The sequence below is a fragment of the Citrobacter sp. TBCP-5362 genome, from assembly GCF_005406305.1.
Lineage (GTDB): Bacteria > Pseudomonadota > Gammaproteobacteria > Enterobacterales > Enterobacteriaceae > Citrobacter_B > Citrobacter_B koseri.
This window is the reverse complement of record NZ_CP040234.1, coordinates 1,035,820-1,093,490: the sequence shown is the minus strand read 5'-3', so window position 1 is coordinate 1,093,490 and position 57,671 is coordinate 1,035,820. Positions and strand designations below refer to the sequence as shown.

General features: G+C 54.5%; 56 protein-coding genes and 2 pseudogenes (2 of these 58 only partly in view). 33 read left to right on the top strand and 25 right to left on the bottom strand.

Going from position 1 to position 57,671, the window contains the following annotated elements; translation table 11 throughout:
• The 8 genes from FD428_RS05310 to FD428_RS05275 form a co-directional block, all read left to right on the top strand.
• Positions 1–185: the 3' portion of a DUF905 domain-containing protein gene (locus FD428_RS05310; RefSeq protein ID WP_114848634.1), read on the top strand. The gene continues 52 nt to the left of window position 1, outside the view; the window shows 185 of its 237 coding nt (coding positions 53–237); the start codon falls outside the window, past its left edge; the stop codon is at positions 183–185.
• Positions 186–270: 85 nt separating this feature from the next.
• Positions 271–729, top strand: a complete 459-nt coding sequence (locus tag FD428_RS05305; RefSeq protein WP_114848635.1) for an antirestriction protein — start codon at positions 271–273, stop codon at positions 727–729.
• A 15-nt stretch (positions 730–744) separates the two neighbouring features.
• Entirely contained in the window at positions 745–1,221 is a 477-nt protein-coding gene (locus FD428_RS05300; RefSeq protein ID WP_114848636.1) for a RadC family protein, read from the top strand.
• A gap of 8 nt (positions 1,222–1,229) precedes the next feature.
• A complete protein-coding gene (locus tag FD428_RS05295) occupies positions 1,230–1,451 on the top strand; it encodes a DUF987 domain-containing protein (RefSeq protein WP_016248358.1) in 222 nt (73 codons plus the stop codon).
• Positions 1,452–1,469: 18 nt separating this feature from the next.
• Positions 1,470–1,787: a type IV toxin-antitoxin system YeeU family antitoxin gene (locus FD428_RS05290; RefSeq protein ID WP_114848637.1), complete on the top strand. Its 318-nt coding sequence runs from the start codon at positions 1,470–1,472 to the stop codon at positions 1,785–1,787.
• Positions 1,788–1,806: 19 nt separating this feature from the next.
• Entirely contained in the window at positions 1,807–2,136 is a 330-nt protein-coding gene (locus FD428_RS05285) for a TA system toxin CbtA family protein (RefSeq protein ID WP_114848638.1), read from the top strand.
• A 393-nt stretch (positions 2,137–2,529) separates the two neighbouring features.
• Complete coding sequence (locus tag FD428_RS05280; protein WP_114848639.1) at positions 2,530–3,729, top strand: integrase domain-containing protein; 1,200 nt, start codon at positions 2,530–2,532, stop codon at positions 3,727–3,729.
• Between the two features lie 13 nt (positions 3,730–3,742).
• Positions 3,743–5,473 (top strand): AIPR family protein, encoded by a 1,731-nt coding sequence (locus FD428_RS05275; protein ID WP_114848640.1) that lies wholly within the window; start codon positions 3,743–3,745, stop codon positions 5,471–5,473.
• Positions 5,474–5,715: 242 nt separating this feature from the next.
• Here the strand turns inward: FD428_RS05275 and FD428_RS05270 are convergent.
• A pseudogene (locus FD428_RS05270) lies at positions 5,716–6,278 on the bottom strand (phage polarity suppression protein).
• Between the two features lie 516 nt (positions 6,279–6,794).
• Between FD428_RS05270 and FD428_RS05265 the strand changes: the two are divergent.
• From FD428_RS05265 to FD428_RS05240, 6 genes and pseudogenes are all read left to right on the top strand, one after another.
• Positions 6,795–6,992, top strand: a pseudogene (locus tag FD428_RS05265) (DinI family protein); the annotation flags it as partial.
• Positions 6,989–7,228, top strand: coding sequence for a hypothetical protein (locus tag FD428_RS05260; RefSeq protein WP_047461812.1), 240 nt, complete (start codon positions 6,989–6,991; stop codon positions 7,226–7,228). The pseudogene FD428_RS05265 and the gene FD428_RS05260, both read left to right, overlap by 4 nt.
• A gap of 344 nt (positions 7,229–7,572) precedes the next feature.
• The gene (locus tag FD428_RS05255) at positions 7,573–8,187 is read left to right on the top strand and encodes a YagU family protein (RefSeq protein ID WP_024130867.1); all 615 of its coding nucleotides are present in this window, start codon (positions 7,573–7,575) and stop codon (positions 8,185–8,187) included.
• Between the two features lie 594 nt (positions 8,188–8,781).
• Positions 8,782–9,396, top strand: coding sequence for a methylthioribulose 1-phosphate dehydratase (locus tag FD428_RS05250; protein WP_049011878.1), 615 nt, complete (start codon positions 8,782–8,784; stop codon positions 9,394–9,396).
• A complete protein-coding gene (gene mtnC / locus FD428_RS05245) occupies positions 9,393–10,082 on the top strand; it encodes an acireductone synthase (RefSeq protein ID WP_071257972.1) in 690 nt (229 codons plus the stop codon). Before FD428_RS05250 ends, mtnC begins: the two co-directional genes overlap by 4 nt.
• Positions 10,079–10,621 carry an acireductone dioxygenase gene (locus FD428_RS05240; RefSeq protein ID WP_012134737.1) on the top strand — a complete coding sequence of 181 codons (543 nt, stop codon included), beginning with the start codon at positions 10,079–10,081 and terminating at the stop codon, positions 10,619–10,621. Before mtnC ends, FD428_RS05240 begins: the two co-directional genes overlap by 4 nt.
• Before the next feature lie 44 nt (positions 10,622–10,665).
• On the opposite strand, the gene mtnA is transcribed toward FD428_RS05240, so the two are convergent.
• Complete coding sequence (mtnA, locus tag FD428_RS05235; RefSeq protein ID WP_114848642.1) at positions 10,666–11,694, bottom strand: S-methyl-5-thioribose-1-phosphate isomerase; 1,029 nt, start codon at positions 11,692–11,694, stop codon at positions 10,666–10,668.
• 105 nt (positions 11,695–11,799) lie between these two features.
• Here mtnA and mtnK point away from each other — a divergent pair, with 105 nt between their 5' ends.
• Positions 11,800–12,999: an S-methyl-5-thioribose kinase gene (gene mtnK / locus FD428_RS05230; protein ID WP_024130868.1), complete on the top strand. Its 1,200-nt coding sequence runs from the start codon at positions 11,800–11,802 to the stop codon at positions 12,997–12,999.
• A 90-nt stretch (positions 13,000–13,089) separates the two neighbouring features.
• Here the strand turns inward: mtnK and FD428_RS05225 are convergent, their stop codons facing one another.
• The 4 genes from FD428_RS05225 to FD428_RS05210 form a co-directional block, all read right to left on the bottom strand.
• Entirely contained in the window at positions 13,090–14,331 is a 1,242-nt protein-coding gene (locus FD428_RS05225) for an LVIVD repeat-containing protein (protein WP_114848643.1), read from the bottom strand.
• A 171-nt stretch (positions 14,332–14,502) separates the two neighbouring features.
• Positions 14,503–15,567 (bottom strand): sugar ABC transporter substrate-binding protein, encoded by a 1,065-nt coding sequence (locus FD428_RS05220; RefSeq protein WP_060815943.1) that lies wholly within the window; start codon positions 15,565–15,567, stop codon positions 14,503–14,505.
• 20 nt (positions 15,568–15,587) lie between these two features.
• Positions 15,588–16,583, bottom strand: coding sequence for an ABC transporter permease (locus FD428_RS05215; protein ID WP_047461798.1), 996 nt, complete (start codon positions 16,581–16,583; stop codon positions 15,588–15,590).
• Positions 16,580–18,082, bottom strand: a complete 1,503-nt coding sequence (locus FD428_RS05210; RefSeq protein ID WP_024130870.1) for a sugar ABC transporter ATP-binding protein — start codon at positions 18,080–18,082, stop codon at positions 16,580–16,582. Before FD428_RS05210 ends, FD428_RS05215 begins: the two co-directional genes overlap by 4 nt.
• Positions 18,083–18,587: 505 nt before the next feature.
• Here FD428_RS05210 and FD428_RS05200 point away from each other — a divergent pair.
• Positions 18,588–20,129, top strand: coding sequence for a PAS domain-containing methyl-accepting chemotaxis protein (locus tag FD428_RS05200; protein WP_112001715.1), 1,542 nt, complete (start codon positions 18,588–18,590; stop codon positions 20,127–20,129).
• 57 nt (positions 20,130–20,186) lie between these two features.
• On the opposite strand, the gene iolB is transcribed toward FD428_RS05200, so the two are convergent.
• From iolB to FD428_RS05150, 10 genes are all read right to left on the bottom strand, one after another.
• On the bottom strand, positions 20,187–21,002 hold the full coding sequence (iolB, locus tag FD428_RS05195; protein WP_012134748.1) for a 5-deoxy-glucuronate isomerase: 816 nt from the start codon (positions 21,000–21,002) through the stop codon (positions 20,187–20,189).
• A gap of 9 nt (positions 21,003–21,011) precedes the next feature.
• The gene (gene iolE / locus FD428_RS05190; protein WP_112001714.1) at positions 21,012–21,902 is read right to left on the bottom strand and encodes a myo-inosose-2 dehydratase; all 891 of its coding nucleotides are present in this window, start codon (positions 21,900–21,902) and stop codon (positions 21,012–21,014) included.
• Between the two features lie 15 nt (positions 21,903–21,917).
• Positions 21,918–23,822 (bottom strand): 5-dehydro-2-deoxygluconokinase, encoded by a 1,905-nt coding sequence (iolC, locus tag FD428_RS05185; protein ID WP_047461790.1) that lies wholly within the window; start codon positions 23,820–23,822, stop codon positions 21,918–21,920.
• Positions 23,823–23,834: 12 nt separating this feature from the next.
• On the bottom strand, positions 23,835–24,968 hold the full coding sequence (locus FD428_RS05180; RefSeq protein ID WP_114848644.1) for a Gfo/Idh/MocA family protein: 1,134 nt from the start codon (positions 24,966–24,968) through the stop codon (positions 23,835–23,837).
• A gap of 10 nt (positions 24,969–24,978) precedes the next feature.
• Positions 24,979–26,007, bottom strand: a complete 1,029-nt coding sequence (locus tag FD428_RS05175; RefSeq protein ID WP_047461785.1) for an ABC transporter permease — start codon at positions 26,005–26,007, stop codon at positions 24,979–24,981.
• An 11-nt stretch (positions 26,008–26,018) separates the two neighbouring features.
• Entirely contained in the window at positions 26,019–27,566 is a 1,548-nt protein-coding gene (locus FD428_RS05170) for a sugar ABC transporter ATP-binding protein (RefSeq protein WP_114848645.1), read from the bottom strand.
• Between the two features lie 54 nt (positions 27,567–27,620).
• A complete protein-coding gene (locus FD428_RS05165) occupies positions 27,621–28,550 on the bottom strand; it encodes a substrate-binding domain-containing protein (RefSeq protein WP_012134754.1) in 930 nt (309 codons plus the stop codon).
• 39 nt (positions 28,551–28,589) lie between these two features.
• Positions 28,590–29,576 carry an inositol 2-dehydrogenase gene (iolG, locus tag FD428_RS05160; protein WP_114848646.1) on the bottom strand — a complete coding sequence of 329 codons (987 nt, stop codon included), beginning with the start codon at positions 29,574–29,576 and terminating at the stop codon, positions 28,590–28,592.
• Positions 29,577–29,891: 315 nt separating this feature from the next.
• Positions 29,892–31,817 carry a 3D-(3,5/4)-trihydroxycyclohexane-1,2-dione acylhydrolase (decyclizing) gene (gene iolD / locus FD428_RS05155; RefSeq protein ID WP_114848647.1) on the bottom strand — a complete coding sequence of 642 codons (1,926 nt, stop codon included), beginning with the start codon at positions 31,815–31,817 and terminating at the stop codon, positions 29,892–29,894.
• An 11-nt stretch (positions 31,818–31,828) separates the two neighbouring features.
• Entirely contained in the window at positions 31,829–33,334 is a 1,506-nt protein-coding gene (locus tag FD428_RS05150; RefSeq protein WP_012134758.1) for a CoA-acylating methylmalonate-semialdehyde dehydrogenase, read from the bottom strand.
• Between the two features lie 213 nt (positions 33,335–33,547).
• On the opposite strand from FD428_RS05150, the gene FD428_RS05145 reads away from it, so the two are divergent.
• Positions 33,548–34,381 carry a MurR/RpiR family transcriptional regulator gene (locus FD428_RS05145; protein WP_047463948.1) on the top strand — a complete coding sequence of 278 codons (834 nt, stop codon included), beginning with the start codon at positions 33,548–33,550 and terminating at the stop codon, positions 34,379–34,381.
• Positions 34,382–34,507: 126 nt separating this feature from the next.
• On the opposite strand, the gene FD428_RS05140 is transcribed toward FD428_RS05145, so the two are convergent.
• Complete coding sequence (locus FD428_RS05140) at positions 34,508–35,194, bottom strand: RloB family protein (protein ID WP_160117716.1); 687 nt, start codon at positions 35,192–35,194, stop codon at positions 34,508–34,510.
• A 15-nt stretch (positions 35,195–35,209) separates the two neighbouring features.
• Positions 35,210–36,511: an ATP/GTP-binding protein gene (locus tag FD428_RS05135; RefSeq protein ID WP_012134761.1), complete on the bottom strand. Its 1,302-nt coding sequence runs from the start codon at positions 36,509–36,511 to the stop codon at positions 35,210–35,212.
• A 273-nt stretch (positions 36,512–36,784) separates the two neighbouring features.
• Here FD428_RS05135 and FD428_RS05130 point away from each other — a divergent pair, with 273 nt between their 5' ends.
• The gene (locus tag FD428_RS05130) at positions 36,785–37,141 is read left to right on the top strand and encodes a hypothetical protein (RefSeq protein WP_012134762.1); all 357 of its coding nucleotides are present in this window, start codon (positions 36,785–36,787) and stop codon (positions 37,139–37,141) included.
• A gap of 91 nt (positions 37,142–37,232) precedes the next feature.
• Here the strand turns inward: FD428_RS05130 and FD428_RS05125 are convergent, their stop codons facing one another.
• Positions 37,233–38,645 (bottom strand): sensor histidine kinase, encoded by a 1,413-nt coding sequence (locus FD428_RS05125; RefSeq protein WP_047461775.1) that lies wholly within the window; start codon positions 38,643–38,645, stop codon positions 37,233–37,235.
• Complete coding sequence (tctD, locus tag FD428_RS05120) at positions 38,632–39,306, bottom strand: transcriptional regulator TctD (RefSeq protein ID WP_012134764.1); 675 nt, start codon at positions 39,304–39,306, stop codon at positions 38,632–38,634. The genes FD428_RS05125 and tctD overlap by 14 nt, the downstream gene beginning before the upstream one ends.
• A gap of 152 nt (positions 39,307–39,458) precedes the next feature.
• Here tctD and FD428_RS05115 point away from each other — a divergent pair, with 152 nt between their 5' ends.
• Genes FD428_RS05115 through FD428_RS05105 form a run of 3 tightly spaced genes read left to right on the top strand, consistent with a single transcriptional unit; the run spans position 39,459 to position 42,407 of the window.
• Positions 39,459–40,436 (top strand): tripartite tricarboxylate transporter substrate binding protein, encoded by a 978-nt coding sequence (locus FD428_RS05115; RefSeq protein WP_049010221.1) that lies wholly within the window; start codon positions 39,459–39,461, stop codon positions 40,434–40,436.
• A gap of 11 nt (positions 40,437–40,447) precedes the next feature.
• The gene (locus FD428_RS05110) at positions 40,448–40,882 is read left to right on the top strand and encodes a tripartite tricarboxylate transporter TctB family protein (protein WP_160880288.1); all 435 of its coding nucleotides are present in this window, start codon (positions 40,448–40,450) and stop codon (positions 40,880–40,882) included.
• A 10-nt stretch (positions 40,883–40,892) separates the two neighbouring features.
• Complete coding sequence (locus FD428_RS05105) at positions 40,893–42,407, top strand: tripartite tricarboxylate transporter permease (protein ID WP_012134767.1); 1,515 nt, start codon at positions 40,893–40,895, stop codon at positions 42,405–42,407.
• Positions 42,408–42,443: 36 nt separating this feature from the next.
• Here FD428_RS05105 and FD428_RS05100 read toward each other — a convergent pair whose 3' ends face one another.
• Positions 42,444–43,919, bottom strand: a complete 1,476-nt coding sequence (locus FD428_RS05100) for a carboxylesterase (RefSeq protein WP_223849126.1) — start codon at positions 43,917–43,919, stop codon at positions 42,444–42,446.
• 254 nt (positions 43,920–44,173) lie between these two features.
• Between FD428_RS05100 and glaH the strand changes: the two genes are divergently transcribed.
• The 6 genes from glaH to csiR all read left to right on the top strand — a co-directional run bounded on the left by glaH (position 44,174) and on the right by csiR (position 51,506).
• Positions 44,174–45,151 carry a glutarate dioxygenase GlaH gene (gene glaH / locus FD428_RS05095; protein WP_058667993.1) on the top strand — a complete coding sequence of 326 codons (978 nt, stop codon included), beginning with the start codon at positions 44,174–44,176 and terminating at the stop codon, positions 45,149–45,151.
• Between the two features lie 27 nt (positions 45,152–45,178).
• Positions 45,179–46,447, top strand: a complete 1,269-nt coding sequence (lhgO, locus tag FD428_RS05090; protein WP_114848650.1) for an L-2-hydroxyglutarate oxidase — start codon at positions 45,179–45,181, stop codon at positions 46,445–46,447.
• A 23-nt stretch (positions 46,448–46,470) separates the two neighbouring features.
• Entirely contained in the window at positions 46,471–47,919 is a 1,449-nt protein-coding gene (gabD, locus tag FD428_RS05085) for an NADP-dependent succinate-semialdehyde dehydrogenase (protein WP_110493914.1), read from the top strand.
• Positions 47,920–47,943: 24 nt separating this feature from the next.
• Complete coding sequence (gene gabT, locus FD428_RS05080; RefSeq protein ID WP_114848651.1) at positions 47,944–49,227, top strand: 4-aminobutyrate--2-oxoglutarate transaminase; 1,284 nt, start codon at positions 47,944–47,946, stop codon at positions 49,225–49,227.
• Between the two features lie 129 nt (positions 49,228–49,356).
• The gene (gene gabP / locus FD428_RS05075) at positions 49,357–50,757 is read left to right on the top strand and encodes a GABA permease (RefSeq protein WP_114848652.1); all 1,401 of its coding nucleotides are present in this window, start codon (positions 49,357–49,359) and stop codon (positions 50,755–50,757) included.
• A 56-nt stretch (positions 50,758–50,813) separates the two neighbouring features.
• A complete protein-coding gene (gene csiR / locus FD428_RS05070; protein ID WP_047461758.1) occupies positions 50,814–51,506 on the top strand; it encodes a DNA-binding transcriptional regulator CsiR in 693 nt (230 codons plus the stop codon).
• A gap of 6 nt (positions 51,507–51,512) precedes the next feature.
• On the opposite strand, the gene lysM is transcribed toward csiR, so the two are convergent.
• Positions 51,513–51,962, bottom strand: coding sequence for a peptidoglycan-binding protein LysM (lysM, locus tag FD428_RS05065; protein WP_012134776.1), 450 nt, complete (start codon positions 51,960–51,962; stop codon positions 51,513–51,515).
• 190 nt (positions 51,963–52,152) lie between these two features.
• On the opposite strand from lysM, the gene FD428_RS05060 reads away from it, so the two are divergent.
• Entirely contained in the window at positions 52,153–52,680 is a 528-nt protein-coding gene (locus FD428_RS05060) for a rhodanese family protein (RefSeq protein WP_114848653.1), read from the top strand.
• Positions 52,681–52,787: 107 nt separating this feature from the next.
• On the opposite strand, the gene stpA is transcribed toward FD428_RS05060, so the two are convergent.
• Complete coding sequence (gene stpA, locus FD428_RS05055) at positions 52,788–53,189, bottom strand: DNA-binding protein StpA (RefSeq protein ID WP_114848685.1); 402 nt, start codon at positions 53,187–53,189, stop codon at positions 52,788–52,790.
• A 508-nt stretch (positions 53,190–53,697) separates the two neighbouring features.
• On the opposite strand from stpA, the gene alaE reads away from it, so the two are divergent.
• Positions 53,698–54,147, top strand: coding sequence for an L-alanine exporter AlaE (alaE, locus tag FD428_RS05050; RefSeq protein ID WP_024130879.1), 450 nt, complete (start codon positions 53,698–53,700; stop codon positions 54,145–54,147).
• Positions 54,148–54,186: 39 nt separating this feature from the next.
• Here the strand turns inward: alaE and FD428_RS05045 are convergent, their stop codons facing one another.
• Positions 54,187–54,543 (bottom strand): DUF2002 family protein, encoded by a 357-nt coding sequence (locus FD428_RS05045; RefSeq protein WP_012134782.1) that lies wholly within the window; start codon positions 54,541–54,543, stop codon positions 54,187–54,189.
• Positions 54,544–54,705: 162 nt separating this feature from the next.
• Here FD428_RS05045 and FD428_RS05040 point away from each other — a divergent pair, with 162 nt between their 5' ends.
• A complete protein-coding gene (locus FD428_RS05040; RefSeq protein ID WP_024130880.1) occupies positions 54,706–55,032 on the top strand; it encodes a DUF883 domain-containing protein in 327 nt (108 codons plus the stop codon).
• 33 nt (positions 55,033–55,065) lie between these two features.
• Here FD428_RS05040 and FD428_RS05035 read toward each other — a convergent pair whose 3' ends face one another.
• Positions 55,066–56,418 (bottom strand): PLP-dependent aminotransferase family protein, encoded by a 1,353-nt coding sequence (locus FD428_RS05035; protein ID WP_114848655.1) that lies wholly within the window; start codon positions 56,416–56,418, stop codon positions 55,066–55,068.
• 103 nt (positions 56,419–56,521) lie between these two features.
• On the opposite strand from FD428_RS05035, the gene FD428_RS05030 reads away from it, so the two are divergent.
• The 3 genes from FD428_RS05030 to nrdI form a co-directional block, all read left to right on the top strand.
• A complete protein-coding gene (locus FD428_RS05030; RefSeq protein WP_024130881.1) occupies positions 56,522–56,953 on the top strand; it encodes a carboxymuconolactone decarboxylase family protein in 432 nt (143 codons plus the stop codon).
• A 262-nt stretch (positions 56,954–57,215) separates the two neighbouring features.
• Positions 57,216–57,461: a glutaredoxin-like protein NrdH gene (nrdH, locus tag FD428_RS05025; RefSeq protein ID WP_024130882.1), complete on the top strand. Its 246-nt coding sequence runs from the start codon at positions 57,216–57,218 to the stop codon at positions 57,459–57,461.
• Positions 57,458–57,671 carry the 5' portion of a class Ib ribonucleoside-diphosphate reductase assembly flavoprotein NrdI gene (gene nrdI / locus FD428_RS05020; protein WP_012134787.1) on the top strand. 197 nt of this gene lie beyond the right edge of the window, so the window shows 214 of its 411 coding nt (coding positions 1–214); it begins with the start codon at positions 57,458–57,460; its stop codon lies beyond the right edge, outside the window. Before nrdH ends, nrdI begins: the two co-directional genes overlap by 4 nt.

Here is a 57,671-nt window from a genome sequence, read left to right as displayed (position 1 = left end):
AAGCGGTTACCCGCCGGTATCGCAACATCGGCATTGAAGACGACCAGGGTAGTCACTTCCGCCTGGTGGCTCGTGACTCTGAAGGTCGAATGGTCTGGCGGGCCTGGTGCTTTGAACCTGATGCTGGTGAAGGACATAACCGTTATATCCGGCAGTACGGCATCCTCAGAGCATCCTCCTCCTGATTACACCAATCCATCATCCCTGCATGTCCTTTATTTCCCTTACGCCAGCCATCGTCGCTGGCGTTTTTATTGACGGAGAATATCTATGACGACACAAACGCAATGCGAATTGATGTCCGCTAATGAACCTCAATTTGACCTCACTGCAACACCAGTACCTGACGAGCAGCGCCTCGATTTCTGGCCGCTGCACTTTGGTGCTATCACGCAGTGGATAACGCTGGAACCCCGTATTTTCGCCTGGATGGACCGCTTCTGTGATGAGTACAGCGGTGGTATCTGGTCCTTTTACACGCTCAGCAATGGCGGCGCGTTTATGGCCCCTGATGCTGACTGTGGTGATAAATGGCATCTGTTCAACAGCATGAACGGTAATGATGCGGAAATGAGTGTGGAAGCCGCAGGTATCGCGGTCTGCCTGATTGAATACAGCCATCACGCCTGTCGTACAGAATGTGACGCAATGACCGCACACTATTATCACTTGCGGGACTATGCCCTGCAGCATCCTGAAGCTCACGCCATTCTGCGTATCATCGACTGAACGGAGGAACAACGGATGAAACAGATCTCCTTTTTACCCGGCGAGATGACGCCACAGTACCGGCGTCTCATTCAGCGGGCGCTCAGGGCTCTGGAGCGACACCTGCATGAGCCTGGAGTAGCTTTCACCTCCACTCACGCCGTTCGAGAGTGGTTGCGACTGCATATGGCCGCACTTGAGCGGGAAGAGTTCCGGGTGCTGTATCTGGATAATCAGAACCAGCTTATCGCCCATGAGACGCTCTTTAGTGGCACGATTAACCGCACCGAGGTCCATCCCCGGGAAGTGGTCAAACGTGCACTGCATTTCAATGCGGCGGCGGTGATACTGGCGCATAACCATCCTTCCGGCGAGACGACGCCCAGCCAGGCTGACAAAGCCCTCACGCAGCGACTGACTCAAGTACTTCAACTGGTGGATATCCGTGTCCCTGACCATCTGATTGTTGGTGGCAGGCAAATCTATTCGTTCGCAGAACACGGTCTGCTGTGAGGTATTACATGAAAATTATCAGTAAACGCCGGGCAATGACGATATACCGCCAGCATCCTGAGTCCCGAATCTTTCGCTACTGCAGCGGAAAATATCAGTGGCACGGTAGCGTCTGTCATTACACCGGTCAGGTGGTTCCTGACATTCCCGGTGTGCTGGCGGTATACGCCCAACGCCGCCAGGACCGCAACGGACCGTATGCCTGCCTGATGAGTATCACCCTGAACTGACAATAAAAGAGGTTATAAATGAGCAACACCACATGGGGCCTGCAGCGGGATATCACGCCGCGCCTAGGAGCCCGCCTTGTGCAGGAGGGGAACCGGCTGTATTACTTGGCTGACCGGGCCAGCATCATCGGTAAGTTCAGTGACGCCGAATGCCGGAAACTGGATGAAACTTTCCCGCACTTTATCAGCCAGATGGAATTGATGCTAATCACCGGTGAACTGAATCCCCGACATGCCCACTGCGTCAACCTGTACCACAATGGTTTCACCTGCGAAGCCGATACCCTTGGTAGTTGCGGCTATGCATACATCGCTGTTTATCCCACTCAACGCTAACTAATTCACGAGAGCAAGCATGAAAACTCTACCTGCTACAATTTCGCGGGCGGCGAAGCCCTGTCTGTCGCCCGTAGCTGTCTGGCAAATACTACTGACACGCCTGCTGGAACAGCACTATGGCCTGACACTGAGCGACACGCCGTTCAGTGATAAAACAGTTATTAAGGAACATATTAATGCTGGAGTATCGCTCAGCGATGCGGTGAACTTTCTTGTCGAAAAATACGGGCTTGTCCGTATCGACCGAAAGGGATTTTCGTGGCAAGAACAAACCCCGTATATTTCCGTAGTGGATATTCTGCGAGCAAGGCGCTCTACCGGCTTGCTAAAAACTAATGTGAAATAAACGCTTAAATACAGAGCAGACTAAAGGAAAGCAAAATGCTAATCTCACAGACGAAGAGACTTCTACTGTAACCTGCCCTCCCCTGCAAAAAACCTGACATTTTGTTTTAGGACCAACAATGGGACCAAAATGAAAATTGAATTGAAGATTATCAACTATTAAACAACAAGTTACGCAACGAATTCAGACTCCGCCAGCCCAAAATTCTCCATCGGTGATTACCAGAGTCATCCGATGAAGTCCTAAGAGCCCGCACGGCGCAAGCCCTGCGGGCTTTTTTGTGTCTGTCGTTGTCCGAGCTCATCCGGCTAAATCCAGAGAAAATTGGTACATTTAGGTACACGCTATACTGTGGTCCATTAAACGTGTACCAATTATGGAAGGAATCCAGGCATGGCGCGTATCACACGCCCCCTCACTAATAACGAGATCCTTAAAGCTAAGCCCCGAGAAAAAGACTTCACTCTGCATGATGGTGACGGCCTGTTCTTACTCGTCAAAACATCTGGTAAAAAACTCTGGCGCTTCCGATACCAACGTCCTGTAAGTAATAGCCGCACTAATCTGAGTCTCGGTTCATACCCTGCCCTTACGCTCGCAGCAGCTCGCCAGATACGCGACCAACATTTAGCTACGCTCGCGCAGGGGAAGGATCCACAACAGCAGCAAGAACAAGCGTCAGAACAACGCCAGATTGAATTAGACAGCATTTTCTCAACTGTGGCCGCTAACTGGTTCCAGATGAAAAGCAGAAGTGTCACAGAAGATTATGCAAAAGACATCTGGCGTTCTTTGGATAAAGACGTGTTCCCTGCTATTGGTGAGATACCTGTTCAGGAGATAAAGGCCAGAACGATTGTTGAAGCACTTAATCCAATCAAAGCACGAGGGGCACTGGAGACAGTTCGCCGCCTAGTACAGCACATTAACGAAATAATGATTTATGCAGTCAACACCGGCCTGATTGATGCTAACCCGGCATCAGGTGTTGGAATGGCATTTGAGAAACCCAAAAAGCAGAACATGCCCACGCTACGACCAGAAGAATTGCCGAAACTGATGCGTTCCTTGGTCATGTCGAATCTGTCTGTTCCGACTCGCTGTCTTATTGAATGGCAGCTCCTGACTCTCGTGCGTCCATCTGAAGCATCTGGTACTCGATGGGAAGAGATCGACCTTGAGACCAGACTCTGGACTATTCCAGCCGAACGGATGAAGGCGAAGCGTGAGCACATTGTACCTCTATCTCCTCAGGCATTAGATATTCTGGAAGTGATGAAGCCAATCAGCGCTCATCGTGAACATGTTTTTCCCAGTAGAAATGATCCAAAGTTGCCGATGAATAGCCAGACAGCTAATGCGGCTCTTAAGCGAATTGGTTATGGCGGAAAGTTGGTTGCCCACGGTCTACGTTCAATAGCCAGTACTGCAATGAATGAAGTGGGGCTTAACCCAGATGTAATTGAATCAGCCTTAGCTCATACCGATAGAAATGAAGTCAAGAAAACTTATAATCGGTCAACATATATTACTCAATGCATTGAGTTGATGTCATGGCGGGGATACTATGTTAACGGCTCAAATAAAAAATGAAAAGGAGTTTTACATGTCTAAAAAAACAAATGATCAAATAATACTAGAGCAGATCCTTAAAGATAAAAAAAATGAGTTGGGAACTGACATCAAAGATACAGAATTCTTTGAGTTATACTCAGCATCAGAGATTCTTAAAGACTACGATGTTACATATGATGACATTGAATATGGCATTGTTGGTAATGGTGGTGATGGTGGTGATGGTGGTGATGGTGGTGATGGTGGTGATGGTGGTGATGGTGGTATTGACTCTATATTTACTTTTGTTAATGGTGAACTACAAAAGGAAGACAAACAACTTAATACTCAAGTAAGAAAAAATCACATTGAGCTAGTAATAATTCAATCTAAAACATCTCCAACCTTTAAAGAAGATGCAATAATTAAGTTCCGAGAAACCATTCAAGATTTATTTGATTTAGGTAATGATCTCGAAAAATTTAAGAAGCGTTATAACTCTTTATTACTTGAGAAAATCAATTTATTTAGAGGTGCCTATTCAAAATTAGCAAAAACATTCCCTACTATTTTAATTAAATTTTTCTATGCTACCCAAGGTGTTGATGCTGATATACACCCCAATGTAATTGACAAAGCAAATAAGTTACGTGATGATATCCATAGATTATTTAGCGGTTCAGTTTGCGAATTCTCTTTTATTGGTGCTACAACACTGTTAGAAATGAGCAGAAATATCCCTGCAAGCTCCCGAACGCTAGAAATATCAGAACAGCCGATTAGTACTTCAGCAGGTAGCTATATTTGCCTAGCTTCACTTACAAAATATTATGAATTTGTAAGCGATAATGGCGCACTAGCAAGAAGTATTTTTGAATCAAATGTGCGAGACTATCAGGGAAGTGTAACTGTAAACACAGGCATCCGATTAACGCTTCAAAATATGAACTCTGATGATTTTTGGTACTTAAATAATGGTGTCACCATTATCACACCTAAAGCAGTTAGTGCAGGAAAACAATTAACAATAGAAGATCCTCAAATTGTAAATGGACTACAAACCTCACATGAGATATATCGTCACTTTTCTAATGCTGATAACTCTGTAGATGATAAACGTTCTATTCTCATCAGGATTATTTGTGAGGAAAACGAAGAAGCACGCGATAGAATAATTCGTGCAACGAACAGTCAAACAGCTATTCTGCCAGCTTCCCTCAGAAGCTCAGATGAGATTCACAGAAATATTGAAGATTATTTAAAGGCTAACGACTTCTATTATGACAGGAAGAAGAATTTCTACAAAAATCTTGGTAAACCAGCATCAAAAATAATAAGCATTGCATATCTTGCACAAGCAATGATGACAATTGTTTTATTTAGACCAGACAGCGCAAGAGCACGACCATCAACACTTATAAACTCAGATATTGAATATAAAAAAATATTTAGCTTGGATATAGCAATAGACACATACTTAAAAGTAATATTAATTATAAAAGCTACTGAAGCTTTTTTAAAGGTTGAAATTGATAAATATACGCCAGACCCAAAAACAACAACAAATATAAAATATTATGTTGCTATGGTTGCGGCCATTAAATACTTAAAGACTAAAGAAAATATTTTTCAGGCACTTTCAAGCGTCAACCAAATAAATATCAATGAAGAGATCTTTGATGAAAGTCTTGATATTGTATTAAACCACTATCATCAGTTAGGAGGAGATGATCAGGTTGCTAAAGGTGCAGCTCTGACCCCTGCAATTCTGGCTTCACTCTAAATTGACTGGAGGGGATTACCCTCCGTCTTTGTAGTAATTAATAACATTTGCAGCGCGCAATGCTCTCCCCGCCACGCCTGCCCGCTTAAGGGGACGTTTTTAATGCAGGTGCATGAAGGGGCTCAGGCCGCGCCAGTGCTGGTGCGGCGGGGTGTGGAAAATTCAGAGTTTTGCATGCAAAGCCATGCAGCTTAAGCATGCATGGCTATTTTTATTAAAAAGACGGGTATTTTCGGGACGTTTTATATGGTTTTTTTGCGGGTCTGCGCGGCCTGTCGGCGCATGAAAATCTGGCTCTGTTCAGGCGTATATTTTGCCCGGTTGTCGTCTCTCGAGGCTCTGTCAGGCCGGAAACCGATGGTTGTCAGAATGTCGCGATCTTCCTCTGCGTAATCAATATTTCCTCCGCTGGTTACATGAATGGACAGCGCTTCGCGAACACTGGCGGCCGCCCGGTCGAGAGCCCGTTCTCTGACGATTTCAGGTTGTTCGCTGTGATGCAGTAATTCCGGTGCCAGCGCGTCGCCGCTTACCTGCATAAAGGCGTGGAGCTGACGACGGATACTGATACGCTGCACGGCCTCATGTGACCGGATGTAATGCCCGGCCGACTGATTTACCGCCCATTTTTTCAGGTCAATATCATACGCAGCGCCTGTGCTGCCTCCGGTTCATAACGGGTGCAGGTCAGCTCCAGCTCTTTCAGCGCCATTTCAGCCCGCGCCAGTGCTGACTTGCTGCTCATCCAGTCCGATTTATTCTTCTGACAGGCTTCAAAGGCCTGTTTCAGTAGTGCTCGTGCCATTGTCTTTTCTCCTGAATCAGTGGCGCAGCAATGAGCGGGCGCAGTCCAGAATTCGGGGCGGTGTTTCTGGGGCTGTCTGTGGCGGTTCGGGCTTTTCTTCTGCCGGTGGCCGTATCTCCTCGTCGATAGACTCGATAGTACGAAAGGTTGCGGAGCAAAAGAGGCTGGCCAGAGAAGGTCGCAGGAAATCCCCTCTCTCTGTTTGTTTTTTTACTTATAACTATTCACCACTGTTCACCTTAAATAAAGATATAGGTAATACAGTAAGTTAAAGGGTGAACAGTTGAAGGTCTGACTGTTCACCGTCTGTTCACCCTCCTGTTTTTTCAGCCAGTCATTCACTTAGACTTTTTGGTGATTAAAAAATAAAAACATATAAATAAAAGCAATAGAAGGATTACCAATGTATGCCACCGTTTGCCTCTATTTGCCATTCACCTGTTAACGGTTTGTTGTATGGGATTTCACTGCAAAATGACTTGTTGCCCTGCGTAAAAATATTCACAAAATAGAGAGCTACCGGACGCAAGAAACATCATTCTTAACGAGCTGACAAAGCGCGTACACCGGATCTTCCCCGACGCCGACGTGAGAGTTAAGCCAATGCAGGCTAACGCATTAAACAGCGACTGCACAAAGACCGAAAAAGAGCGGCTAAACAGAATGCTGGAAGAGATGTTTGAAGAAGCCGATATGTGGCTGGTGAACGAATGATGAGCATGGACAACATGATTATTGCCGGGGTAAGAATATATTTCCCGCCTGGCACCGCTCTCCCTGTTCCAACGCCTGAACTCAGGACATTTGCCATCGTCAGCAAAGACCAGACTGGACATCTGGTGCTTGAGTACAAAAACAGGCAGTGGGTTCCTGTACTGACCCGGCTTTTTGATGATTCAGCACATGCTATTTCAGCTATAACCAGCCTGAGCAAAAAGACGTGGCATTAATACTTAAAACACATTGATCCGTCATGCCGGGCAGATACAATCTGCGGCGGCTGGCAACATTCTATATTCGCACGCCAGCTGTCCGTACCATGCTCTTTCATGCGGCGTGGTTGCTACTCTATTAATTCTACTGATGAGAATCTTGCAGTAGATCGCATACGACCTTGCCGCTCTCACCACTTTCACAGCCTTCCTGTTACGCCATATAAAGCAACTCGATTGGGAATTTCCAGTTACTGACGCAAATACGGAACATACAATCACATACACATCTTTACATTTGGTGGTTTTCATGAATACTACTAAATGATTATGTTAACACGATGAAATTCAACGGATGAAATATGAATATATTTGAACAAACTCCACCAAACCGCAGGCGTTATGGCCTGGCTGCATTTATTGGGTTAATCGCTGGTATCGTATCAGCATTTGTTAAATGGGGCGCTGAAGTACCTTTGCCACCCCGCAGTCCGACTGATATGTTCACTGCTGCATGCGGGCCGGAATCATTAATCAGGGCTGCCGGGCAAATTGACTGTTCCCGCAATTTCCTGAATCCCCCTTATATTTTCCTTCGTGACTGGATGGGGCTTGCTGATCCTAACGCTGCCGTCTACACCTTTGCCGGGCATGTGTTTAACTGGGTTGGTGTAACACACATCATCTTTTCGATTGTCTTCGCAGTGGGTTACTGTGTTGTTGCTGAAGTTTTCCCCAAAATTAAACTCTGGCAGGGTTTGCTGGCTGGTGCGCTGGCACAGCTTTTCGTCCATATGATTTCCTTCCCTCTCATGGGGCTGACTCCACCTTTGGTTGACCTTCCATGGTATGAGAATGTATCCGAGATTTTTGGACATTTAATCTGGTTCTGGTCCATCGAAATTATCCGTCGGGATCTGCGTAACAGGATTACTCATCAACCAGACCCGGAGATCCCTTTGGGAACAAGCCGGTGACAAATTCTTAATATGGTAAAATGGCGCAAACACAGCGCCATTTTTTAGTATCCATTTACTGAACTCCTGAGTTGCCTGTTTTAATCTCTCGCTAATCCCCTCTTCCCGGCTCTGACATTCCTGTTCTGTGAAAAAGAGAATAAACCACTTTCCATCCGCGCCCCCGAATGTTCTTAATATCAAGGAGGAGATTTATGTCTGGTATCTGGGTCTGTTAAATAACATGATAAAAACCCGCGCACTTCCTGCATTGCCTTCCCTGAACATTTAAGCGGATCACCGGCACCTTGCCGATTAATACCTGTAGTGGATGTCCCCTCCTGGCAAAAAGCGGCCTGAACGAAGGGCTATCAGGTCTGCTATGGGCGACAAACCTACAGCTTCCATTGAAAGCATCAATCAATACGCAAAACTCCCGCTCCTGACAAACTCAACCACCTCCCCCACCAGTCACACTGCCACCAGGACAACGTTGTTGCTCCTGCCCGGAAGAGTTGTGTTGCTGCTGCCGTAACACGATGTTAGCATTTGGCAATCAAGACGCTTAGATGTCTAAAAACTCCATTCCTGACCCCGAGAGAGGCTAAAAGGAAGATGACAGATAACCTGCAACTCACACAACTGGTCGAGACCTGCCGCTGGATAGGGGCAAAAGGCTGGGCTCCTGCCACTGGCGGCAATATGTCTGTCCGCCAGGACGACGCATTTTGCTGGCTCAGCGAGTCGGGAAAAGATAAAGGCAACCTGACTACCGACGATTTTTTGCAGGTGGAAATCGCCACCAGTCACGCACCGTCCGGTCGCAAACCATCGGCGGAGACCGGGCTGCATACCCTGATTTATCGCCTCTTTCCCCAGGCAAACGCGGTGTTGCACGTCCACACCGTCAACGCCACGGTGCTCTCGCGCATCGTTAAAACGCCGGAGCTATATATCAGCGGTTTTGAAATGCAAAAGTCGCTTAGCGGGCAGACCACCCATCTTGATACCGTCTGCGTGCCAGTGTTCGACAACGACCAGGATATCGACGCGCTGGCGTCACGTATTGCGCATTACGCGCAAGAGCATTCTCTGAATTACGGTTTTCTTCTGCGCGGTCATGGCTTAACCTGCTGGGGACGCTCAGTGGAGGAGGCCCGCCGTCATCTGGAGGGGCTGGAATTTTTATTTGAATGCGAAATGCGTTTGCGACAACTGGAGAGATTATGATTCGCGCGATTGTGACGGATATTGAAGGCACCACCAGCGATATCCGTTTTGTTCACAATGTTCTGTTCCCCTATGCGCGCGAGCGGCTGGCGGCGTTTGTCACCGCCCGGCAGTATGCCGAACCGGTAAAATCAATTCTTGATAATCTGCGCAACGAGATTGCCCGGCCGGACGCCAGTACCGCAGAACTTATCGAAACGCTTTTCGCCTTTATGGATGAAGATCGCAAATCAACGGCGCTAAAAGCCCTGCAAGGCATTATCTGGCACGATGGTTACGTCAATGGCGACTTCACCGGTCATCTCTACCCGGACGTTCTGCCAGCGCTGGAGAAATGGAAAGCACAAGGCATTGATCTCTATGTTTATTCCTCCGGCTCCGTTGCGGCGCAGAAACTGTTATTTGGCTACAGCGACGAAGGTGATATTACTCATCTGTTCAGCGGCTATTTTGATACCCATATCGGCGCAAAGCGAGAAACGCAGTCATACCGCAATATCGCGTCGTATATCGGCGTCGCGCCGTCGCAAATCCTGTTCCTCTCCGATGTATATCAGGAGCTGGACGCTGCTGAAGAGGCGGGTCTTCGCACCCTGCAACTGATTCGTGGTGAGGGTGATGGCGCCAGCCGCCACCACCAGGTACATCAATTCGACGACATTAACCCGGAGCAGATCCTTTCATGAGCGCATTGACTATTTATTCCGATAAAGACGCCAGCCAGCCCCAGTGGCACAGTACCGACGCCGCAGAGATCGCCCAACAGCTCAACGCGAAAGGCGTCCGCTTCGAACGCTGGGTTGCAGACCGCGACTTAGGCCAGGCTCCCGCGCCAGAAACGGTGATCACCGCCTATCAACATGCGATTGATAAGCTGGTTGCTGAGAAAGGCTATCAGAGCTGGGATGTGATCAGCCTGCGCGCCGACAATCCACAAAAAGAGGCGCTGCGTGCAAAGTTTCTCAATGAACACACCCACGGCGAAGATGAAGTGCGCTTCTTCGTTGAAGGCGCAGGACTGTTTTGCCTGCACATTGGCGACCAGGTTTACCAGGTGCTGTGTGAGAAAAACGATCTGATTTCAGTGCCCGCCGGTACGCCGCACTGGTTTGATATGGGCTCCGAGCCAAACTTTACCGCGATCCGTATTTTCGATAACCCGGAAGGCTGGGTGGCGCAGTTTACCGGCGATGCCATTGCGGATGCCTATCCGCGCCTGCTTTAACGATCTGGCCGGGCGACGCTATTGTACGCCAGGCCTGCTCTGCATCAGGCCGCCTCCGCCCTGAAAACCCCCTTCGCCACATCTTCTGGCGTCACCACACCGCTATCCAGCACCCAGCCGCTAATCAGCGCTGCTGGCGTCACGTCAAACGCCGGGTTATAGACCTGCGCATTTTCCGGCGCCCACTGTACCGCGCCAAAACTGCCCGCCACGCCGGTGACTTCTCCTGCTGCGCGCTGCTCAATCGGGATTGCGTCGCCATTCGGGCAGTGGGGGTCCAGCGTGGTTTGCGGCGCGGCAACGTAAAACGGAATACCGTGGAATTTCGCCAGCACCGCCAGCGAATAGGTGCCGATTTTATTCGCCACATCGCCATTTGCGGCAATACGGTCGGCCCCTACCCACACCGCGTCCACCAGCCCTTTCGCCATCAGGCTGGCAGCCATTGAGTCGGTAATCAGTTGATAGGGAACCCCCAGTTCGCCCAGTTCCCAGGCGGTGAGTCTGCCGCCCTGCAATAACGGGCGCGTTTCATCCACCCAGACATTTTGCACGTTGCCCTGTGCATACGCGCGGGCAATCACCCCCAGCGCCGTCCCCGTGCCCGCTGTCGCCAGCCCGCCAGTGTTGCAGTGGGTCAGCAGACGGCTGCCCGGCTTCACCAGCGCACTTCCCGCACGCGCGATATCGTCACAGAGTTGTTTGTCTTCATCGATCAGACGCAGCGCTTCCGCCGCCAGCGCCGGGACAAAGTCTTCTTGCCTCAGCGCCTGCTTCATGCGATCGAGATTGTTCATCAGATTGACCGCCGTCGGGCGCGCAGCGCGCAGCGTTTCCAGCGCTATCGCCAGTTCATCCCGGCGATGGCCTGACTCCGCCAGCAGCGCCAGTAGCAGACTGGCGGAAAGACCAATCAGCGGCGCGCCGCGCACGCGCAGCGCGTGAATATGCCCCACCAGCGCTTCTACCGTTGAGGCATCCAGCCAGCGTTTCTCCTGCGGAAGCGCCTGCTGATCGAGAATAAATAATTGGTTATCCGCCACTCGCAGGCTGGTCGTCTGTAATGTCTGCATGTCGTTAATTCTCTGTTGCGTTGTTGTATCACATTGTGTCAGGATGAATCACAGATGTATAGACGTCTACATGTCTTTATTAGTGAAATGAGTGAGGAACAGGCAATGTCGCAATACCGTACCTTTACCGCCCAGGATGCCGTGGAATACGCCCGAACGTTTGGCGGCATCGATGATCCATCCACACTGGTAGAGGCGCAGGAGGTGGGCGACGGCAACCTTAATCTGGTGTTTAAGATTTTCGATACCACTGGCGTAAGCCGCATCGTCGTCAAACAGGCGCTGCCTTACGTGCGCTGCGTCGGCGAATCCTGGCCGCTGACGCTGGATCGCGCTCGTCTTGAAGCGCAAACGCTGGTGGCGCATTACCAGCACTGCCCGCAGCATACGGTGAAAATCCACCATTTCGACCCTGAACTGGCGGTGATGGTGATGGAAGATCTCTCCGACCATAACATCTGGCGCGGCGAACTGATTAAAGGCGCCTGGTATCCGCAGGCGGCACGCCAGCTCGGCGAATATCTGGCGCAAACGCTGTTTCATACCAGCGATTTTTATCTCCACCCGCATGACAAAAAAGCGCAGGTGGCGACATTTATTAACCCGGAGATGTGTGAGATCACCGAAGATCTGTTCTTCAACGATCCCTACCAGATCCACGAGCGCAACAGCTATCCTGCGGAGATCGAAGGCGACGTCGCCGCGTTGCGCAGTGACGCTCAGCTTAAGCTGGCGGTGGCGGCGCTCAAACATCGTTTCTTCTCCCATGCCGAAGCGCTGCTGCACGGCGATATCCACAGCGGCTCGATCTTTGTCGCCGACGGTCGCCTGAAAGCCATCGACGCCGAGTTCGGCTACTTTGGGCCGATAGGCTTTGATGTGGGCACCGCCATCGGCAATCTGCTGCTGAACTTCTGCGGCCTGCCGGGCCATCTGGGCATTCGCGACGCCGCCGCCGCGCGTGAGCAGCGGCTGACGGATATTCAGGAGCTGTGGAACACCTTTGCTGAACGTTTTCAGGTGCTGGCGACGGAGAAAACCCGCGATGCGGCGCTACGCGCGCCGGGCTACGCGTCGGAATTTCTGAAAAAAGTCTGGGCGGACGCCATCGGCTTTTGCGGCACCGAGCTGATTCGCCGCAGCGTCGGGCTGTCGCACGTAGCGGATATCGATACCATTCAGGATGCGGAAATGCGCCATGAATGCCTGCGCCATGCCATTACCCTCGGAAAAGCGCTGATTGTGATTGCCGACCGGATTGAGAGTGTGGAAGCGCTGATCGCGCGGGTGCGGCAGTACAGCTAAGTGCGGGTCGTTTGCCCGGTGGCGCTACGCTTACCGGGCCTACGATCCGAATGCAGGCCGGGTAAGGCGTACCCGCCACCCGGCAAATACTTACCCCAGATACTCAATCACTGATAACCCGCCGTTGTAATCCGTGCTGTAGATAATCCCCCGCGCATCGACAAACACGTCGCAGGACTGGATCACCTGCGGGCGATTTGGCCGCGTATCCATCATCTTCTCAGGCGCCGCAGGCACCAGCGCGCCGGTCTCTACCGGACGATAAGGATTAGTAATATCATAAGCGCGCACCCCTGCGTTCTGGTAAGTGGCGAAAATCAGCGTCGAGCTAATAAAGCTGCCAGGGCGGTTTTCGTGCAGGTTATGCGGCCCGAAGTGCGCCCCTTTCGCCACGTAATCAACCTCATCCGGCTGCGGGAAGGTGGCGATGCTCACCGGATTCGACGGCTCGCGGATATCAAACAGCCAGATCAGCTTTTCGCCGTCTTCCTGATTGTCGAGCACCGCTTCGTCCAGCACCACCAGCAGATCGCGGTCCGGCAGCGGCAGCGCAGTGTGTGTGCCGCCGCCAAACGGCGGGCTCCAGTTGCGATGGCTAATCAGTTTCGGCTGCGTGCGATCTTGCACATCCAGCAGCGTCAGACCACCGTCACGCCAGCTACCGTAGGCGGTATCGCCAGCGATAATCGCGTGATGCAGCGCATAGCGTTTGCCCTCCGGCCAGTCTGGCGTCTCTCCCGCCGCCTGATTCATCCCTGGCAACCACCAGCGCCCGGCCACCTCTGGCTTACGCGGATCGGCCAGATCGATGGTCAGGAAGATGTAGTCAGTGAAACCGTCGATCAGCGCCGAGACGTAGGCCCAGCGTCCGCCGACGTACCAGATGCGGTGAATGCCGATCCCATTCAGGGAGAGAAAACCGATTTCACGCGGTTTATCCGGCGTGGAAATATCAAACACGCGTAGCCCTGCGCTCCAGCCCCGGTCCTGCACGTCGCTGACCGTCTCACCGACCTGCCGCGTGTAGTAAACCTTTTCATCGGCAAAGCGGGCATCGGCGAACAAATCGCGGGCGTTAATCACCAGCAGCAGATCGTCATGCGCCTGCAAATGCACGTTCCAGGTGCCTGGCGGTGCAGGCACATAGCCCGCCGCCCGTGGGTTTTTCGGGTCACGCACGTCAACAATCGAAAACCCCTGCGACACCATATGGCCAATATAGGCAAAACCGCGATGTACCATCAGCTGTACGCCGTCCGGGCGACCGCCCTGGTCGCTATGGCCAATCAGCCGCATATTGCGGCTATAGTCGGGGCGCGGTAATTCAGTCACCTTAATCTCCTTTTGCCAAACGGCGTAACCGCCTTATCCGGCCTACAGGGAGCACATTGTAGGCCCGGTAAGCGCAGCGCCACCGGGCATTACGCCGGATGGCGGCGTAACCGCCTTATCCGGCCTACAGAGAGCGCATTGTAGGCCCGGTAAGCGCAGCGCCACCGGGCATTATTTATTCTTCGCCTCAAGCGTCGCAAACCACGGCGCGATAAAGTCTTCCGTCTGGCCCCAGCCCGGAATGATTTTGCCTAATGAGGCGACGTTAACCGCCCCCGGCTGCGCTGCCAGCAGCGCCTGCGGAATGGCTGCGGCTTTAAAATCGTAAGTGGCAGGCGTAGGTTCACCGGCAATCTTATTGGCAATCAGCCGCACGTTGGTGGCGCCAATCAGTTTCGGGTCAACCGCCACGCTCACCTTCCACGGGCTGCCCGCCTCGCGCATCAACTGTAAATCCTGGTTGGAGATGTCGATGCTGTAGAGCTTAATCTCAGTGCGGCCATTCTCTTTCAGCGCTTTGTACGCCCCCTGGCTAAAGGCGTCCCAGGTTCCCCAGATAGCGTCGATTTTCCCTTTCGGGTATTTCGCCAGCACCGCGCCCACTTTGTTGGCGGTATCGCCCTGCACGTCGGAAGAGACCGCGCCGATAGACTCCAGCTCTTTAATCCCCGGATTGTCCTTCAGCATTTGCTGATAAGCCGCCTGGCGACGCTCCATCGGCGGGAAACCGGCGACCCACAGCTTGATAATATTGGCTTTACCGTTGAAATCTTTTACCAGTTGTCCAAAGGAGAGATGGGTCAGCGAGGCGTCATCCTGCTGAGTTACCGTCACGCCCGGGATCTCACCGTTGACGGCGGTATCAAACACCGCCACTTTGATCCCGGCATCTACCGCTTTCTTCACCAGCGCGGTGGAGTACGGATCGCGCCCCTGAGAGAGAATAATGCCGTCATACTTCTGGCTGATCGCCTGGTTAACGAAATCCTGGAATTTCGCGTCGTCGCCATTGCTTAAAAAGGTGCTGACCTTAAAGCCGAGCTTTTTCCCCTCCTGAATCGCGCCCGCAACGAACTGGGTCGTGTTGTCATCAGAGCCAAGGTTGCGGATCACCGCAATGCGAACCGGGCCATTATGCCCGGCAATGGCCGCTGGCACCGGTGCAGGCGTTGCCGCATAGCCCGGCAGCGAACTCAGTAATCCCAGCGCCAACAAAGAAAGTGCAGTTTTTTTCATTATCGTTTCCCGTTGTGTTGTTAACGTTTTTGTATGTAGGTGATCGCCAGCGCCGCCGCCAGCACCAGCCCTTTTATAATGTCCATTGCGTAATAGGGCACCGAGAGCATCACCAGCCCGTTGGAGAGCACGCCAAGGATCACCGCCCCCACCAGCGTGCCGAGCGCATTTGGTTTGCCGGAACCGGCAAGCGAAAAGCCGATCCACGCCGCCGCGACGGCATCCATCAAATAGCCTCCCCCGGCGTTAACCTGTGAAGAGCCAATACGCGAAGCCAGCAGGATGCCCCCTAACCCCGCCAGCAACGAGGCAATGACGTAGGCCGCCACTTTATAGCGGGTGGTGCGAATACCGGAGAGGCGCGCCGCTTCCGGGTTGCCGCCAATGGCGTACATCCGTCGCCCGTGGGTGGTCAGCGACAGCGCGAGCTGCGCCGCCAGCGTCACGACCAGCATCACGACAACAATAGTCGGCACCTGCCCCAGCGCGCCGAATGCCGCCGGAATAAGCCCCTCAGCCATTTCACCGCTCGGCAGCACCATGTTTTCAGTAATAGAACCGCCGTAGCTGTAGGTCATCGCCACCCCCTGAATCACAAACAGGCTGGCAAGCGTGGCGAGCATGTCGGGAATACGCAGTACCACAATCAGAAAAGCGTTGAACAGCCCCACCAGCGTACAGAGCGCCAGGGTAATGACAATCGCCCCGGTGGTGCCAAAGCCGTGCCAGACGAATAGCGAAATCACCAGTGCGTTCGCCAGCGACGCGGTTGAGCCAACGGAAAGATCAAAGCCGCCGACGGTAAGCGAGATGGAGACGCCAATCGCAATCACCGTGACGATCGCAATAGAGCGCAGGATGTTGATGATATTGAAGGGATCGAGGAAGTTATCCGACGCGACGCCAAAAATGGCGATCAGCGCGACAACCGTCAGCAGCATGCCCCACTTATAGAGAAAATCGAAAATCTGCTGGCGGCCAGACGCCGCTGCATTGACTGAAAGGGCCTTACTCACAACGCCGTTCCTCCGGTTGAATAATAAAGTAGTGTCTCTTCGCGGGCCTGCGCGCCTTCCACTTCCGCCACGATGCGCCCGTCCCACAACACGCAGATGCGGTCGCACAGCCCCACCAGTTCGGCGAACTCACCGGAGGCGTAAATCACCCCTTTGCCTTCCCGCGCCAGGCCGTCGATCAGCGCAAACAGGTCAGTTTTGGCTTTCACGTCCACGCCTTTGGTCGGCTCGTCGAAAATCAGCACGCGGGCGTCGCCGCGCAGCCATTTGCCGATCGCCACTTTCTGCTGGTTGCCGCCGGAAAGCCGACGCAACACTTGCCCCGGCCCGCGAGCGCGCACGCCGACGCGGGCAATTACCGCTTCCGCCCAGCGCCATGCCTGACGATGACCAAACAAGCTCCAGCGCGAGAAACGGTTATCGGCGGCAACCGCCAGGTTCATGGCGACGGACTCATCAATAAAAATGCCCTCTTTGCGCCGCTCCTCCGGCACCAGCGCCAGCCCGCGCGTCACCGAATCAACCGGATCGCGCGGCGTCCACGGCTGATGATTGAGTTCGCCGCGTTCAACGCGGCTTTTCGACGCGCCGAACAGCGCCTTGCACAGCTCGGTTTTCCCGGCTCCCGCCAGCCCGGCGATGCCGAGAATTTCACCTTTACGCAGGTGCAAACTGATATTTTTCAGCAGCCGTTCATCGTGTAGCCCTTCCACGCGCAGCAGCGTTTCATCAGCATGCGGCGGGCGTTTTGGCGGATAGATATCGTTTAACTCATGACCCAGCATCTTCTCGACGATGGCGTCAGCGCTCAGTTCCGCCATCGGCCCGGACTCAATCAACTTGCCATCGCGCAGTACGGTTAAGGTGTCGCAAATGGCCTTTAGCTCATGAATGCGATGGGAGATAAACACCACGCCGATCCCCTGTTGTTGCAGGCGTTTCACCACGGCAAACAGCCGTTCGCTTTCATGCTGATCGAGCGGCGCGGTGGGTTCATCGAGGATCAGAAAACGACAGTGGTGCGAGAGCGCGCGGGCCAGCAGGATCTGCTGCTTTTCGGCGAGCGTGCAACCATCGATGACCCGGCGCACATCCAGATGAACATCAAGCTGGGCCAGCGCGTCACGCGCCTGCTGGCGAATAGCGCGCCAGCGGTAGCGGTGTCCCGGCTGCGCCAGCTGATCGAGCATAATATTTTCCGCAATACTCAACCCTGGGATCAGCGCAACATCCACCTCCTGCTGCACCAGATGAATGCCCAGCCGTTTGGCGTCCAGCGGTTCGCGTATCGGCACCGGCTGGTTATTAATTGCAATTTCCCCTTCGTAATGGTCGTGCGTGCCGCAGAGCACCGCCATCAGCGTGGATTTCCCCGCACCGTTCGCCCCCGTCAGCGCGTGCACGGAACCGCCCGTCAGGGTGAAATCAACGCGGGAGAGCGCCTGAAAGCCGGAAAAGGCCAGGCTGATACCGCGCATGTCGAGGCGACTGGAGAGCATCCGCTGTAAATCCTTTCTGATAATCATTTGATTTACGAAATTTTTCACAGCTCTCCCTGACTGACAACGACATAAAAAGCATAAGATAAAGCAAAATATTATTAGCCATCCAGATGTCTATAAATGACATCGGGTTAGCCCATCACAAAGGGATCGCAGCATGAGTAAGAATACTGACCGCAACGCGGCAACGGGCTTCGCGGGTGGACTAAAACCCTTCAAGGAAAGTGGGCATTTATCAGCCCTGATAAATCAGCTCTTTTTTATCTTTTAGATTTAGTTTAAGTCGATATATATCAATTCCAGATTATCAACCTGCATTTATGTGTTTCATATTTATGACACGCCAGGTTTATTAAAAATAAAAATTCATTTGAAGTGCTTTCATATAAATGATGATTAGTAGAGAATGTAACACCTCAGATAAAACCGCCATTTACTATTATTTACCTGATGCACAATGGGTGAAATTTGCATTTCATATAAATAGCGTCATGGAGTTTTCATGAAAAACAACACAGCTGTCACGCAAAAAGAATATTTGCTTAACAATAAAACAACGTTATTATCAACCACAGATAAAGACAGTCATATTACCTATGCTAACTCTGCATTTATCGACGCCAGCGGATTTAATGAAACGCAGTTAATGGGTAAACCACATAATATTATTCGCCACCCGGACATGCCCTCTGCCGCTTTCGCTGACATGTGGCACACGATACTGCAAGGCGATAGCTGGACCGGGCTGGTCAAAAACCGGCGACAAAACGGCGATCATTACTGGGTACGCGCAAATGTTACCCCTGTCTGGCAAAATGAAAAATTAACGGGGTATATTTCAGTACGCACCGTGCCTTCCCGGGATGAGGTTTCGCACAGCGAACAGCTTTATCAGAAAATAAATAATAATGGAATTAAAGGGTTTCGACTTTTTAAAGGCATAATTATCCGTCGCGGAGCGCTGTCCTGGCTTTCGATGTTTAAATGGCTGTCTGTTAGCCAACGCGTCAATTATGCTTTAGCCATCACCAGTCTGGCAGCCCTGTTATTTATTTTCTTACCTGTTCCTCCTGCTATTCAGGGGGGCAGCATCATCGTATTATTTTTGCTCCTGGCTATTTACCTTAAGGTTCAAATTTGTCAGCCGGTTAATACGCTGCTGGCGCAGATGCAAAAAGTGGTTTCGGGCCGTAAACCTGATAATTGCCATTTGCAGCGCGTGGACGAAATAGGAATGCTCATGCGACTGGTGAATCAATCGGGGCTTAATCTGCGCTCCCTGGTTGATGATGTCAGCACGCAAATATCCGGTATTCAGGCTATCAGTCAGCGCGTGTCTCAGGAAGGCACGGCATTGCAGAGCCGCTCAGAAGAGACATCTGCCGACCTGCAACAAACCGCCGCAGCCATTGAAGAGATCGGTAGCGCTGTACAACAAACCGCGGATACCGCAGCCCAGACAATGACGATGGCCGACAGTACCAGCGCCAATGCGACTGAAGGCGGCCATATCATGAAGCAAACCATCACCATGATGCAGGCTATCTCGCGCGATAACAGTCAAATCGTGGACATTATCGGCGTCATTGACAGTATTGCTTTTCAGACCAACATCCTGGCGCTGAATGCAGCGGTCGAAGCGGCCCGCGCCGGTGAATCCGGGCGCGGATTTGCGGTCGTTGCCGCAGAGGTGCGTAACCTCGCCCAGCATTCTGCGTCTGCGGCAAAAGAGATCAAGCAGCTTATCGAGAAAAACGTCACCAACGTCAATACGGGAGTGCAAATGGTCGAGCAGACGGAAACACACCTTACCGGGATGATCGATGACGTGTTGCAGATGTCTACCATGATCAAAGAGATAAGCCTGGCGACGCGGGAACAAACTTTAGCGCTCGAACAGATCAACAATTCAATTTCACGAATTGGTTCCATGACGGACAACAATGCGGAAATGGTGGAACAGGTGACGGATGCCGCAGGGGATTTAACGGGACGCGCGTCACGGCTGCAACAGGCCGTACAGGTTTTTGGCGCCTCACGATAGCAGCGAAAAGTAAAAAGCCCTCAGCATACGCCAGGGGCTTTTTTATTTACCGCGTTCTCAACGCGCAGGGTAATCGCGGTTAATCCACGCGTGATCGTCTTCCCAGGTGAAAATCCATTTGCGCACCGGGCCTGCCATCACATTCAGGTAATAACTGTCATACCCGGCCATTGTCGCCACCGGGTGATAGCCTTTCGGCACCATCACGACGTCACGGTTGTAGACCGCCATACACTCATCGAGCGAGCGATCGTCGGTGTATACCCGCTGCATACAAAATCCCTGTTCCGGGTTGAGGCGATGGTAATACGTCTCCTCAAGAAGGGTCTCGTAAGGCGGATTATCAGTGTCGTGCTTGTGGCTCGGGTACGAACTGGTACAGCCTTCGTGAGTCCACACTTCCACCACCAGCAGACTATCGGCGGGTTTATCTTCCGGCAGAATGTTGTGTACATAGCGCTGGTTATGCCCCTTGCCCCTTGCCTCGCCGTCGATATCCTGCGGTGCAATCAGGCGGGTAGGATACGTTCCCTTGCCCGGCGCGGCGCATACCGCCAGCTCCAGCTTTGTTAACGCCTGTACCCGTACCGTTTCTCCGGGCGTAACGTATACCGCCCACGGCTTAATACGCTCGAACGGGCTCATCCGCTCGCCAATCTCTGAAAACTGCGCGGTTGGTGTGGTGACAGACGCCCTCCCCGCCACCAGCACCAGACAGCGCTCTTCAGCAACGGCGGGAAGATGCAACTGCTGCCCTTCTTCAAGCTCAAACGCGTCAAAACCGACATAGCCCCAGCCTGCCCGCTCCGGGGTGACGGACTGGGTACGTCCCTGCGCGTCAGGCTGTTGCCAGCGTGACAGTAAACGTGACATAGCGCCTCCTCAGATAAGACCGGCATCCCGCGCCAGGCGGCTCAGGTTGTTATATCCCAGCCGCGCGTAAGTCAGCGGATGGGCAATCGCCGGATCCTGCTCCGCCTCTACCACCAGCCAGCCCTGATAATCGTGCTCTTTCAGCAGTCGCATAATCGGCGGGTAATCCACGCAGCCGTCGCCCGGTACGGTAAAGACGCCGCTGAGCACCGCATCCAGAAAGCTGGTTTTACGGTTTTTCACATCCGCCAGCACGTCGGCGCGCACGTCTTTACAGTGCACATGATTAATACGGCTCGCCCAGCGTTGCGCCACCGCCAGCGGATCGGCGCCAGCAAACGTTAAATGACCGGTGTCGAGCAGCAATCCAACCTCATCGCCGGTATGGGTCATCAGATTGTCCACATCCTCTGCGGACTCAATCACCGTCCCCATATGGTGATGATAAGCAATCTGCACTCCCTGCTGCTGTGTATAGCGGGCGAACGCGGTGAGCTTCTCGCCATACTCCGCCCAGCGCGCCTGCGGGAATCGCGGACGCAGGTGAACCGGCGTCTGCTGTTCGCCGTGAATGCAATGGCTCACCTCAGCGAAAACCATCACTTTCGCCCCCAGCTCGCGCAATAACGTCAAATGCGCCTGCGCCGCCGCAATCTCTTCTTCTACGCTCCGCTCCAGCAGGCGACCGGAATACCACCCGGACACCAGCTTCAGATCGTGGCGTTGCAGGATTGGCCCCAGCAGGCGCGCCTCGCGTGGGAATTTATTACCGAGTTCAAAGCCCGCAAAACCAGCCTCTTTACCTTCGCTCAGACAGGTATCCAGCGGCGTTTCCGCGCCAAGAGAGGGCAAATCATCATTGGTCCATGTCAGCGGATTAATGCCTAATTGCACAGCCATAATGTTCTCCTAAAGTTATGCCTGCCCGCGCTCGCGCCACCAGGCGATCAGTTGCAGATAGTTATCCCGAATGCGCGTCACCAGTTGCGCATCGTCAATGTCATGTTTCAGCCATGCGCGGGAAGCCTCGCCAAACAGCGTGCGCCCCACCGCAAACCCTTTCACCAGCTCATGTCCGGCAGCGGCTCTGAACCCTGCGCGTAACTGTTCGGCTGGCGCATCCAGCCCAAGAATCACCACGCCACGGCAGTGCGGGTCGCGGCGTTCGATAATGTCACTCAGCGCCGTCCAGCCATCAGAGGAGAGCGGCGGCAGTTTCCACCAGTCGGGGTAAATGCCCAGGTTGTAGAAGCGGGAGATAGCCCGCAGGTAAAGCTCATCGCTGCGCGGCATACCCACAGGTAAAATCACTTCCAGCAGCAGCTCATGCCCCGACTGACAGCAGGCGTGATACACCTCGGCGATTTTCTGCTCCTGCTCCAGGCGCAGGCCGTGGGCATCTTCCGGGTGGAAAAAGACCAGGCACTTCACCACATGCTCCTGTGGCCAACTGATAAGCTGAGTGCCAATGTTGCCGTGCTCCATCTCCAGCGGCCGTGAACCGGGAAGCTCAATCGGGCGGCCAATCCACCACCCTTCGCCGGTTATCGCATTCAGCGCGTCCTGGCCAAACGTTCCGTCGCACAGCAGACCGGCTTTTCCTTCCAGCCCCGCGCTGTTCGCCGCATCGCGGCTGGCCTGTAAGATCAGCGTTTTCAGCGCCGGAATGCGCTTCAGGGAGGCGCCGCACTGTAGCGCCATCTCTTCAAGCTGACTGCGGTGATCAAACGCCATCACGCACAATTCCGGCCAGTTCCGCCGACGCGTCGTGACGCGATGCAGATGATTAAGCCGTGGATCAAGATCCGGGCGCGGCACCTGATGCTCGCGGGAGAGGTAGTCATCCAGCTCCACCTTACTCGGCATCGCGGGCGCGCAACCGTGGCGCGAGACCACCAGCGCGCCGCAGGCGTTGGCGTAGCGGCAGGCCTGCTCCCAGCCTTCATCATTGAGATAACCGCGCAGCAGCCCCGACATAAACGCATCGCCCGCGCCGAGCACATTGAGCACCTCGACGCGCACGCCGGTCACCGTCAGCCCGTCATCCAGCGATGGCGGAATCGCGTCGGTATACACCGAGCAGCCCAGCGCGCCGCGTTTACAAACCAGCGTCGCCGCGCTTACCTCACGCACCTGCGCCAGCGCCTGCACGGTATCGGTAGCGCCGCCCGCAATATGAAACTCCTCCTCGGTGCCGACGATCACATCAAACAGGTGCAACACCGCCTGCAACTGGCGAGTGACCTGCTCTGCGGCAATAAAGCGCGTTTCGCCGTCGCCCAGCGAGGTCAGCCCCCACAGCACCGGACGATAGTCGATATCCAGTACCGTGCGCACGCCGTGACGGCGGGCACAGGTCAGCGCCGTCAGCACCGCGTCGCGGGTTTGCGGATGAGAAAGATGAGTCCCGGTGATGGCGAGGCAGCGGGATGAAGCGATGTACTGCTCGTCAACATCGCTGGCGGTAATCGCCATATCCGCGCAGTTATCGCGATAAAAAATCAGTGGAAAGGTGTCCCGGTCTTTAATGCCGAGTAGCACCAGCGCCGTCAGGCGTTCTTTATCCGTTATCAGATGGCTGGTATCGCAGCCAACATGGTTAAGCTCTTCGCGCAAAAAGCGCCCCATATGTTCGTCGCCCACTCTTGCCAGCATCGACGAACGCAACCCCTGACGCGCGGCGCCGTAGGCGACATTCCCTGAGGAACCGCCGAGGTATTTGGCAAAACTTGAGACATCCTCCAGCCGTGCGCCAATCTGCTGGCTGTAGAGGTCAACCGCCACGCGGCCCATGCATATCACATCAAACTGCTTTTCCACGTTGATACCTCGTCAGACAATATCGTTCACATTCAGCCAGCGGCCTTCCTGATGCGAGAGCGCGATGGCGTCCAGCACGCGCGACACTTTCCAGCCCTCTTCAAAATCCGGCCACATCGGCGCATCGGCGGCAACGCCGTTCACCAGGTCGCGGATTTCCACCGTTTTCTGATCGTTAAAGCCGATGCCGTGCCCCGCCCCCATGCAAAACGCGGCATAGTCCGGGTGCGCGGGCCCCACCAGTAGGGTGCGAAATCCCTGGCGGTTAACCGGATCGTCATGCAGATAGAGCTTCAGCTCGGCCATTCGCTCCTGGGTAAAACTGATGGCGCCTTTGGTGCCGGTAATCACGTATGACAGCCCCATTTTACGCCCGCAGGCCACGCGGGAGGTTTCGATCACCCCCTGCGCGCCGCTGGCGAATCGCACCATCGCGTGCGCCTGATCTTCATTTTCCACGGCCACCTTCTGCGCCGCTCCCGAGCTGGCCGGGCGCTCCGGCACCACAATTTTCAGGTCGCCGCAGACTTCGCGAATATCGCCGACCAGGTAGTGCGCCATATTGACGATATGCGCCGCCAGATCGCCCAGCGCCCCTAACCCCGCCGTCTCCTTAAAGCAGTGCCAGTGAATGGGGGAAAGCGGGTCGGCCATATAGTCCTCGTTGTGGGTGCCGTAGAAGTGGATCACATCGCCTATCTCCCCTCGCGCAATGATCTCTTTCGCCAGCGCCGCCGTCGGGTTCTTCATATAGTTAAAGCCCACCAGCGTTTTCACCCCGGCCTGTTTTGCGGCCTCAACCATTTCTCGGGCATCGTGAGCGTTCAGCGCCAGCGGCTTTTCCGAATAGACGTGCTTACCGTGGCGAATGGCCGCCAGCGCCATCTCTTTATGCAGATGGTTGGGCGAACAGATATCCACCACATCGATATTCGGGTCTGCCACCAGTTCGCGCCAGTCGCCGGTCGAACGGCGAAACCCGAATGCCTGCGCCCGTTCCGCCGCCAGCTCCGGCGTCACTTCCGCCACCATTTCGCGCACCAGCTGGCCTTGCAGGTTGAACACCGTCGGCGCCTGAGCATAGGCAATGGCGTGCGCCTTGCCGATGTATCCCGTCCCAATCAATCCAATTCGCACTTGTTTCATTATTTATCCCTCACAGCGCGCCACGACGGCTCTTGGCATAGGTATCAAACGCCACCGCCAGCACAATAATCAGCCCGGTAATAATTTGTTGGTAGTAGGCGGAGACGTTCATCAGCACCAGACCGTTTATCAGAATGCCCATAATGATCGAGCCGATAACGGTGCCGCCGATGCGACCATAGCCGCCCATCAGCGATGTCCCGCCAATGACCACCGAGGCGATAACGCGCAGCTCAAAGGAGATCCCGGCCACCGCCTCCGCGCTGCCCAGGCGGGCGCTCAGCACAAACCCCGCCAGCCCGGCCAGACAGCCAATCACGACATACACGCTGACCAGCACACGTTTGACGTTGACCCCGGCAAGACGCGCCGCCTCCGGGTTGCCGCCAATGGCGTAGACGAAACGGCCCCAACGTGTTTTGTGCAACGCCAGATAACCGCCGATCGCCACCAGCGCAAAAATCCAGATCGGGATGGAGATACCGAGCAGTTCGCCACGCCCCCACCAGCGGTAGCCCTGGTCAAAACCGGCAATGGGCGCGCCGTCGTTAATCACCAGCGTCAGGCCGCGCCAGATGGTCATCCCGCCGAGGGTGACAATGAACGGCGGCAGGCGCAGGCGGGTCACACCCAGGCCATGCAGGAAGCCAATCGCCGTCCCCATCGCCAGGCAGATGCCGAGGCCAATCAGCCAGCTCATCCCGCCCCAGGCGCTCGGGTCTACCGTGGTGAAGTTGTCGCCTTTAATCACGTATGCTGCCGTCATGGCGCATACCGCCAGAATGGAGCCGACAGACAGATCGATTCCGGCAGTCAGGATGACGAACGTCATTCCCACGGCCATGATCCCGTAGATCGACACCTCGGTCAGGATGTTGAAAATATTGCGTTCTGACAGGAAGTTACTGTTCTGCGTCTGGAAAAAAATCAGCAGCAGGAACATAAAAATCAGTACCCCAAAGCGCTCGAAAAAAGCGATCGGATCGATACGTCCGTTACGTTTGGCAGGGGGTTGCGTTTTGGTCACTATCTGCGTCATGTGAAACTCCGTTATGCCGCGTTCAGGGCGTTATGGTTGATGGCCATCATCATCATGAGCCGCTCTTCGGTGGCGTCATCGCCGTGGATTTCACCGGTTACCCGGCCTTCGCTTAAGGTGATGATCCGGTCGGAAACCGCCATCACTTCGGGCAGATCGGAAGAGATCACAATCACCGCCACGCCCTGTTTCGCCATATCAAACAGCACCTGGTGCACCTCGGATTTGGTGCCCACATCAATGCCGCGCGTCGGTTCATCAACAATCAGCACCCGTGGATTGAGCGCCATGCAGCGCGCGAGGATCACTTTCTGCTGATTGCCGCCGGAGAGCTTGCGCACCTCCTGTTCGCTGTTGACCATCTTGATTTGCAGCGCCTGGCGGTAAGATTCGATCAGGTCATCTTCTTTGCGGGTATTGACGAAAAAGCGCCAGCGCAGCAGCGAAGAGAGACTGGAGAGCGACAGGTTGTCGCGAATAGACAGTCCCAGCACCGCCCCCTCTTTTTTGCGATCTTCCGGCACCAGCGCCACGCCCTGATCCAGCGCGTACATCGGGTCACGGGGGTGATACGCCGCGCCGTCCAGTGCGAACGTCCCGGAAGTAAAACCGTCAGCGCCAAAAAGACAGCGCGCCACTTCGGTACGCCCGGCGCCGACCAGCCCCGCAATCCCCAGCACCTCCCCGGCGTGAACGTGAAAGCTGATGTCGTGCAGCGCAATGCCGTGCGGGTCCAGCGGCGGCTTTTCACGACACAGCCCCTTCACCGCAAGGCGAATCGGTTTGTCTTCATGGTGGGTTTCGCTGGGGGGACGACGATTAAAGGCCACGTCTCGTCCCACCATCAGGCGGATCAGCTGTTCCACGTTGGTTTCCGCGACCGCGCCGCTGCCGGTAAAACGGCCATCCTGAAACACGGTAAAGCGATCGCAGAGCTGGAAAACTTCATGCAGGCGATGGGTGACATAAATAATGCTCACGCCCCGGCCTTTAAGTTCCCGCACGACGCGGTGCAGGCTTTCCACTTCGCTGTCGCTCAGCGCGGCGGAAGGTTCATCCATAATGATGAGCTTCGCGTTCAGGGTCAGCGCGCGGGCGATCTCCACCATTTGCTGCTGCGCCACGCTCAGGCGGGCAACCGGCGTGGTCGGCGCGACATTCAGTTGCAGATAGTCCAGCACCACCTGCGCCTCCTGGTTCACGGCCTTCGCATCGACGATCACATTACGTTTACGCGGCTCGCGCCCGAGAAACATATTTTCCGCAACGGTCATGTTGGGCAGCAGATTAAATTCCTGATAGATGGTAATGATGCCTTTGTTTTGCCGCTCAACCGGCGAGTCCTCCACCGGCAGCGTTTCGCCATTGAACCAGATGTCCCCACGGGTCTGCGGCTGCGCCCCTGCCAGCGCTTTCAGCAGCGTGGACTTCCCCGCGCCGTTCTCGCCAAGCAGCGCGTGAATCTCCCCCGTCCCGACGGTCAGTTGTACGTTGCTCAACGCCCAGACGCCGGAAAAGCTCTTTGCCAGATCGGTAACTTTCAGTAAGGGTTGCAACATCGGTCTGCTCCTCCTTTAATGCGAGCCGCCGCAGCGACGGCGGCTCCGGGCAAATCAGTTACCGGCTTCGCCGATACGCTCGGCCTGTTGCAGGTTCTCTTTGGTGATTAACGTCGGCGGATAATCCGCACCGGTGATGGCTTTCTTCTCACGCACGTTCGCAACCAGCTGGCTCATCGCCGTCTGTACCGCGAAGCCCGGACGCTGATCCGCCGTCGCCGCCATCCAGCCGTCGCGTACCCGCGCCAGCGCTTCCGGCACCGCGTCAAATCCTGTCACCAGAATTTCACCCGGTTTCACCCCCTGCCCCTGCAACGCTTCAATCGCGCCCAGCGCCATATCATCGTTGGCGGAGAGGATGACCTGCGGACGTTTTTTCAACGACGGCAGCACGCTTTCAACAATGCGCATTCCTTCCGAACGCATCCAGTTACCGGTCTGGTCAGCAACAATGCGGTACGTATCGCCCCCCGCCTTCAGGCTGTCGCGAATGCCTTTGGTGCGTTCAATATTGGAAGAAGAGCCCGGCTGGCCGGTCAGCAGCACAATGTCTGCGCCGTCAGGAAATTTGCTTTTGACAAAGTCGCCAATGGCCTGGCCGCCCTTGTAGTTGTTCGCGCCAAAATGCGGAACCTGCTTCTGGCTATCGACGGAGCGATCGAGCGTCACCACCGGCAGCTTAGCGTCCTGAATCTCATCCACCGCGCTGGAAACTGCGTTGACATCATTCGGGGAGACGATGAATCCCTGGGCGCCACGGGTGATAGCGTTTTCCAGATCGGCAACCTGCTTCGGCGAACTTCCCTGCCCGTCCAGAACCTGTAGGCTGACGCCCATCTCTTTCGCGGCTTTCACCGCCGTGCGCTGCATGTGAACTTCAAACGGCATTGCCAGGTTCGGCGTGCTGAAAACAATTTGTTCGTTCTCGGCCATTGCCGCCCCGGCTGTCATGGCGATGAAGGCGGCTAAAATCAGCTTTTTCATTGTTATGTCTCTCTGTGTAGGGTGTGTTGTTATGGAAAATCAGAGGAGAACTTCACGCTGGCTGTGCAATGACTCCAGCGCTTTATCAGCCAGATACAGCGCACGCTCGCCGTCATCACCGCTGCACTCCGGCACAGCCTCGCCGCGTAAGATGGCGACAAAGTGCTCCCACTCGGCGGCATAGGCAGCCTGATAACGTTGCAGGAAGAAATGCTCAGGCAGCGCGCTGGTGCAGCCGTTCTGGCCAAAGTGCTGCACCTGGTTTTCGAGGATATTGCCCGCCGTAAGCAGACCTTCGGAACCGTGCAGTTCCAGACGCTGGTCATAGCCATAAGACGAGCGACGGCTGTTAACGATGGTCGCCAGCGCGCCGGAGGCATACTTGAGCACGATAAACGCGGTGTCGATATCGCCTGCCGTGCCAATTGCCGGATCGACCAGATTGCTTCCCTGGGCGTAGACCGAAACAGGCTCTTCCCCCATGATGAAACGCGCCATATCGAAATCGTGGATGGTCATATCGCGGAACATCCCGCCGGAGACGCGCACATATTCCGCAGGCGGCGGAGAAGGATCGCGGGAGATAATCAGCAATGATTCCGGCTTGCCGATGCGCCCGCTCTGCGCCTCGGTTTTAACGCGGCGGAACTGTGGGTCGAAACGACGGTTAAAACCGATAAACAGCGGCACGTCGAACTCTTTGACCACTTTCAGGCAGTCGCGCACGCGGGCAAGATCAAGATGTACGGGCTTTTCACAGAAAATGGCTTTGCCGTGGCGGGCGGCCAGTTCAATCAAATCGGCGTGGGTATCCGTGGCGGAGGCAATCAGCACGGCATGAACATCAGGATCGGTCATCGCCTCATCAAGACTTTGCTGACGGGCCTGATATTGCGTAGCCAGGCGGGAGGCAAAGGTCTCATTCGGATCAACGACAGACCACAGGGTAGTCTCTTTGTGGGTTGCGATGTTAGCGGCATGTACCTGACCAATTCGGCCAGCTCCCAGTAAAGCAATGTTAAACATAACGGCTCCCGGTGTTGGTGAATGCGGTGAACTAACGACCCCTTAAATAAAACATTTATTTCATTTTTATAAATAGTGAAAATTATGTTTTTGCGCGCAAGTTAACATTCTTGTGATGATTGAGGTAAATTTTGTTATCAATCTCACAACACAACGATGGAGAAGATGCAGGGATTGGCCCCCTTTCATTCAGAAAGAGGGCGAGGAATGAAAAAACAGGAAAAATGAAATGAAAATTTCGTTGTCGCAGGTTGCCGGATGGCGGCGCGAACGCCTTATCCGGCCTACGGGTTAGCGCCATCCGGCATTACTCACTCAATACTGACGCGCCTTTTTCACCTGATCGAACGTCTGCTCGGCGGCTTTTCGCACCGACGGTGAATCGGCCACCTGCGCATCGCCGGTGCGCCACCATGAGGCGTAATCGTGAGTCATCGTTTTTGGCAGCACTTTAATATCCAGCAGCGTCGGCCCCGGATGCGCGCGCGCCGCCTCCAGCGCCGTCAGCAGGCTCTGCTCATCATGCACCCGCCACGCCCGGCAGCCGTAGCTTTGCGCATTTTGGGCGAAATCAACCGCCACCAGCGGGCCGTCCAGCTGGCCGGATTGTGGTTGACGGGCGCGATTCTCGGTGCCAAAACTGCCCATCCCATGCCCCATTTGCAGGTTATTGATGCAGCCAAACCCGCCGTTATCAAACAGCAGGATGGTGATTTTTATCCCCTCCTGCACCGCCGTTTGCAGCTCAGAATGCAGCATCATGTACGAACCGTCGCCCACCATCGCATAGACCGGCTGCTGCGGCTTCGCGAGCTTCGCCCCAAGCGCGGCCGCAATTTCATACCCCATACAGGAATAGCCGTACTCCAGGTGGTAGCTGTCGGGCGTTTTCACCTGCCAGAGACGCTGCAAATCGCCCGGCAGCGATCCCGCCGCGCCGACCACAATGGCGTCATCCTCAATGTGCTGGTTGATAATCCCCAGAACGCGAGTCTGAGTCAGCCGCGTGTTCAGCGCTTCACTGTATTCCGCCAGCTGCGCATCAAGGTGCCCGGCAATTTCCGGCGCGTCATCCGGGCGCCACTGGCGAGACCACAGCCGGCGGCACTCCTCGTCCCAGGCCGATTTCACCTGCGCCACCTCGTCTCCCCAGCCGCTGCGATAATCCTGAAGCCCTTCCGTCAGCGCCGTCAGACCGGCGCGGGCATCGGCCACCAGCGCCGTGGCGTCCAGTTTGAGGGCGTCGAACTCGGCGACATTCAGCAGGAGAAATTCTACGTCCGGGTGTGCAAACAGCGCTTTCGAACCGGTGGTGAAATCGGTCAGACGCGTGCCGACGCCGATAACCAGATCGGCCTGTGGCGCAAGCTGGTTTGCCGCCAGCCCGCCGGTAACGCCAATACCGCCCAGATTCAGCGGATGGTCGCTGACCAGCGCGCCTTTCCCGGCCTGCGTTTCCGCAAACGGCAGGTGCAGGTTTTCCACAAACTGACGAAACGCGTCGTGCGCGCCGGAATAACGCACCCCGCCGCCGCAAACCACCAGCGGGCGGCGTTTACGGGCAATCAGCGCCCGCGCCTGCGCCAGCCGGTGTGGGTCCGGCGGTCGTCTTTCAATATGGTGAACGCGACGGACAAAGAAACTCTGCGGGTAATCCCAGGCTTCGCCCTGCACATCCTGCGGTAAACAGATCGTCACCGCGCCGGTATCAGCCGGATCGGTCAGGGTGCGCATAGCGTTAAGCATCGCGCTCATCAACTGTTCCGGGCGGTTGATACGATCCCAGTAGCGCGAAACCGGGCGAAAGCAGTCGTTGGTGCTGATACTGAGATCGTGGTACTGCTCGATTTGCTGTAATACCGGGTCCGGCTGGCGGCTGGCGTAGATATCGCCCGGCAACAGCAGCAGAGGAATACGGTTCGCCGTCGCCGTGGCCGCCGCCGTCACCATATTAGCCGCGCCGGGCCCTACCGAAGAGGTGACGGCGTAAATGCGCTGGCGACAGTGCTGTTTCGCGAACCCTGTCGCCATGTGCGCCATTCCCTGTTCATTACAGCCCTGATGCACCCGCAAATGCCCGGCATCCTGCTCCAGCGCCTGCCCGATGCCGAGTACGTTGCCGTGGCCGAAGATGGTCGCCACGCCTTCGATAAACGGCATCTCCTGCCCGTCTACATCGACGTACTGTTGATTGAGAAACTTGACCAGCGCCTGCGCCATGGTCATACGTACGGTTGTCATAAGTCCCTCCGTCAGCCCAGCGTTGGCATGGAGAACGCGGCGCCGCTATCCTGCTGCATCTCCGGCCAGCGGGCGGTAACGGTTTTCATGCGGGTATAAAAACGCACGCCGTCATTACCATGAACGTTAAGCGGACCAAAAATAGACCGTTTCCAGCCGCCGAAGCTGTGGAACGCCATCGGCACCGGAATCGGCACGTTAACGCCAACCATCCCGGCCTGCACCTCTTCACAGAAACGACGCGCGCAGCCGCCGTCGCGGGTAAAGATCGCCGTCCCGTTGCCATATTCGTGGCGATTAATCAGATCCACGGCGCTGGCGTAATCCTTCACCCGCACCACGGAAAGTACCGGGCCAAAGATCTCTTCTTTGTAAATCGTCATCTCAGGCGTGACGTTATCAAACAAGGTCGGCCCGACGAAAAAGCCCTGTTCGTGGCGTTTCACGCTAAAGCCGCGACCATCCACCCGCAGCCGCGCGCCCTGCGCCTCGCCGCTGTCAATATAGCCCAGCACTTTACTGCGATGTGCGGCAGAGATCAGCGGGCCCATCTCATTTTCCGGCGTTTGATCAAGCCCCGGTCCAACGCGTAACGCGGCGATCTGCGTTTCCAGCCGCGCGCAAAGTTCGTCCGCCGTGTTATCCCCCACCGCCAGCACCACGGAGAGCGCCATACAGCGCTCGCCCGCCGCACCATACGCCGCGCCCATAATCGCATTGGTCGCCATATTCATGTCTGCGTCCGGCATCAGAATGCAGTGGTTTTTCGCCCCACCCAACGCCTGACAGCGTTTGCCGTGCGCCGACGCCGTCTGATAAATATATTCTGCAATCGGCGTCGAGCCGACAAAACTGACGGCCTGAACGCGCGGATCGGTCAGCAGAACATCCACCGCTTCTTTATCGCCCTGCACGACGTTAAAAACGCCATCCGGCAGACCGGCCTCTTTCAGCAGTTTTGCCAGCGCAAGCGGCAGCGAGGGATCTTTTTCCGACGGCTTAAGCACAAAGGTATTGCCGGTAGCCAGTGCGATGGGGAACATCCACATCGGCACCATCGCCGGGAAGTTGAACGGGGTGATCCCGGCGCACACGCCCAGAGGCTGCATCAGTGAATGGCTGTCAACGCCGGTGCCGACATTCGCCGAATGTTCGCCTTTTTGCAGGTGTGGAATGCCGCAGGCAAACTCGACCACTTCCAGACCGCGCGTCAGTTCGCCCACCGCATCAGAATACACTTTGCCATGTTCTTCACTGACCAGCCGGGCGAGCGAATCCATGTTCTGCTCCAGCAGCGCTTTAAAACGAAACAGCACTCGCGCGCGTTTCAGCGGCGACTGCCTTGACCAGGCGGCAAACGCCTGCTGCGCAGCGGCAATGGCTCGCTCCGTTTCCTGCGCCGTGCTCATCACCACCTGACGAATTTGCTCGCCCGTGGCGGGGTTGAAGATCGCCTGAATGCGCTGGCCTGAGCCCGTAACACATTCGCCGTGAATAAAATTCGCTACCGTCTCCATCCTGAACCTCTCGCTGTTAATACGTGACTGTTACCCGAACACTGTATATGAAACAAACGTTCTATTTTAAGTTGAAATAAAATAAATATTGATTATTGTGATCAGGAATGGATTTTTATGTTAACAGGCTGCATCGCCGGGCCGGATGTATCGCTAACATTTAAAATGTACGGTTTTGCGTTTAGAATCAGAAAACTAAGTATGGGGGATAACATGACGACAGCATCCAGTCTGAGCGAGCTACAGCAGCAAATTCGCGACCGTTACGATAGTCTCAGTAAACGATTGCAGCAGGTGTCCCGCTATGTGCTGGATAACACTAACAGCGTAGCGTTCGATACCGTCGCCGTCATCGCCGAGCGGGCGGACGTGCCGCCATCGACGCTTATCCGTTTCGCCAACGCGTTTGACTTCACCGGTTTCAACGAAATGAAACAACTGTTTCGTATGAACCTGGTGGAAGAAACGGCCAGCTACAGCGATCGCGCGCGGCTGTTCAGAGAGATGGAGAGCGAATCCGTACCGGAAACGCCGTTAGACATTCTGCAAGAATTTGCCCGTTCGAATGCTCAGGCGCTGCAACAGCTGGCGTCGCGTACCGATCCCGACATGCTGCAACGCGCCGTTCAATTACTGGCGGAGGCCGATACGATTTATATCGCTGGCCTGCGGCGCTCTTTTAGCGTGGCCGCCTATCTGACTTACGCGCTCAGCCACCTTGAATGCCGCCCAATACTGCTTGATGGCATGGGGGGGATGCTGCGAGAGCAAATCAGCCGAATCAAGAGCCGCGATATCGTTATCTCCATCAGCTTTTCCCCTTACGCAGAAGAGACGGTCATGGTCAGCGAAACCGCAGCCAGCGTCGGCGCAAAGCAAATTGTCATTACCGACAGTCAGATAAGCCCACTGGCGACCTTCAGCGATCTCTGCTTTGTAGTCAAAGAAGCGCAGGTAGACGCTTTTCGCTCACAGTCCGCAACGCTTTGTCTGGTGCAGTCATTGGTTGTCGCTCTGGCTTACAGGCAGGGAAACAGTCATAAATAATCGTTAAGGCGTGGACGAAGATAATATTGCTTAAAATAGCGTTATTTTTTGATCATGCGTTAATTCAAAATGCCCCTTTACAGGGGCACAAACGCAATGCTTTTCGTGTGCAGTGTTACTCTTTATTTATCTTTTCGCTGGCGCGAAAACTTTTTCATGTAAATCCAGATATAACTCATCAATCTGCGTAAACGGATTGATACAATCGTTCTTCTCAAGCCATGCTCTGAGCCTGGCGCTTTCCTCACACGCCTTAAGACCATTTTTCTTTATTAGGCTATAGAGTCCATTATACTTTTCGCTATAATCTTTCAAATGCGTATTTTTAAGGTATTCCTTGCAGTTCTGTGCCGCGCTTTTATTTGCTTTAACAAATGGCCGTCTTAACACTTCATAATGGAGTAAAAACCAGACCTCGATGCAGGGATCAGAACGCAGGATCTTCGCCTGAGGATACCGGTCGCCACCAAGGGACTTTTTACGCCGTGAAAAAGTATGTTCTTTTAACATACTGGATGCCAGGTCAATATCTTTCCCAAACTCATCCGTATCAATTAGGCAATAAATCAGCTCAAATTCAAGATCCTGCTCATAAAGATCAATGGCGGTGCGTACAACGCTACTTGGGTTTGAATGACGCCCAGGTTCAATATAAACGTCTGTATTCGCTATTTTAAGGTCTTTAACCATATCCTTAAAATAGGTTGGTTCGGTCTCCGTACCTTCGCAAACGATCAGGGTTTTCTTGCGCTCAGATTTAACTTTACCGCTGCCTCGTTTTTTCAATGCAGAAGGAGAAATTAACGCTTTCATTTTCCTGGCCATCATTCACCCCAAAAAAGGAACGCCACCAAATTTACCCAAATCCCAGCCTTTTATAATAGAGTCCTCAAACCTGGGGGCAAAATCGCTCAGTGGATAAAGCACGGTTTCAAGCTCGCTATTTTTCTCCAGGAACCATATTTGATCCCGTCTGACGAGTTTTTCCGTATCTAATAGAACGTTTGAATGCGTTGTGAGAATCAGCTGCAAAAGACGTTCAGAGTGTTTGACCATTAACTCAAAAATCGCTCTGACGATATAAGGGTGGAGCGATGATTCAAACTCATCAAGAACCAGTACGCTTTTTTCACCGGCCTCACAGCACAGTAAAAGAATGCCTGATAGATCGAATAACTTCTTCGTTCCCGAAGATAATCTTTCATAAGGGATGTTTTTCTTGATACCGCTGGACGTCGTATGTTCTAAGACAATTTGAAAACCGACATCGCTCAATATCATTTTTTTCATTTCTTCTGGCATCTCATCAGGTAACGTCACATTCTTTTTCGTTACCGAAATATCAGAAATAGAAAGATCAAACTTGTTTAAAAACTCAAGTATTTTATTTTTTTTCTGTTCATCGCCATCAGCCAGATCGTCTAAAAAAGAGTATCTGGATGCCATTCGGAAAACATCATCATTGCGATTACTGGATACAATTAAATCGCCTCTGAACCAGTTAATAAACTCATCCAGTTGTGAGACATCATAAGCATGCAGAATGGATACGAATGGCGAGCGTTTGCTGTTATTGGCTTTTTCTATCGCCACTTCATACGTTTTTTTATCTATCTGCAACGATGGGCAGTAGTATTCGAACTCATTGGTTTCAGCATTATATACTCTGGAGATAATCGTCTTTGGTCTTACCCCTTTTTTTGAGTAAACCCATAAACCTTCAGCTTCTATCGCGTCTGTACCGATAGATAACGTATACTGATACCGTTCACCGGTCGTGCCGATAAAACTGATCTCAAAATCAGTAGGCGCGGTTAACTGTTCCTCATCAAAAATAAATTTAGGTATTTCTCTGTCGATAAACCGCGTTCTTATTGAATCATTCTGTGAACTATCAGCAAACCCTCTAAGGATATAGGATTGCAGAAAATCTAAAGCTTCAACAAAACTACTTTTGCCCGCGCCGTTAGCACCATAAATTACTGCGACCTTATTAATCAACAGATCATCAAAATGCTCAGCTGTTGCCGTCGTCTCTGGATGCTCTTTATAAGATTTTTTAGCAGCCATCGATAAAGTTTGTTTTTGGCTAAAAACTTTAAAATTCTGCACTGAAAATTCAATAAGCATTTATAACTCCTTTTTTTGTGAAAAAATCACAAATTTTCCGGTTAAAGCCTATCACGCAACCTTCCCGATTGCCAGATCAACGTTGTCTGATTGTCAACCCATATGACCGCTTATCACGGCAGTTTCTACAATATTCACGACCCCCTACGGAGCCCCCGTTTCTCCCACATCCAGACCTCATTGATTCAATTACAGTTTATTCCTAAAGCCACCGCCTTTCTGCCGTGTCATGCTTAACCACGCATATAACTGATAACGTTAAGCGAGGTTCTTATGAAAAAAACAATGATCGCCTTATCTGCACTTCTGCTGGCTTCCCCTGTTTTTGCTGCGACCACACACGCGACCGATAACGACGTTGCAGCCGCTCATGAAAGCGCAAATACCGCCAAAGAGAAACTGCACCAGGCGCAGAATCAGGGTGAAGAACTGAAACTGAAATCTGAACATGCCGCTGAAGGTAAAAGCGACAACCTGAGCAGTAAAGTGAGCGAAGGCTCGCAGAAGGCCTGGAATAAGACCAAAGAAGGCACCGAAAAAGGCTGGAATGCCACGAAAGAAGGTGCTGAGAAAGGCTGGAACAAAACCAAAGAAGGCGCAGCAGAACTTGAGAAAAAAGTCAGCGAATAATTTTGCCTGACATGAGAAAAAAGCCGCTAATGCGGCTTTTTTTATTCCCGCGAATCACCCTTTATCCAGCCTGCGATGATGACATTTTTATTTACTGCGCCGTCGTTAAAAACCGCACCCGCACACGCAGACCGCCCAGCGTTTCACTGCGCGACAGCTGCGGATGGGTACGGTGCAGGCGGGCGATGTCGTTGACCAGCGCCAGACCGATCCCCGCCCCGCTCTCATTCCCCACGTTAGCAAGCCGATGAAACGGCATCAGCGCCTGCGGGATCTGCTCAGCGTCAATCCCTGGCCCATTGTCTTCCACCACCAGTACAACAGCCTCGCCATCCCGCAATAGCCGTGCCGTTACCGTTCCCTGCGACGGCGTATATTTCAGCGCATTATCCAGCAAATTCGCGCACAGCTCGCCGAGCAAAACGTCATCCCCTTCAATCCACACCGCCTCTTGCTCACCTTCATACCCCAGATCGATAGCTTTGCTGCGCGCCTGCGCCAGACGGCTAAAACAGCTCATCTGCACCACCTCATACAGATTAACCGGCAAGAACTGTCGCTCCCCCTGCTCTTTACGTTTCACCGCCGACAGTTGCAACAGCCGCTCCGTCAGCAAAATCGTGCTATCCAGCGTCGCGCTCATCGCCCGTAAACTTTCGTGCCACTGCTGCGGCTGTTGACTGGCTAACGCCACCGCTGCCTGCGTTTTCAATACGGCCAGCGGCGTTTTTAACTGATGGGACGCATCGGCGCTAAAGCGTTCCTGACGGGAGATCAGCGCGCGCAGGCGATCAATGTAGCGGTTAAAGGCGACGATCAGCAGCCGGGTCTCTGACCAGGGCAACAGTTCCGGCAAGGGCGTCAGCAGGCCCGGTTCACGACGCACCATCAGCGAGGAGAGCTGGCGCATCGGCTTCAGAATTCGTCGCAGCAGCCAGCCAACGAGAATCAATGTCAGCAGCACCAGCAGCCCTTGCGACACCCATGAGGAGAACAGCAGTTGCCCGGCCAGATAGCGCCGGGACTGTAGCGTCTCGGCAACGTAGATCTCCGCCATCCCGAATATCGCCCCTTCATTTACCGGCTGGAGCAGACGCGCCACGCGGATCGCCTGTCCGCGATACTGGGTGTGATAAAACCACGCCAGCGCCGGGTAGAGCCGGGTTCGCGAGGTGGAAGGCGGCATCGCGGGCAGATCGTCATAACCGGAGATCACCTTGCCGCCCGGGTCCACGACTTTGTAATAGAGACGGTCGTTCATGTTGAGTTCAAAGCTGTCGAGCACCACCCAGGGGACATTCACCTCCAGTTTGTCGTGGCGCACCACCAGCCGTTCCGCCACCGTTCTCGCAGAAGAGAGCAGCGTCCTGTCGTAGGCCTGCGTCGCCGCCTGTAACGCGCTAACGTAGCTGTTAAATGCCGACAATCCCCACAGCAGCACCAGCGGCAATCCGAGGAACAGCAACAGTTGCAGGTACAGCGACTGGGGTTTAGCCCACCTCATCGCCGCACTCCAGCACGTAACCCAGCCCACGCAGGGTGGTGATCCGCACGTTACTGCCCTGTAATTTTTTCCGCAGACGATGGATATAGAGTTCGATGCTCTCCGGGCTGACCTCATCGCTCAGGCTGAAGACCTGTTCAAACAGCTGCTGGCGCGACACCGGTCGCGTTCTGCGGTACATCAATACCGTCAGCAACGCCTGCTCACGCGGGGTCAGCGCCAGCGGCTGCGCCTGAAGCAAAAAGTAACCTTCATCGTGAAACGCCAGATCGCCAAGCTGCTGTAACTCCTGCACCTGACCTGCGCTGCGCCGCAGTAATGCCCGCAGCCGCGCATCAAGTTCTTCAATCTCAAACGGTTTTGGCAGATAGTCATCCGCTCCGACGTTCAGCCCTTTCACCCGATCCGCCACCGCGCTGCGCGCCGTCAGCAGCAGCACTGGCAGCGTTTGTCCACGCTTGCGCAGGCGCTGCACCACTTCCAGTCCGTCCAGCCCCGGCATGTTGATGTCGAGCACCGCCAGCGCATAGGTTTCAGTGTGCAGAAGATGATCGGCCGCCTGGCCATCAAATACGCAGTCCACGGCAAAACCGTTCTGCACCAGCGCTTTTTCCAGCCAGTGAGCCAGTTCACGGTTATCTTCCGCTAATAAGAGACGCATATCACATCCTGTAAAGTTTCTGCCGCATTGAAAGGGAATTGAAAGGTTATTGTTTTAACAATCACGCAACCGAACTGCTACATGTCGGCTCACATAATCACAAAAATCTTCTTCCGTATCTGAAAACTCGGACGTCCGCGTGAGGATAAACAATGAAAAAACAATTACTTCGTGCCCTTACTGCCAGCGTTTTACTGATGAGCACCGCTGTGCTGGCGCAGGACGCGCCGTCGCGTACTGAGTGTATCGCCCCGGCCAAACCCGGCGGCGGGTTTGACCTCACCTGTAAGCTAATTCAGGTGAGCATGATGGAAACCGGCGCTATCGAAAAACCGATGCGCGTCACCTACATGCCGGGCGGCGTCGGCGCGGTCGCCTATAACGCTATCGTCGCCCAGCGTCCTGGCGAACCGGGGACGGTCGTCGCCTTCTCCGGCGGCTCGCTGCTTAATCTGTCGCAGGGGAAATTTGGTCGTTACGGCGTGGATGACGTGCGCTGGCTGGCGAGCGCCGGTACTGATTACGGCATGATCGCCGTGCGCGCCGACTCCCCGTGGAAGTCGCTAAAAGATCTGCTCGCCGCGATGGAGAAAAATCCTGACAGCGTGGTGATTGGCGCTGGCGCATCGATTGGCAGCCAGGACTGGATGAAGTCGGCGCTGCTGGCGCAAAAGGCCAATGTCGATCCGCACAAGATGCGCTACGTGGCGTTTGAAGGCGGCGGCGAGCCGGTCACTGCGCTGATGGGCAACCATGTGCAGGTGGTTTCCGGCGATCTCAGTGAAATGGTGCCTTACCTGAGCGGCGATAAAATTCGCGTGCTGGCGGTATTTTCTGAAGAACGCCTGCCGGGTCAGTTAGCCAACGTCCCGACCGCCAAAGAGCAAGGATACGACCTGGTCTGGCCGATCATTCGCGGCTTCTACGTGGGGCCAAAAGTCAGCGATGCCGACTACCAGTGGTGGGTAGAGACCTTCAAAAAGCTCCAGCAGACCGACGAGTTTAAAAAGCAGCGTGAGTTGCGCGGCCTGTTTGCATTCGACATGACCGGCAAGCAGCTTGACGACTACGTCAAAAAGCAGGTCGCCGATTACCGCGAGCAGGCGAAAGCCTTCGGCCTCGCGAAATAAACCTGGAGGCAATCATGAGCGATCGTATTTTTGCAGGTATCTGGCTGTTGCTCTGCGTTGCCGGGCTGTTCATCGCCTGGCAGATTCAGAGTGAATACAGCTACGAACCGGTCGGCCCTCGCCCGTTTCCGCTGGGCATTATCGGTCTGATGGCGCTCTGCGCGCTGGCGCTGTTATTGCGTCATCCCGATACCGTTAGCTGGCCTCACCACCATGTGCTGCAAAAGCTGCTCACGATGGTGATTGTCCTGCTGATGTACGCCTGGGGATTTGAGTGGCTGGGCTTCCCGGTTGCCACCGCCATTCTCACCCTGGTCATCGGCATTCTGTTCGGCGCAACAATCCCGGCTGCGGGCATTTCCGGCGCGGTTCTCGGCATCCTGCTGTGGTATGCCTTCGACCGTCTGCTTGACGTCACCTTACCTCTCGGCGCCTGGCTGAGTTAACGGAGAAACGATGGATACCTGGATATATCTTTCTCAGGGTTTTGCGGTGGCAATGACGCCGGAAAACCTGGTGATCGCGCTGATCGGCTGCTTCGTCGGCACCATTGTCGGCCTGCTGCCGGGTCTTGGCCCGATTAACGGCGTGGCGATTTTACTGCCGCTGGCTTTCGCCCTGCATCTGCCTGCGGAGTCCGCGCTGATCCTGCTGGCTACGGTTTATATCGGCTGTGAATACGGCGGGCGTATTTCGTCGATTCTGCTCAACGTGCCCGGCGATGCGGCGGCGATCATGACCGCGCTCGACGGTTATCCGATGGCGCAACAGGGGCGCGGCGGCGTCGCGCTTTCCATCTCGGCGGTCAGTTCATTTTTTGGATCGCTTATCGCCATCGGCGGGATCATCCTGTTCGCGCCGTTGCTGGCGCAATGGTCGCTGGCGTTTGGCCCGGCGGAATACTTTGCGCTGATGGTCTTTGCCATCGCCTGCCTCGGCAGCATGATGGCGCAAAATCCACTGAAATCATTTCTGGCAGCGCTGATCGGTCTGGGTCTGGCGACCGTCGGCGTAGACGCCAACACCGGGGTTTATCGCTTTACTTTTGACAGCGTACATCTCTCCGACGGTGTGCAGTTCATCGTGGTGGTGATCGGTTTGTTCTCTGTCTCAGAAATTCTATTAATGCTGGAACATACCAGCAGCGGCCAGAAACTGGTACGCAAAACCGGGCGCATGTTGTTTAACGCCAAAGAAGGGGCGCAGTGCGTGGGCGCAACGTTACGCTCATCGGTGATTGGCTTCTTCGTCGGCGTGCTGCCGGGCGCAGGCGCCACCATCGCCAGCGCCATCACCTACATGACCGAGAAGAAGATCAGCGGCAACAGCGACAGCTTCGGTAAAGGCGATATCCGTGGCGTGGCGGCACCGGAAGCCGCTAACAACGCGTCGGCCTGCGGTTCATTCATCCCCATGCTGACGCTCGGCGTACCGGGTTCCGGCACCACGGCGGTAATGATGGGAGCGCTGACGCTGTATAACATCACGCCAGGGCCTGCGATGTTCACCGAACAGCCGGATATCGTCTGGGGGCTGATCGCCGCGCTGCTGATCGCCAACGTGATGCTGCTGGTCATGAACATCCCGCTGATTGGCATGTTCACCCGTATGCTGACCATCCCGCTGTGGTTCCTTGTCCCGGCGATTGCCGCCGTGTCTGCGGTCGGCGTGTACGCGGTACACAGCACCACGTTCGATCTGGTGCTGATGGTGGCGCTCGGCATACTGGGCTACATTCTGCGCAAAATGCACTTCCCCATGTCGCCGCTGATCCTCGGCTTTGTGCTGGGCGAAATGCTGGAGCAGAACCTGCGCCGCGCGCTCTCTATCAGCAACGGCAATATGGCGATTTTGTGGGAGAGCGGTGTGACGAAAGCGCTGCTGACGATGGCGATAGCGGTGATTATCATCCCGCCGCTGCTGCGCCTGCTCCGCAAACGCAACAATAAGCCACAGGTGGATATCGGCTAACGGATTGCCGGATGGTGTTGCGCCATCCGGCAATCATCACTGTCGCGCCTCAATCCGCTGTAGCATATACGGGAAGAAAGGATTCGACGTCACGCGCATCAGCGTATCCAGCCCCACCGCCAGCGTGGACGTTTCCCCGCGCAGCGCGATAGTCCCGATACTGATTCCATAGCGGTTCAGTTCGTCCGGTTGCAGACCATACAGCGAATCGCTGAGCGGAAACGGCACCGCCACATGCGACAGCGAATACATCTCCTGCGGCCAGGCCAACGGTAACGGCTGAACCTGCTCCACATGCTCCCCGGCCGGGGTATCGCGCGCCACGACATTCAGCGTTTCCGGCGTCGCATTCGTGATAATTGTCGTGCGATAGTTGCGCGGCGCAGGCGGTAACAACTGAGTAATGGCGGTATACGATGAGGTGCGCAACAGCGGACGCAGACTGGCGGCCTGATTGATATCGAACAACACCAGCTCACTGCCGTTATTGCCCAGCCAGCGATAGAACGACGCCACCACCGCACGGGTGCTCACCGTGGAATCCATAATTGACTGGAAGGTCAACACCGGCGGCAGTTCGTTAAGGCGGGAGCTTCGCGCATCCCGCGAAATCTGCTGTTGTAATGCTTTTGTCAGCAGATAAGACTGACGCGCGGCGTTAACCGGAAACGAGTTATATTTGAACGGATTATATTCTGGCGTGACGTTCAACCACGCCGCTTTGGCAAACGCTGGAAAGAGCGCAGGTAAACCCGCCAGTCCGGCAAAACGGGCGAATGCCGTCACGCCGATCATCGGCGACAGCAGGATAAGCTGCTGAGGACGCCGCAACGTGTTGTCTTCCAGCGCGTCCAGCGTGTACTTGAGCGCCAGCGCCCCACCGTTTGAGTAGCCCACCAGATGCAACGGCACATCTCGCCCCGCAAGCCGCGTCGCTTCCCGAACCGCCAGCCGCGAGGCGGCAAGCCACTGTTCCCACTCCACCGCCGTTAACGCGCCGGGCGCGGTGCCGTGCCCAGGCAAACGCGGCACAACGGCGATAAAGCCACGCTGCTGATAATCCTTAGCAACGTATTTCATGCTGTAGGGCGAATCCGTTAAGCCATGCAGTAACACGGCGACGCCACGCGGTTTACCCTGCGGCATGAGTACGTACGAGCGATTGCCGTTGGGCGAAAACTGCGGCGGCCAGACCCGGCTGTTATGGTAAAAACGGTTGATGGGCGTCTGCTCATCCGGCTTCAGCTTATCCGTCACTCCGGTTTTCAGATGGCTAAACAGCGCCTCTTCCCGCGCCAGGTACTGCGAAAAAGTGGCCTTATCCAGCGCGTTGGCAGACATTTCGCTACCGGTCCAGGTATGCCAGAAATGAAGATCGGGCCCACTTTCTGTCTGGTAAACCCGCACGCCAAGAAAAACGATCAGAACCACAAGCAGCGTCAACGCCACATGCCTGATGAGCGATGCCAGTCCGGTACTCATCCATTTAAGGCGTCGGAATAGATTTTTTATCAATGGCTTAATCCCTGTCTCCCGCTCGTCTGCTATTTCACAAACAGAATCAGTTTAGGCTGCGGATGTAAATCCTGTCTCATTTCTTAATCCCTGATATTTATAATGTTAAATATTTGTTGTTTTTGATCACAAAAATTAAACAAATCGTCAGTTTTGTATGCGTTTATAAAAAATGTAGATATTTTTAGTTTATGGCTACGAAATGAGCATCGCCATGTCTCCCTGACCATTTACTGAGAGGATCGATTCTGATGAATGCACTGACCGCCGTAAAAACAAATGCTGATAGTGTCACCCGCAGCGACGCCGGATTTACCTTCGCCCCTTCCGTACAGTCGCCGCGTCTGCTGGAACTGACCTTTAGCGCAAAAACGACGGCGCAATTTTTGCAGCAGGTGGAACAGTGGCCGGTACAGGCGCTGGAATACAAATCCTTTTTACGTTTTAAGGTCGGTCAGATCCTCGACGCCTTATGTGGCAACCAGCTACAGCCGCTGCTTATTAAAACGCTGCTGGATCGCGCCGAAGGCGCACTGCTGATCAACGCCGAAGGGATCGACAACGTAGAACAGGCTGACGAGATGGTCAAGCTGGCGACGGCGGTGGCGCACCTTATCGGGCGCTCTAATTACGATGCGATGAGCGGCCAGTACTACGCGCGCTTTGTGGTGAAGAACGTCGATAATTCAGACAGCTACCTGCGACAACCGCACCGCGTGATGGAGCTGCATAACGACGGCACCTACGTTGAGGAAGTTACCGACTACGTGCTGATGATGAAAATCGACGAACAAAATATGGCGGGCGGAAACTCACTGTTACTACACCTCGATGACTGGGAGCATCTGGAGCGCTTTTTCAGCCACCCGCTGGCGCGTCGCTCCATGCGTTTTGCCGCGCCGCCGAGCAAAAACGTCAGCCACGATGTTTATCATCCGGTATTTGACGTTGACCAGCAGGGGCGCCCGGTCATGCGCTATATCGACCAGTTCGTCCAGCCAAAAGATTTTGAAGAGGGCGTCTGGCTCAGCGATCTCTCCGATGCGCTGGAAACCAGCAAAAACATCCTCTCTGTTCCGGTGCCGGTCGGTAAATTCCTGTTGATTAACAACCTGTTCTGGCTGCACGGGCGCGATCGTTTTACGCCACACCCGGATCTGCGCCGTGAACTGATGCGCCAGCGTGGTTATTTCGCTTATTCCACCCATTGCTACCAGACTCATCAATAAGCGCGGTCAGACGAAGGAATTGAGCGGATGTATGATTTTGTAATTATTGGCGGCGGCATTATCGGCATGTCGACCGCCATGCAGCTTATTGATGTGTATCCAGACGCCAGCATCGCCCTGCTGGAAAAAGAGTCCGAACCGGCCTGTCATCAGACGGGTCACAACAGCGGCGTGATCCATGCCGGGGTCTACTACACTCCCGGTAGCCTCAAAGCGCAGTTTTGCCTCGCCGGAAATCGCGCCACCAAAGCCTTTTGCGATCAAAACGGCATTCGCTACGACACCTGCGGAAAAATGCTGGTGGCGACATCCGAACTGGAAATGGCGCGGATGCGGGCGCTGTGGGATCGCACGGCGGCAAACGGCCTGGAACGCGAGTGGTTAAGCGCGGCGGAACTGCGGGAGCGGGAGCCGAACATCACTGGTCTGGGCGGGATTTTTGTCCCCTCCAGCGGGATTGTCAGCTACCGGGACGTGACGGCGGCGATGGCAAAAATATTCCAGGCCAAAGGCGGTGAGATTGTCTACAACGCGGAGGTCAGCGCGCTGAAGGAACATGCGGCGGGCGTGGTGATCACAACCCGGGGCGGGCAGATATACGAAGCCTCAACCCTGATTAGCTGTTCCGGGCTGATGGCCGACCGGCTGGTTAAAATGCTGGGGGTCGATCCCGGTTTTATCATCTGCCCGTTCCGTGGCGAATATTTCCGCCTGGCGTCGCAGCATAATCAAATCGTTAACCATTTGATCTATCCCATTCCCGATCCGGCAATGCCGTTTTTGGGCGTCCACCTCACCCGGATGATCGACGGCAGCGTTACCGTCGGGCCTAACGCCGTGCTGGCTTTTAAACGAGAAGGCTACCGGAAAGGCGATTTTTCATTATCCGATACGCTGGAAATTTTCGGTTCGTCCGGCATCCGCCGCGTGCTGCAAAACAATCTGCGCTCAGGGCTTGGCGAGATGAAGAACTCACTGTGCAAAAGCGGCTATCTGCGGCTGGTGCAAAAATATTGCCCCAGCCTGACCTTAAAAGATTTGCAGCCGTGGCCTGCGGGCGTGCGGGCGCAGGCGGTGTCGCCGGATGGCAAGCTGATCGACGATTTCCTGTTTGTTACCACGCCACGATCCATTCACACCTGCAATGCGCCCTCTCCGGCGGCCACATCAGCCATTCCCATCGGGGCGCATATCGTCAGCAAAGTACAGACGCTGCTGGCAAACCAGAGTCATCCCGGACGCACGCTACGTGCGGCGCGTCGCGTGGACTCATTAAACGCCGCATTCACCCGTTAACCCTTTTAAGACAGGAAGCAATCATGCAACTTAACGATCCCACCTTGTTCCGCCAGCAGGCGTTTATCGAGGGGCAATGGCGCGACGCCAGAAGCGGCGACACAATCGCCGTAACCAACCCAGCGAACGGCCAGCCGTTAGGCAGCGTACCGAAAATGGGGGCAGAAGAGACCCGCGAAGCCATTGACGCCGCTAACCGCGCGCTGCCCGCCTGGCGCGCACTCACCGCCAAAGCGCGGGCGAATATTCTGCGTCGCTGGTTCAATTTGATGATGGAGCACCAGGACGATCTCGCCCGCCTGATGACGCTGGAACAGGGGAAGCCGCTGGCGGAAGCAAAAGGAGAAATCAGCTATGCCGCCTCTTTTATTGAATGGTTTGCCGAAGAGGGTAAGCGTATCTATGGCGACACGATTCCAGGCCACCAGGCCGATAAGCGCCTGATCGTTATCAAGCAGCCGATTGGCGTTACCGCCGCCATCACGCCGTGGAATTTCCCCTCGGCGATGATTACCCGCAAAGCCGGCCCGGCGCTGGCGGCCGGTTGTACGATGGTTCTGAAACCCGCCAGCCAGACGCCGTTTTCCGCCCTGGCGCTGGCTGAACTGGCGAACCGCGCCGGGGTTCCCGCAGGCGTCTTTAACGTCGTCACCGGTTCTGCGGGAGCGGTCGGCAATGAACTGACCAGCAACCCGCTGGTGCGCAAACTGTCGTTTACCGGCTCAACCGAAATTGGCCGTCAGCTGATGGAACAGTGTGCGAAAGACATCAAAAAGGTGTCGCTGGAGCTGGGCGGCAACGCGCCGTTCATCGTCTTTGATGACGCCGATCTGGATAACGCCGTGGAAGGCGCGCTGGCCTCTAAGTTTCGCAACGCCGGGCAGACCTGCGTCTGCGCTAACCGCCTGTATGTGCAGGACGGCGTGTATGACCGCTTTGCGGAAAAACTCCAGCAGGCGGTGAGCAAGCTGCATCTCGGCGACGGCCTGCAAGCAGACGTCACCACCGGGCCGCTGATTGACGAAAAAGCGGTAGCCAAAGTGCAGGAGCACATCGCCGACGCGCTGGAGAAAGGCGCAAAAGTGCTCTGCGGCGGTAAGGCGCATGCGCTCGGCGGCAACTTCTTCCAGCCCACCATCCTGGTGGACGTCCCCAATAACGCGAAAGTGGCTAAAGAAGAGACGTTCGGCCCCCTCGCCCCGCTATTCCGCTTTAAAGATGAAGCGGACGCGATCGCGCAGGCGAACGATACCGAGTTCGGTCTGGCGGCCTATTTCTACGCCCGCGATTTAAGCCGCGTGTTTCGCGTCGGCGAAGCGCTGGAGTACGGCATTGTCGGCATCAACACCGGCATTATCTCCAACGAAGTCGCGCCATTCGGCGGGATTAAAGCCTCCGGTCTTGGCCGCGAAGGTTCTAAGTACGGCATCGAAGATTATTTAGAAATCAAATACATGTGTATCGGCCTTTAAAAAAACAATACTGGAGAACACCTGATGAGCAGCAATAAAGAATTAATGCATCGCCGCAGTAACGCCGTCCCTCGCGGCGTAGGACAGATCCACCCTATTTTTGCCGATCGCGCGGAAAACTGCCGGGTCTGGGATGTGGAAGGCCGCGAGTATCTCGATTTTGCAGGCGGTATTGCGGTGTTGAATACCGGGCACCTGCACCCGGAGATCGTCTCGGCGGTCGAAGCACAACTGAAAAAGCTGTCGCATACCTGTTTTCAGGTGCTCGCCTACGAGCCGTATCTGGAGCTGTGCGAACTCATGAACCAGAAGGTGCCAGGCGATTTCGCGAAGAAAACCCTACTGGTGACTACCGGTTCCGAAGCGGTGGAAAACGCGGTGAAAATCGCCCGTGCGGCGACAAAGCGTAGCGGCGCCATCGCTTTTAGCGGCGCTTATCATGGCCGTACCCACTACACCCTGTCACTGACCGGAAAAGTCAATCCCTACTCTGCCGGAATGGGGCTGATGCCAGGCCACGTTTACCGCGCGTTCTACCCTTGCGCCCTGCACGGCATCAGTGATGATGACGCGATTGCCAGCATCCAGCGCATCTTTAAAAACGATGCCGCGCCGGAAGATATTGCCGCCATCATCATTGAACCGGTACAGGGAGAAGGCGGTTTTTATGCGGCCTCGCCCGCTTTTATGCAGCGTCTGCGCGCACTCTGCGACGAACACGGGATCATGCTCATTGCCGATGAAGTGCAAAGCGGCGCGGGGCGTACCGGTACGCTTTTTGCGATGGAACAGACGGGCGTCGCCCCGGACCTCACCACCTTCGCCAAATCGATTGCCGGCGGCTTTCCGCTGGCGGGAGTGACCGGTCGCGCCGATGTGATGGACGCCATCCCGCCGGGCGGTCTGGGCGGCACCTACGCCGGTAATCCTCTCGCCTGCGCTGCCGCGCTGGCGGTACTGAACATTTTCGAGCAGGAAAACCTGCTGCAAAAAGCCAAAGACCTGGGGCAAACCCTGCGTAAAGGGCTGTTGAATATTGCTGAAACGCACCGCGAGATTGGCGACGTGCGCGGCCCGGGAGCGATGATCGCCATTGAGCTGTTTGAAAATGGCGATCGCAGCAAACCGGACGCGAAGCTGACCGCCGACATCGTCGCCCGCGCCCGTGATAAAGGGCTGATCCTGCTCTCCTGCGGGCCGTACTACAACGTGCTACGCATTCTGGTGCCGCTGACTATCGAAGAAGCGCAAATTCAGCAAGGGCTGGACATCATCGCTCAGTGTTTTGATGAGGCGAAGCAAGGTTAGGTCGTTGTAGGCCGGATAAGGCGCTTGCGCTGCCATCCGGCAATGTTGTGATGCCCGGTGGCGCTCCGCTTACCGGGCCTACGCATCAAGAGCAGCCAACAGCTTCAATAACAATAACGGGGTAAGAAGATGGGGCAATTGTCAGAATCACATGCTTTAGGTGGCGGACTGAAATCCCGCCACGTCACCATGCTGTCTATCGCCGGCGTCATTGGCGCCAGTCTGTTTGTCGGTTCCAGCGTCGCGATTGCGCAAGCCGGGCCTGCGGTACTGCTGGCTTACCTGTTTGCCGGGTTGCTGGTCGTTATGATTATGCGAATGCTGGCCGAAATGGCCGTCGCCACGCCGGATACCGGCTCTTTCTCAACCTATGCGGATAAAGCCATCGGCCCCTGGGCGGGCTACACCATCGGCTGGCTGTACTGGTGGTTCTGGGTGCTGGTTATCCCGCTGGAGGCCAATATTGCCGCCATCATCCTGCATTCATGGATACCGGGCGTCCCCATCTGGCTGTTCTCTCTGGCGATCACCATCGCATTAACCGGCAGTAATTTGCTGAGCGTCAAAAATTACGGCGAGTTCGAATTCTGGCTGGCGCTGTGCAAAGTGATTGCCATTCTGGCGTTTATCGCGCTGGGCGCGGCGGCAATTAGCGGCTTTTATCCCTACGCAGACGTGAGCGGCGTTTCACGCCTGTGGGATCACGGCGGCTTTATGCCCAATGGCTTCGGCGCGGTACTGAGCGCGATGCTGATCACCATGTTCTCATTTATGGGCGCAGAGATTGTCACGATTGCCGCCGCCGAGTCCGACACGCCGGATAAGCATATCGTGCGCGCCACCAACTCGGTGATCTGGCGTATTTCAATCTTCTACCTGTGCTCTATTTTCGTGGTGGTCGCGCTCATCCCGTGGAACATGCCGGGACTCAAAGACATTGGTTCCTACCGTTCGGTACTGGAATTGCTGCATATTCCTTATGCCAAAGCGATCATGGACTGCGTGATTTTATTGTCAGTCACCAGTTGCCTGAATTCCGCGCTGTATACGGCGTCGAGAATGCTCTACTCCCTCAGCCGTCGTGGCGATGCGCCCGCCGTTATGGGCAAACTCAACCGCAGCAGGACGCCGTATGTGGCGGTGCTGTTATCCACAGGGGCGGCATTTCTCACGGTGGTGGTAAATTATTACGCCCCGGCGAAAGTGTTTAAATTCCTGATCGACAGCTCCGGCGCGATCGCCCTGCTCGTCTACCTGGTGATTGCGGTTTCCCAGCTCAGAATGCGGAAAATCCTGCTGGCGGAAGGGAGTGAAATTAAGCTGAAAATGTGGCTCTATCCGTGGCTGACCTGGCTGGTTATCGCTTTTATCTGCTTTGTGCTGGTGGTGATGCTATTCCGACCGGCGCAACAGCTGGAGGTGATTTCTACCGGGCTGTTAGGACTGGGGATCATTTGTACCGTGCCGATTATGTCCCGCTGGAAAAAACTGGTATTGTGGCAAAAAACGCCGTTGCAAAATACGCGTTAGACCTGTGTCCCGGCGCGCGCCGGGATATCAGCCCAATGCTATTCAGGAGTTGTACCATGACCGCCTCTGCCCAACCGACGGCCATAGATGGATACCGATGGCTCAAAAACGATATTATTCGCGGCGTTTATCAGCCCGATGAGAAGCTGCGCATGAGTCTGTTAACATCACGCTATGAATTAGGCGTGGGGCCGTTGCGGGAAGCGCTTTCTCAACTGGTGGCGGAACGGCTGGTCACGGTGGTGAACCAGAAAGGCTATCGCGTGGCGTCGATGTCGGAGCAGGAACTGCTCGATATTTTCGATGCCCGCGCCAATATGGAAGCCATGCTGGTGCAACTGGCTATTGAGCGTGGCGGCGATGAGTGGGAAGCCGATATTCTCGCCAGGGCGCATATGCTCAACAAACTGGAATCGAGCGATGCCAGCGAACGTATGCTGGATGAGTGGGATCAGCGCCATCAGGCATTTCATACGGCTATTGTTGCCGGTTGCGGCTCACATTATCTGCTGCAAATGCGCGAGCGACTTTTCGATCTGGCGGCACGCTACCGTTTTATCTGGCTGCGCAAAACGGTTCTGTCCGTTGAAATGCTCGAAGATAAACATATTCAGCATCGGGCGCTTATGGAGGCTATTCTGGCGCGCGATGCCGCACGCGCCAGCGAATTAATGCGCCAGCATTTACTGACGCCAATTCCGATTATTCAACAGGCGATGGCCGGTAAACTTCAGCAGGAACAGAGCTGAGTCCGGTTACTCTTCCGGGATACGTAAAACCTGCCCGGGATATATTTTATCCGGGCTTTTCAGCATCGGCTTATTCGCTTCAAAGATTTTGTTGTACAGGTTGGCATTACCGTAAACCTGTTTTGAAATAGCGCTCAACGTGTCGCCTGATTTCACCGTATAAAATTGACTCTCCGCCGCAGGCGCTGACGTTTTAACCTGATCTTCCACACTGCCGATCCCGGAAATATTCCCGATCGCAATGAGGATTTTTTCTTTCGCTTCCTGACTTAAACCGTCGCCCGTTACCGTCGCTTTACCGTCCGTCACCTGCACATTGACTTTATCGGCGTCAGGAATACCGGTTTTGTTTAAGTGTTCCTGCACCTTTTTCGCCAGATCATCTTTATCATGATTTCCGGTTACGGCATCCCAGAGCTTTTCGCCCGCATCTTTCACAAAATTGAAGAGACCCATATTTACCTCGGTTGTACACAATAGACACCCAGAGAGTGTAGCAGAGGGAAGCGGCTTAACAGGGAAACGGCATGACATATTGCTGGCGCAAACTGTAAGGCGAACAAGACATTCCTCATTTACCCCCTTTACGCTGCCAGGAAGCTGATTTACGCTGCTAAATACACCGTATTGTCCACCAGGAGAAACCATGGCAACCGGGACGATTTCCCCGCGCGAAGCACAGGCGCTGATAGCACAAGGGGCAACGCTGATTGATATCCGTGACGCCGATGAATACCTGCGCGAACATATTCCCGACGCGCAGCTGGCGCCGCTCTCCACGCTTGAGCACGGCGCTTTTCCGGCGGCGTTACGGGCTGAACGCGTCATCTTTCACTGTCAGTCCGGCAGGCGTACCAGCGGCAATGCCGCAACGCTCCAGGCGGTCGCCGCCCCCGCAGAAGTCTGGCTGCTGGAGGGGGGAATCGAAGGCTGGAAAGCTGCGGGCCTGCCCGTGGCGGAAGATAAGTCTCAGCCGCTGCCGCTGATGCGTCAGGTGCAAATTGCCGCCGGAGGGCTGGTTTTATTGGGCGTTGCGCTGGGTTACACCGTCAGTAGCGGTTTCTTCCTGATCAGCGGCTTTGTTGGCGCCGGGTTAATGCTGGCGGGATTCACGGGTTTCTGCGGCATGGCGCGACTGCTCGAAAAGATGCCCTGGAACCGGCGAACGCATTAAGCGGTAGCGCCAGAATCGCCGCAGTCCCCGGCGGGCCGGGTGGTTTGTACTGACCTGGTTGATATCAGCCGGATAAGCACCGTCTCATCCGGCAAAATACCGCGAAATTAGATCAGAAAATCATCCAGAGATTTCCCCGCCGCCAGCGCCTGGGCAATCGGCTTAGGCGTACGCCCCTGACCAGTCCATGTTTTCGTCTCACCATCAAAATCGGTAAAACGATATTTCGCCGGGCGCGGCTGACGTTTTTTACCTGAACGCGGCGTTGCCGCCCCCATATTTAATAAGTCTTCTGGCTTGATGCCGTCGGCTTTCATCATCTCCAGAAAGGTATTAATCTTTTCTTGCTGTTCAGCGCGCAGACGCTGTTGCTCTTCTTCTTCTTCGCGTCTTTCTTTAGTGACAACCCTGAATTTTTCGAGCATTTCTTCAAGAACGTCAATGGAGAATTCGCGGGCCATTGCGCGCAGTGTACGGATATTATTTAAATTCTGTAACATCAAAGTCATAACAATAAAACCTTTTAACGCAGGGGAAAACAAGTATTACGCCAGAAAGTATATTCGATTATTGATTATATTTCCAGAGAGTGGGATATACAGCAATATCCGGCCTGCACACCGCCGCTTATATTTATTCACCTTCGCCGTTATATATTCAGCCTGAATAACGCACGCCTGCGAAATTAAAAAAGCGGCCTCTCCCCGGCGTACACAACAGCAGCCGTCGATGCCCTTTCGCTCCCGCCTCGCTTGCGCAAAACGCCGAAAAAAACAATAAAAGTTAAGCCATTGATTTGGAAAACATTAGTCACGGCGGACAACGAAAATCCCGAAACGAACAAAAAACAGACACTGGCAGAGTATTTTATCGACAAAAAGGCAATAAATAAAAATTTTACACTAGTTGATAGTTATTATGTAGAGATATACGCTATGCATTAGCGAAAGCACTACGCTAAATCACTACAACCACACGTTCAATGGCGATTTTTACCCTTTTACAAGGAGCATTAACATGTTCTCACCGCAGTCACGCTTGCGTCATGCAGTCGCAGACACGTTCGCGATGGTTGTTTATTGTTCTGTCGTGAACATGTTGATCGAGATATTCCTCTCTGGAATGACCTTTGAACAGTCGCTGTCTTCCCGTCTGGTCGCCATTCCGGTCAATATTCTGATCGCGTGGCCCTATGGAATGTATCGTGATGCGATTATGCGCGTCGCGCGTAAGGCGAGCCCGGCGAGTTGGGTGAAGAATCTGGCGGATGTACTGGCTTACGTCACCTTCCAGTCTCCGGTTTATGTCGCAATTTTGTTGACGGTCGGCGCAGACTGGCACCAGATTACAGCGGCAGTCAGTTCGAATATCGTGATATCCATGCTGATGGGCGCGGTTTACGGCTACTTCCTTGATTATTGCCGACGCCTGTTCAAAGTCAGCAGCTACCACCAGGCCAAAGCCTGAGACCCGCTTTCTTCGCGACTGGCAAGGCCAGTCGCTTCGTTAGTTTGAATTTGGTTTTGCTTCACCAAACAGTCCATGCAAATAGCGCTCAAGCGCAATCCGTGAACTAAAGCCGTGCGGTATGCCGTAATGTTCGTGAATTTCTCCGCCTAAATAAAGCGGGAACTGATGATAATGATCGCAGGTTTTAATTTCCGAAGCGGGTTCCGCCAGTGAAGAACTGCGTTCTTTTAGCGTCGGATGAATCACTAATGCGGTACGCCCCATACGCGCTTCACGATTAACGTACACATAATTTTCGCCACGTCGATAACCGTATGCTTTCTGTGTTACCACATCTACGGTAAAACCCACTTTTTCAAGTACGCGCGCCACCTCATCGGGTCGTAAATACATATTTTATCCTCGTTATCCTTTACTGCGGGCTTACCTTACCCGATCCAGCATTAGCAACGCTTTCAGAAAAATCCATAAACTCGCGAATATACCGTGACGCGCCTCAGAAGATAAAAAATATGGACTACACTGAAGTTCACATCGAAATCAATGGAGGATCATATGTTTAACCGACCGAGCCGAAAAGACGCCGATGAAAATGTTCAGGATATTCAGAACGATGTCAGTCAATTAGCCGATACCCTTGAAGACGTGCTTAAATCATGGGGAAGCGATGCCAAAGATGAAGCGGAAACCGCGCGGCGCAAAGCGCAGGCATTGCTGAAAGAAACCCGTGCCCGTATGCATGGCCGCACGCGAGTAGAACAGGCGGCGCGTGATGCCGTAGGATGCGCGGATACCTTTGTGCGAGAAAAACCCTGGTGCAGCATGGGGACAGCCGCCGCTGTCGGCATTGTTGTCGGGGCGCTGTTAAGTTTACGCCGTTAACGGGGAATCTTGCCGGATGCGACGCAGAGCGTCTTATCCGGCCGACGGCGTGTCGGTTATGGCTTCCCGAAGCTGACGTGCGACCTGTTTTGCCATTTCCGCTGAAGTGATGTTGGTAAACGACAGCAGCAGTCCTCCCCTTCCTTCTGACTTAAGCCGCCAGCGGCTCAATGCCTGCACCGCTAATCCGGCCTGATTGGCTTTCGCCGTCAGCAACCGGTCATCAGCATCCACCGCAACAACCAGCTGAATGCCGCCTTCCTGCGGGACAACGGCGAATCCCTGCTCACGCAGCGCTTCTTCCATCCAAAGCCGTCGCCTGGCGTAATGCTGGCGCATCTTTTTCAAATGCCGCCAGAAATGACCATCGCGGATAAAATCCGCCAGCGTCTGCTGCCACAGCACCGGCACGCTACAGGCCATCAGCCCCGCCAGTTGACGAAAACGCGCCACCTGATTAAGCGGAACCACCAGCCATGCGGTACGCAGCGCCGGAAACAGCGACTTGCTGAACGTTCCGGCATAGATCACCCGCTGCGGCGCATCGAGGCTTTTCAGCGGCGGAAGCGGCTTGCCGTGGTAACGAAATTCACTGTCATAATCGTCTTCGATAATCCATGCCTGCGCGCTCGCCGCCCATTCAAGTAGCTGGCGGCGACGGGTTAAAGAGAGCGCCACGCCGAGCGGGCTTTGGTGGGCCGGCGTTAACAACACAAAACGCGCCTGCGGGTAATCGTGAATACCTGCCGCCACATTCAGTCCATGATCATCGACCGGAACCGGCATCAGCCCGACATTTTCCTGGGCAATCACCGGGCGAATAAGGGGAAACCCGGGATCTTCAACCCACATGCCTTCTCCAGGTTTCGCCAGCGCGCGCAGGATAAGGGTCATTGAGGACGCATAGCCGGAAGTGATAAACACCTGTTCCGGCAGGCATTCAATACTGCGCGACACCCGCAGATAATCGACAATGGCCTCGCGCAAAATCGCTTCGCCGCAGACGTCGCCCAACGCGAGATCAAAACGGGTCTGCGTACGCAGGCGACGCCCCATCACCCGCGCCCAAATCTCACGCGGGAAAAGATCCAGCGCAGGTAATCCCATTTGAAATGGATCGGGCGTCTGGCTTTCTCCGGCGAAAACGGCAGGCGTAGCGACCGTTTTTTCTGGACGTACATGCCCGCTGACAAACGTACCGGCCTGCCCACGCCGCTCCAGCCAGCCTTGCGCCACCAGCTCGCCGTACGCGTTTTCGACCGTCGAGCGTGAAACGCCTAACTCTTGCGACCATGTCCGGCTGGACGGCAAACGCGCCCCGGCCTTGAGTTCGCCATGCTCAATGGCGTTTTTTAACTGACGGGCGATTTGCTGGTAGCGTGGCACAGGTGAACGATCCTTTATGGTCTGCTTTTTTCATAAAAATATGGCTCTCTTTAGCAGTCCATTATAGTGCTACATTGCTGACGTCTAAACGAGGAGAAGTATGATGACGACATTACGTCAGCCCTATTATGAACTTAGCCCTGAAGTCTATAGTGCGCTGGGCCAGGCTAAAAAAGCGTTGGAAAACAGCGCGCTGGACACCACGCTGATGGAACTGATTTATCTGCGTATCTCACAGATCAACGGTTGCGCATTTTGTCTGGAGATGCACAGCAAAGCCCTGCGTAAATCCGGCGTGGCGCAAAGCAAACTGGATGCGCTGGCCGGGTGGCGGGTAAGCCATCACTTCAGCGAACAGGAGCGTGCGGCGCTGGCCTGGGCGGAATCCGTCACGGATATCGCAAGAACGCATGCCGAAGATGACGCGTATCTGCCGCTACTCGAAAGTTTCAGCGCCCGTGAAATCAGCGATCTGACCTTCGCTATCAGTCTGATGAACTGCTTCAACCGACTGGCCGTTGGGATGCGGATGTAAACCCGCTATTGCCGGATGGCGGCGTAAACGCCTTATCCGGCCTACACCGTAGGCCCGATTAGCGTAAGCGCCATCGGGCGACGTTTAACCATACCCCCCCATTCCCGCTGAGCTAATCAGCAGAAGCAAATTAATCGATATTTCCCATATCTTGTGTGGTTGAAACTTTATTCATCTACATCTAGTATTCTCTCTATCAAGACACACACAACCCGACGCATATCATCGCGCCGTTCTCTCATTTTAAATGGAAATACGAATCATGCGCATTACTATTTACACTCGTAACGACTGTGTTCAGTGCCACGCCACCAAACGGGCGATGGAAAGCCGTGGATTTGACTTTGAGATGGTGAACGTCGATCTGGTTCCCGACGCGGCAGACACCCTGCGGGAAAAAGGTTTTCGCCAGCTGCCTGTGGTCATCGCGGGCGATACCAGTTGGTCAGGCTTCCGCCCGGATATGATCAACCGTCTGCATCCTGATGCGCGCGTGGCCAGCGCATGAGCCAACTCGTCTACTTTTCCAGCAGCTCCGAAAATACGCACCGCTTTATGCAGCGTCTGGGGCTGCCCGCTATTCGCATTCCGCTTAATGAACGCGAGCGAATCAGGGTAGACGAACCTTACATTCTGGTCGTCCCCTCTTACGGCGGCGGCGGTACGGCAGGCGCGGTTCCACGACAGGTGATCCGCTTTTTAAATGATGAACATAACC

Coding starts and splice junctions, on each gene's coding strand:
- FD428_RS05305 (WP_114848635.1), top strand. CDS start 271: ATGACGACACAAACGCAATGCGAATTGATGTCCGCTAATGAACCTCAA.
- FD428_RS05300 (WP_114848636.1), top strand. CDS start 745: ATGAAACAGATCTCCTTTTTACCCGGCGAGATGACGCCACAGTACCGG.
- FD428_RS05295 (WP_016248358.1), top strand. CDS start 1,230: ATGAAAATTATCAGTAAACGCCGGGCAATGACGATATACCGCCAGCAT.
- FD428_RS05290 (WP_114848637.1), top strand. CDS start 1,470: ATGAGCAACACCACATGGGGCCTGCAGCGGGATATCACGCCGCGCCTA.
- FD428_RS05285 (WP_114848638.1), top strand. CDS start 1,807: ATGAAAACTCTACCTGCTACAATTTCGCGGGCGGCGAAGCCCTGTCTG.
- FD428_RS05280 (WP_114848639.1), top strand. CDS start 2,530: ATGGCGCGTATCACACGCCCCCTCACTAATAACGAGATCCTTAAAGCT.
- FD428_RS05275 (WP_114848640.1), top strand. CDS start 3,743: ATGTCTAAAAAAACAAATGATCAAATAATACTAGAGCAGATCCTTAAA.
- FD428_RS05260 (WP_047461812.1), top strand. CDS start 6,989: ATGATGAGCATGGACAACATGATTATTGCCGGGGTAAGAATATATTTC.
- FD428_RS05255 (WP_024130867.1), top strand. CDS start 7,573: ATGAATATATTTGAACAAACTCCACCAAACCGCAGGCGTTATGGCCTG.
- FD428_RS05250 (WP_049011878.1), top strand. CDS start 8,782: ATGACAGATAACCTGCAACTCACACAACTGGTCGAGACCTGCCGCTGG.
- mtnC (WP_071257972.1), top strand. CDS start 9,393: ATGATTCGCGCGATTGTGACGGATATTGAAGGCACCACCAGCGATATC.
- FD428_RS05240 (WP_012134737.1), top strand. CDS start 10,079: ATGAGCGCATTGACTATTTATTCCGATAAAGACGCCAGCCAGCCCCAG.
- mtnA (WP_114848642.1), bottom strand. CDS start 11,694: ATGCAGACATTACAGACGACCAGCCTGCGAGTGGCGGATAACCAATTA.
- mtnK (WP_024130868.1), top strand. CDS start 11,800: ATGTCGCAATACCGTACCTTTACCGCCCAGGATGCCGTGGAATACGCC.
- FD428_RS05220 (WP_060815943.1), bottom strand. CDS start 15,567: ATGAAAAAAACTGCACTTTCTTTGTTGGCGCTGGGATTACTGAGTTCG.
- FD428_RS05210 (WP_024130870.1), bottom strand. CDS start 18,082: ATGCTCTCCAGTCGCCTCGACATGCGCGGTATCAGCCTGGCCTTTTCC.
- FD428_RS05200 (WP_112001715.1), top strand. CDS start 18,588: ATGAAAAACAACACAGCTGTCACGCAAAAAGAATATTTGCTTAACAAT.
- iolB (WP_012134748.1), bottom strand. CDS start 21,002: ATGTCACGTTTACTGTCACGCTGGCAACAGCCTGACGCGCAGGGACGT.
- iolE (WP_112001714.1), bottom strand. CDS start 21,902: ATGGCTGTGCAATTAGGCATTAATCCGCTGACATGGACCAATGATGAT.
- FD428_RS05180 (WP_114848644.1), bottom strand. CDS start 24,968: ATGAAACAAGTGCGAATTGGATTGATTGGGACGGGATACATCGGCAAG.
- FD428_RS05175 (WP_047461785.1), bottom strand. CDS start 26,007: ATGACGCAGATAGTGACCAAAACGCAACCCCCTGCCAAACGTAACGGA.
- FD428_RS05170 (WP_114848645.1), bottom strand. CDS start 27,566: ATGTTGCAACCCTTACTGAAAGTTACCGATCTGGCAAAGAGCTTTTCC.
- FD428_RS05165 (WP_012134754.1), bottom strand. CDS start 28,550: ATGAAAAAGCTGATTTTAGCCGCCTTCATCGCCATGACAGCCGGGGCG.
- iolG (WP_114848646.1), bottom strand. CDS start 29,576: ATGTTTAACATTGCTTTACTGGGAGCTGGCCGAATTGGTCAGGTACAT.
- iolD (WP_114848647.1), bottom strand. CDS start 31,817: ATGACAACCGTACGTATGACCATGGCGCAGGCGCTGGTCAAGTTTCTC.
- FD428_RS05150 (WP_012134758.1), bottom strand. CDS start 33,334: ATGGAGACGGTAGCGAATTTTATTCACGGCGAATGTGTTACGGGCTCA.
- FD428_RS05145 (WP_047463948.1), top strand. CDS start 33,548: ATGACGACAGCATCCAGTCTGAGCGAGCTACAGCAGCAAATTCGCGAC.
- FD428_RS05140 (WP_160117716.1), bottom strand. CDS start 35,194: ATGAAAGCGTTAATTTCTCCTTCTGCATTGAAAAAACGAGGCAGCGGT.
- FD428_RS05135 (WP_012134761.1), bottom strand. CDS start 36,511: ATGCTTATTGAATTTTCAGTGCAGAATTTTAAAGTTTTTAGCCAAAAA.
- FD428_RS05130 (WP_012134762.1), top strand. CDS start 36,785: ATGAAAAAAACAATGATCGCCTTATCTGCACTTCTGCTGGCTTCCCCT.
- FD428_RS05125 (WP_047461775.1), bottom strand. CDS start 38,645: ATGAGGTGGGCTAAACCCCAGTCGCTGTACCTGCAACTGTTGCTGTTC.
- tctD (WP_012134764.1), bottom strand. CDS start 39,306: ATGCGTCTCTTATTAGCGGAAGATAACCGTGAACTGGCTCACTGGCTG.
- FD428_RS05115 (WP_049010221.1), top strand. CDS start 39,459: ATGAAAAAACAATTACTTCGTGCCCTTACTGCCAGCGTTTTACTGATG.
- FD428_RS05105 (WP_012134767.1), top strand. CDS start 40,893: ATGGATACCTGGATATATCTTTCTCAGGGTTTTGCGGTGGCAATGACG.
- glaH (WP_058667993.1), top strand. CDS start 44,174: ATGAATGCACTGACCGCCGTAAAAACAAATGCTGATAGTGTCACCCGC.
- lhgO (WP_114848650.1), top strand. CDS start 45,179: ATGTATGATTTTGTAATTATTGGCGGCGGCATTATCGGCATGTCGACC.
- gabD (WP_110493914.1), top strand. CDS start 46,471: ATGCAACTTAACGATCCCACCTTGTTCCGCCAGCAGGCGTTTATCGAG.
- gabT (WP_114848651.1), top strand. CDS start 47,944: ATGAGCAGCAATAAAGAATTAATGCATCGCCGCAGTAACGCCGTCCCT.
- gabP (WP_114848652.1), top strand. CDS start 49,357: ATGGGGCAATTGTCAGAATCACATGCTTTAGGTGGCGGACTGAAATCC.
- csiR (WP_047461758.1), top strand. CDS start 50,814: ATGACCGCCTCTGCCCAACCGACGGCCATAGATGGATACCGATGGCTC.
- lysM (WP_012134776.1), bottom strand. CDS start 51,962: ATGGGTCTCTTCAATTTTGTGAAAGATGCGGGCGAAAAGCTCTGGGAT.
- FD428_RS05060 (WP_114848653.1), top strand. CDS start 52,153: ATGGCAACCGGGACGATTTCCCCGCGCGAAGCACAGGCGCTGATAGCA.
- stpA (WP_114848685.1), bottom strand. CDS start 53,189: ATGACTTTGATGTTACAGAATTTAAATAATATCCGTACACTGCGCGCA.
- alaE (WP_024130879.1), top strand. CDS start 53,698: ATGTTCTCACCGCAGTCACGCTTGCGTCATGCAGTCGCAGACACGTTC.
- FD428_RS05045 (WP_012134782.1), bottom strand. CDS start 54,543: ATGTATTTACGACCCGATGAGGTGGCGCGCGTACTTGAAAAAGTGGGT.
- FD428_RS05040 (WP_024130880.1), top strand. CDS start 54,706: ATGTTTAACCGACCGAGCCGAAAAGACGCCGATGAAAATGTTCAGGAT.
- FD428_RS05030 (WP_024130881.1), top strand. CDS start 56,522: ATGACGACATTACGTCAGCCCTATTATGAACTTAGCCCTGAAGTCTAT.
- nrdH (WP_024130882.1), top strand. CDS start 57,216: ATGCGCATTACTATTTACACTCGTAACGACTGTGTTCAGTGCCACGCC.